Genomic DNA, 57,671 nt, shown 5'->3' with positions numbered 1-57,671 from the left:
GCAGGTATGCGTCTGCTGAGAATTTCGCAACGAACGCTTCGAGTGTTACGTGTTCCAGGAACTCTCTCGCGCTCGATCCCGGTGACCGGGCAGCGGAGATCCGGGTGCCCCGGGAGAGGGAATCAGAAATCATTGCTATGACTGCAGGTCCGGACGGTGTGTCGATCGTTCGGTGTCGGTATTGTGATGTTGAATCGACCCGGTCAACCAGATGTTCGAGCGATGAGTGAAAGCGGAGGAGATATGGCACTGCCAACGATGACCGCAGAACAACGCACGGAGGCTCTGGCCAAAGCGGCGGCGGTGCGCAAGGCGCGCTCCGAACTGATCGGTCAGGTGAAAGACGGCAAAGTCTCTGTCGCCGACCTGCTGCGCAAGGCCGATAGTGATGAACTGGTCAAGAAGACGAAGGTGGTCGCCGTGATCAAGGCGCTGCCCGGGGTCGGCCCGGTGAAGGCCGCCAAGCTGATGGACCAGGCGGATATCCCGGAGGATCGCCGGATCGGCGGGCTGGGTGCCCGTCAGCGGGCGGCGCTGCTGGAGGCGCTGGCCAACTGAGGAGGGGGAGCGTCCGGCTCGGACGCTCCGAACTCCGGCCGTGGCCGAGCCGGTCGGTGAAACGACCGGCGTGGCCCGGCGGGCGGCGCTCCGAGGCCGCTCGACCCGATGGCAGGCGCTGATTCGGCGCATCGGTTCCGGGCGGTTCGCGGCCCGGATCGGGGGGAGTGTGGAGACCGTGACCGTATGGCCGTCCGCGAAGAACTCGACGCGTTCCTCGACGAGTACCAATCCACGCTGAGCGCCTACGACGCCGAGCGCACGGCCGCGCTGTGGGGGACTCCGGGGACCATTCTCGGCGACGATTTCGTCGGCGCACTGCATTCGCGCGAAGAGATGGCCCAGGGGCTGGCGCAGGCGCATCCCATTTATCAGATGCTCGGTCTGGCCCGTGTCGACCATACGGTGATCGAATACGCGGAGTTGACCGATGCGCTGATCCGCGCGCGGGTGCGCTGGCATTTCTACGACAGCGACGACGCGCTGCTGACCGATAGCGATTACGAGTATCTGCTGCGCCGAGACGACGAAGGATTGCGAACCTACGTCGCGGTCGCCATCGACGAGACGGAGAAATTGTCCCGGTTGGCAGCCGGCCGGGGCGTCCGGCTGCCGGGAATGTGAGCACCCTGTACTCCCGGCGCGAGCATGTGTCAGTCGCGCGGGGTGCCGCGTTCGGCGAGTAGTGCCGCTATTCCGTCGAGAATCCGTTCCGTTCCGAACTCGAGGGCCGCATCCCGCTGCGGTGTCCGCGCGTATTGCCCGGCGGGGGGTGGTGGGTCCGATATCGCCGCGATCAGCCGCGGAAAACGATCACCCGCCAATTCCAGTGCCGCGGCCATGGCGCCGGTGAATTCGTCTTCGGTGGCTCCCGGGCCCACGACCTGCTGTGCCAGGCTGCGCACATGGCCGTTCAGTACGACGAGCGTGTCCAGCCGCTCCGGTCCGGTCAGTTCGATATCGGCCACCGCCTCCAGGGCGGCCTCGGTCCAGCCCAGTTCGTTCGGGCCCATCGGTCGCGCTCCGGCCAGTAGTTCCATCACCCAGGGGTGGCGCCGGTAGCGCTCGAAGGTCAGCTGGGCCCAGGAGCGCAGTCCGCTGCGCCACGGCTGCGGGCCCGAGGTGTCGAGGGCGGGCAGGTCGCGCATGGCCTCTTCCACCATCAAGGCGGTGAGCTCGGCTTTTCCCGGAAGGTGGCGGTAGAGCGACATCTTCGTGTATCCGAGCCGATCGGCCAGCCGCTGCATGGAGAGAGCGGCCAGGCCTTCGGTATCGGCGAAATCGACCGCCGCGGCGACGATCGCGGACCGAGTGAGGGTGGGTTTGGGCCCCCGGGTGGGCCGGTGGTCGGTTCCCCAGAGCAGCTCCAGCACGGTCGGCGTCGCCATCGAATGCCTTTCGGAGATCGGTTGACGTGGAACTGTGTCTACCATACGCTGAATAGCGTCCATCGGAAACAGTTTCTGTTGGACGCAGATAATTGGATGGAGTTCGTCATGCAGAACCGCACCGTTCTCATCTCCGGCGCGAGCATCGCCGGCCCCGCACTCGCCTACTGGCTCGACCGCTATGGGTTCGATGTCACAGTGGTGGAGCGCGCCCCCGCCCTGCGGCCCGGCGGCCAGGCCGTCGACTTCACCGGGTCCGTACAACGCACGGTGCTGGAGCGGATGGGCGTCTACGACGAGATCCTCCGGTGCAGCACCGGGGCCACCGATATGGTCTTCCTGGACGCCGCGGGCCGGGAGCAGGCGCGGCTGTCCGGTGACTTCACCGGCGGCGATGTCGAGATCCTGCGCGGCGATCTCGCCCGGATCCTCTACGAGCGCACGGCCCGGCACTGCACCTATGTGTTCGGCGATTCGATCAGTGCGCTACGGGACACCGCCGCCGGGGTCGAGGTCGAATTCGAACACGGTCCGGCGCGCCGGTTCGACCTGGTGATCGGCGCGGACGGGATCCATTCCCGGGTCCGCCGCCTGGTATTCGGGCCGGAGGAGAAGTTCGTCCGGCATCGGGGTTACTACTACGCCATCGCCGGCGAACCGCTCGCCGGTGCAGGCGGGGAGGGGCCGCGCCGCCGGATGTCCTTTGCGTACAGCGCGCCGGGGCTGCTCGCCGTGCGCGGCGGCCCGAAAGCCCAGCACATGTATATGTTCGCCGCACCGGAACTCGGGTTCACCGACGAGGCCGATAAGCGCCGGGTGCTGGTCGAGCGATTCACCGGGATGGGTGCGGCGGTACCGGAGATGCTCGCCGAACTCCCGGAGTACGACGACTTCTATCTGGACGCGCTGGCCCGGGTGCGTATCCCCGGCTACGTATCGGGCCGGGTAGCGCTGGTCGGCGACAGCGCCTACGGGAACACCCTGGCCGGCTTCGGAACCGGTCTGGCGCTGGTGGGGGCCTACGTGCTGGCCGGTGAACTCGCCTCCGCCGCGGGCGATCACACCGCGGCCTTCGCCCGGTACGAGCAGATCATGCGCCGGTACGCGAAACTCGGGGGCAGCAGCAGTCCGGGACCGTTCCTGGCCCCGAAAACAGCCCTGGGCCTGCGTCTGCGCAACTGGTTCCTGGGGTCGCGCTGGTTCGACCTGATGGACAAGTTCGCCGGCGACGCGAAGGACGATATCGAGCTGATCGACTATGCCGGCGTAGTGGCGCGATAGCGGGCCGGAACATATCGCCGCGCGTGGCCGGTGCGAACCGGCGCGGCCGAAGTCACCCGGTGGCGGCGCAACCGCGTATCCGCTCCGGATGGCTGTAGATGTTCATCGTGTCGCCGCGGACGAAACCCGCCAGGGTGAGGCCGGACTCGTCGGCCAGGTCGACGGCCAGTGAACTGGGCGCCGAGACCGCGGCCAGTACGGGGATACCGGCCAGGACGGCCTTCTGTGCCAATTCGAACGAGGCGCGCCCACTCACCACGAGTACGAGATCGGAAGCCGGGATCCGGTTCTCGCGCAGGGCCCAGCCGATCACCTTGTCCACCGCATTGTGGCGGCCGATATCCTCACGGACCGCCAGCGCCTCGCCGGCCGTCGTGAACAGGCCCGCCGCGTGCAGACCACCGGTGGCGTCGAAAACCGACTGGTGGCTGCGCAATCGGTCCGGCAGCACCGCCAGCATCTCCGCATCGAGCAGCGGCTCCGGAGGCGGCAGGGGATAGCGGCTGCGCATCCGGATCTCGTCCAGCGCGGTGCGGCCGCAGAGACCGCAGGCGCCGGTCGTCAGAAAGGGACGGTCCGGCAGGACGATCGGGGCGTGCAGGCCCACATCCAGCACGTTGTAGGTGTTGCGGCCCTCGTCGTCGGTACCGGCGCAATAGCGGGCGCTGTGGATATCGGCTGCCCCGGCGATCAGGGTCTCACCGAAGAGGAAGCCGTGCACCAGGTCGATATCGTGGCCCGGGGTGCGCATGGTGACGGTGAGCGATTCGCCGCGGATCCGGATCTCGAGCGGCTCCTCGACAGCGAGTGTGTCGGGTCGGATGATCTCGCCGGACGGGGTGATACGCCGCATCCGGCGCCGCGCGGTGACTCTGCTCATCGGGCGCGATGGATATGACGTTCGAGCCGGACGGTGACGGCCTTGGATACCGGGGTGTTCGACCGCGCCGCCACATGGTCGAGGGGCACCAGCGGGTTCGTCTCGGGGTAGTAGGCGGCGGCGTTACCGCGGGGCGTCGAATAGGCCACCACCCGGAATCCCTCGACCCGCCGGTCGACGCCGTCGGTCCATTCCGAGACCAGATCGACCAGATCGCCGTCGTGGAAACCGAGTTCGGCGATATCCGCGGCGTTCACCAGGACCACTCGGCGGCCGTGGTGTACTCCGCGATAGCGATCGTCGAGACCGTAGATGGTGGTGTTGTACTGGTCGTGGCTGCGCAGGGTCTGCAGGATCAGCCGCCCCTCGGGTACCGGTACCCAGCTCAGCTCGTTCACCGCGAAATTGGCCTTCCCGGTGGCGGTCCGGAATTCGCGGGTATCGCGCGGCGGGTGCGGGAGTACGAAACCGTTGCGCTGCCGGACCCGGGCGTTGTAATCGGCGCAGCCCGGCACCACCCGGGCGATGGCATCGCGGATGCGGTCGTAGTCGCCGCGGAACTGCTCCCACGGCACCGGGTGGCCGGAGCCCAGCACCTCGCGGGCCAGTTCGCAGACGATCGCGACCTCGCTGCGCAGTTCCGGGCTCACCGGCTTCAACCGGCCGGTGGACAGATGCACCATCGACATCGAATCCTCCACCGAGACCTGCTGCCGCGCACCGTTCTGGATATCCAGGTCGGTGCGGCCCAGGGTGGGCAGGATCAAGGCGGTGGCCCCGTGGACGATATGGCTGCGGTTGAGTTTGGTGGAGACCTGCACGGTCAACGCGCAACCGCGCAGGGCCGCTTCGGTGACCGCGGTATCGGGCGTGGCGGACACGAAATTGCCGCCCATCCCGAAGAAGACACGGGCCCGGCCGTCGCGCAGTGCCCGGATCGCGGCGACGGTGTCGTAACCGTGCGCCCGCGGGCTGGTGATCCCGAATTCCCGATCGAGCGCGCCGAGGAAGGATTCGGGAACCTGTTCCCAGATACCCATGGTGCGGTCGCCCTGCACATTGGAATGCCCGCGGACCGGGCACAGGCCCGCGCCCGGTTTCCCGATCATGCCGCGGGCCAGGAGCAGATTCGCGGCCTCCTCGATGGTGGCCACCGCGTGGGTGTGCTGGGTGAGCCCCATGGCCCAGCACACGATGGTGCTCTTCGAACCGGCCAGGAGAGCGGCGGTACGTTCCAGTTCGTCGCGGGACAGCCCGGTCGCGGTGACGACCGTATCGAGGTCGACCGCGCGGATATGCCGTTCGTAGTCGGCGAATCCCGCGGTGCGGCCGTCGATGAAATCGCGGTCCAGTACGGTGCCCGGCGCCCGGTCCTCCGCCTCGAACAGTAATTTCGCCAGACCCTGGAACAGCGCCATATCGCCGCCCAGCCGGATCTGCAGGAAATCGTCGGCGATATCCACCCCGGTGGTGAGGCCCCGTACGGACTGCGGGTCGCGGAAACCGATCAGCCCGGTTTCGGGCAGCGGGTTGATCGCGACGATCCGCGCGCCCGCCTTCTTGGCATCGGCGAGCGCGCTGAGCATCCGCGGATGATTGGTGCCCGGGTTCTGGCCGGCGATCAGGATCAGATCGGCGGCCGCGAAATCGTCGATGGTCACCGAACCCTTGCCGATACCGATCGAACCGGTGAGCGCGGTGCCCGAGGATTCGTGACACATATTGCTGCAGTCGGGCAGATTGTTGGTCCCGAAGCTGCGGACCAGCAGCTGGTAGAGGAACGCCGTCTCGTTGGCGGTCCGGCCCGAGGTGTAGAACACGGCCTGGTCGGGCGATTCCAGCACGCGCAGCTCATCGGCGATGAGCCGGTAGGCGTCGTCCCAGGAGATCGGGGAGTAGTGGGTATCGCCCGGGCGCAGCACCATCGGATGGGTGAGCCGCCCCTGGCGGCCCAGCCAGTAGCCGGACCGGTCGGCGAGATCGTCGATCGAATACCGGGCGAAGAACTCGGGCCCCACCGTATCGAGCGTCGCCTCCTCGGCGACGGCCTTCGCGCCGTTCTCACAGAACTCGGCGGGCCGGCGGTGACCGGTGGGCTCCGGCCAGGCGCAGCCCGGACAGTCGAACCCGTGCACTTGATTGACCCGGGCCAGGGTCCGGGCGGTGCGGACGACACCCATATCGGACACCGCGCGCCGCAATGCCACGGCAACCGCGGTGACCCCCGCCGCCTGCTCCTTCGGCGGAGTGACGGTCAGTTCGGACTCGTCGATATCGTCGGTCGGGGCGTCGCGGTGCATACCGCCATTGTGCGCGCGTCACCGAATGTACAGAGAGGCGGCCACCGGTCGGCTGCGGTGTGGTGGGAGTGCCCGACCAGTTCAGGAGGCAAGTCCTGATGGGCGCGGACCGGTGCGATGGGCCCGCACGGACCCGGAACCGGCCGGATGGGTCCGGGGCTCACGGCTGTTGCTTCTCACCCGGAAGCCGGCCCGCGTAGCGACGGAGCGGTCGAGGAATCCTGCCGGGTTCTCCGGATCATGCCCACCGTCGTCCACTTCGTAGGGCCGGCCTCCAAGGGCGTAAGTGCCCCGCTCCCGGAACGGCGCCGCGAGGGAGCGCGCGGCGACCGAGGGTATGCAGCCATCCGTCCGGGGCAGGACACCCATGGAGCACTGCCGAGGGCGGAAGGCAGTGACCGGTTCGGCCGGCGGGTGGTAGTCGTAGGCCTACCGAACCGGGCGCACCACTTGCCGGTACCGGCCGCGCCGCCCTTCCGAATGTCTGCTCCGAATGTCTGCCTTGGTGGGTGGGGCCCGCCCCGGTTCTGGAGCGACAGAGCGAAGGAGCGCAGCGACTGAGCGGCGGAGTGAAGAACCGGGGTTGATAGGGCCCCGCCCCGCGCTGCCGGAGGCGGCGCCGAGATTGCCGGCTAATAGGGCCCCGACCCCGCGCCGCCGGAGGCTGCGCCGTCGACACTGTAGGTGAGGACCTGTTCGCTGATGCGGATCCGGCCGCCGGGTGGAAGTTCGGTCGGTGACTGACTGATCCGGGTCCAGCGGGGTTCGCCCGGAGTGGAGACGAAAGTACCGGCCGCGGTGCCGGCATCGCGCAGGAAGACCTTCCCGGAATCCACGGACAGGTAGGCGTGTACCCGGGAGATGTGCCGGTCGCGCTGGAGGACCAGCGGGGCGGCGGTTTTGCGGCGTACCGATTCGTCCACCGAGGGGCCGCGGCCGATGACGTAGGGGCGGTCGAGCGGATAGGCGGTACCGTCCTCGGCCACCAGGGTGGGTGAGGTGGGATGCTGTGGCTCGACGGTGTGCGCGGGGGTGTGCAGATGTGGCCGCGCCGATTCCTTGCGCAGGCGGATCGGCTTGGCTTCGGCGCGCATCGGGGCCGGTGCCGCCGACCAGGCCCGGGTGCCGGGCAGCGGCTCGGGGGCGGGCGCTTCGGCCGGTCCGGTACGTGGGCCGGACGGCGATTCGGGTTCCGGTTCGCTCGCGGCCAGTCCGGCCGGAGCGGTGGCGACGGGTTCGTAGGAGGCCGCCGCTTTCGCCGGTGTGGCGGGGCGATTCGGGTTCTTGTTGTTCCGGCGTACCGCCGCCTTGATGACGAAACCGCCGCCGGGGACGACGCCGGCGCGTAGATCAGTCCGTGGATACGGCGTGACCCGGCCGTCTGCTCCGGGGCCGACGGTCAGCGTCCGCACCGGGTCGCGCACGATCTCGTCCACCCAGGTGAACGCGCGGGCGCCGACGAGCCGCCGGGAGCCCTCCGCACCGGAGATCATCGCCGAGACCGGGCCGCGCAGTAGTACCAGAGTGCCGTCGGCAGTGGGCGCGACCAGTCCGAACGGTGGTGGTTCGGAACCGGTACCGAAGACGACGGCCGCGAGCCGCTGCGCGATGGCCGCACCCGGATGTTCGGCGTCCGCTACGGCTTCGACCGCGCCGAGTATCCGCTCGGTGGAGGCGTTGGCCCCCACGAGATAGATCACGACATCACCGAATCGCGCGACCAGGCCCTCGCCCGGTGCGATCCCGATAGTGGACGTATCAACGCGCACCCGCGGCTCCTTCCTGGCGCACTACCGGATCCAGCATAGATGCGAATCCGTTACCCGTCGTATGAGATGGTTGCGACGGATCGCCGGGCAGGAACGCCGGGGCGTCCGCGTCACCGGGATCAGGAAGAGGGACCTCATGCCGATCAGCGCCTTGGACGAGCGCACCGCACTGGTCGTCGTCGATCTGCAGAACGGTGTGCTGTTCCGGCCGGTCGCACCGGAGCCGGTGGCGGCGGTCGTGCGCCGCAGTGTCGAACTGGCGGCAGCGTTCCGGGCGGCGGGGTTGCCGGTGGTGCTGGTGCGGATGACCGCAGCCGGGGTGGATGCCACGCCGGGGCGTACCGATATGTCCGCGGTGGCCCGGCAGCAGCCCGCGCCGCCGGCCGGTTGGGACGAGATACTTCCCGAGCTGGCCGGTGACGACCGCGATGTCGTCGTCACCAAACGCACCTGGGGTGCGTTCCACGGCACCGACCTGGATCTGCGGTTGCGCCGCCGCGGGATCACCCAGTTGGTGCTCACGGGTATCGCGACCAGTCTCGGTGTCGAATCCACCGCGCGGTCCGCGCACGAACACGGTTACCACGTAACCCTCGCGGTCGACGCGATGACCGATATCCGTGCCGAATCCCACACCAACAGTGTCGAACGCATCTTTCCGCTGATCGGTGAGACCGGGACCGCCGCCGAAATATTGGAATCGCTCCGCAGCACTGGGCGCGGTGCGGCATGATTCGCGCGGCCGGGGCCGGAGATATCCCGGTGCTGCAGGAGGTCGAGGTACGGGCGGGCGAACCGTTCGCCGCGGTGGGCATGGACGCGATCGCCGGTGACGAGCCGTTGCCGGCCGAGGTGCTGGGTGGGTTCGTCCTGGACGGTCGCGCCTGGGTCTGGGAGGACGACGGCCGGGGCCCGGTGGGTTATCTGATCGCGAGCGTCGTGGACGGGAACGCGCATATCGACCAGGTTTCGGTACTACCCGAATACCGTGGGGCGGGAATCGGCCGCCGGCTGATAGACCACGCGGTGCGCTGGGCCGCCGGCCGGCGGCTGCCTGCGATAACGCTCACCACTTTCACCGAGGTCCCGTGGAACGGGCCCTACTACCGGCGACTGGGTTTCCGCTATCTCGATCCGGCCGCGGAGACGCCGCAGTTGCACGCGTTGCGGGCGGCCGAGATCGCGCACGGTCTCGATCGCTGGCCCCGTTCCTGTATGTGGGCCGCTGTCGAGACCTGGGAATACGCCTAGGTCACCGCGTGGCCTCGGCCACCGCGGCTTCGGCGGCGGCCAGGGCAGCCGCCCGGTCGGCCGGGACCAGACCGAGGCGGGTGCGGCGGTCCAGGAGATCGGCGGCGTCGAGGGCGCCCTCTTGTTCGAGCGACCAGACGAACTCCGCGGCCAGCACATCCGCGCCGGGCGCGACCGGTCCGGCCAGTCCGGGGTTCGCGGCGGCCAGCGTAACGATCGCGGGGGCCTCGGCGCCGTACCGCTCGATGAGCAGCTGGGGCGCGGCGATCCGGTCCCGGGCGACTCCGCCGACCGCGCCGGTCAGCGGGAGGTCGCGGGTCCGGCAGGGGCCCGCGTGCAGTCCGCCGTGTGCGACGGCCGCGTCGACGGCGTCCTGGGCCATCTTGCGGTAGGTGGTGAGTTTGCCGCCGACCACGGTCACCAGCCCGTTGCGCGCGGTGAGGACAGCGTGTTCCCGCGAGATATCGGCGGTACTGTCGTCTGCCGTGCGCAGTAGGGGCCGCAGTCCGGCGTAGCTGCCGCGGATATCGGTGTGGGTCAGGGGGATCCGCAGCACCGTGTTGACGGTGTCGAGCAGGAAATCGATCTCGGCGCCGGTGGGCCGCGGCTCGTCGGGTACCGGCCCGGGGGCGTCCTCGTCGGTCAAGCCCAGGTAGACCCGCCCGTGTGGGGCCGGCAGGGCGAAGATGAAGCGGCCGACGGAGCCGGGTACCGGTACGGTCAGCGCCGCGGTGAGCCCGCCGAAGGCTGCGGCGTCGAAGACCAGGTGGGTGCCCCGGCTGGGGCGCAGTTCGATACCGGTGTCCACCTGATCCGCCCAGACGCCGGTCGCGTTCACCACCGCGGTGGCGCGCACATCGAGGGTTTCGCCGGTCAGGGTGTCGCGGAGCAGAGCCCGGTCTCCGGTGGCCTCTTCGGCGGCGACCCGGGTCAGTACGGTCGCGCCGTGAGCGGCCGCGGTGCGCGCCAGGGCGACCACGAGCCGCGCGTCGTCGACGAGTTGCCCGTCCCAGGCCTGCAGGCCGCCGCGCAGCCCGTGCTGCCGCACGGTCGGCGCCAGTCGCAACGCTTCGGCCCGGGTCACCCGCCGGGACCGCGGTAGCAGCGCGCCCGGGGTACCCGCGCCCGCGCGCAGGGCGTCGCCGGCCAGGAAACCCGCACGGATCAGGGCGCGGGTGGACAACCCGATCTCCGGGAGCAGGGGCACCAGTTGCGGTAGCGGGCGCACCAGGTGGGGGGCGGTGCGGCGTAGCAGGATTCCGCGCTCCACCGCGCTCTCGTGCGCGATCCCGACCTTTCCGCTCGCCAGGTAGCGCAGCCCACCGTGTACCAGTTTCGAGCTCCACCGGCTGGTCCCGTGGGCGAGATCGTGGCGTTCCACCAGCACGGTGCGCAGTCCGCGAGTGGCCGCGTCGAGCGCGACTCCGGCGCCGGTCACCCCACCGCCGATCACCAGCAGATCGATGGCCGGATCGTCGCCGAGGGCGGTGAGTTCACGACGCCGGCGATACGCGTTCAACGCGGGTCCCGAAACGGGGAAAGGGTTCTCGGCCATCTGGTTCTCGGCCCGGCGTCCCGCCGCGAGGGCGGGGAGGACGGTCGCGGACCGCCGGGGCGCCGGGCGCTACTCCTTCCTGGACGGTGGGATCACGGGGCGAGATAGCTGTCGAGGGCGTACCGCAGTTCGGTGTCGAGGGCGGGACCGTCGAGCAGATGGGTGACCGTAGCGGCCGACTGCACCGCGGATTGGGTGATCAGCAGGGCCATGGCGGCCAGCCGATCGGGTTCGCCGGCTCGTACCGAACCGTCTTCCTGGCCCGCCCGGATCTGTGTGGTGAACAGTTCGAGCAGTTGCCGCTGGTTGCGGCCCAGCCGGCCGAATACGTAGGTGAGCATGAGATCGGTGTCGGTGCGGAAGATCTTGCCGAACAGCGGGTTCGATCGGACCTCGGCGGCGCCGGTCACCACACCGGTGACCAGCCGGTCGCGCGCGAGCCCGCCCCTTGGTACGGCGGCGGCGATGATCGCCTGTAGTTCGCGTACGAGCAATTCGGCGACCAGGGTGCGGCTGTCGGCCCAGCGCCGGTAGACGGTGGGCCGGCTGACACCGGCACGGCGGGCGACCTCGGTGAGCGTGGTGCGCCGGACGCCGAATTCCGCCACGCAATCGCGGGCCGCGTCGAGAATCGTCTGCTCGACGGGCGCGCTGCCGGGGTCCGGGGTGGCTGCGCCGGTGGACACGGACTCGACCTCATCTCCGCTTCGGGTTACTGCTTGACACTACATGTCAAACTGTAACGCATGACCAGTGAGCAAGGCGAACGTGAGGTGAACTCGGCGCCGAGCGCGCGGCGGCCGGATATGGTGTGGGACGCCTGGGGCGTCGCCGCCGGGCACAAACCGCTGCCCGAGCAGATCCGGGGCCTGCTGACGCAGGTGTTCGGGGTCGCCGAGACGCCGGTGTCACGTCGTGATGAGGGCGATGTGCCGCTCCGGCCGTCCGTGCTGACCCCGGAACGGCGGGCCGGTCTGGTGGAGATCGTCGGGCGCGGCCACCTCTCCACCGAACCGGTCGACCGGTTGCGGCACGCCGGCGGCAAGAGCACGCCCGACCTGCTGCGACGACGCGATCCGGCCCCGCAGGACGCGCCGGATGTCGTGGTCCTGCCGGCCGATCACCACGAAGTGGCGGCCGTACTCGCCTACTGCTCGGACCAGGGCATCGCCGTGGTTCCCTTCGGCGGTGGCACCAGTGTGGTCGGCGGCCTCGACCCGGTTCGTGGCGGATTCGATACCGTGATCGCCTTGGACCTGCGCCGGCTCGACGCGCTGCTGGACTGCGATCCGGTCTCCGGTACCGGGACCTTCGGGGCCGGTGTCACCGGACCGCGTGCCGAACAGTTGCTCGCCGAGCACGGGCTCTCACTCGGTCATTTCCCGCAGAGTTTCGAATTCGCCAGTATCGGTGGGTTCGCCGCGACCCGGTCCTCGGGTCAGGCCTCCGCGGGATACGGCCGGTTCGACGATATGGTCCAGCGGATCCGGGTGGCCACACCCACCGGCGATCTGCTGCTCGGCCGGGCGCCGGCCTCGGCCGCCGGACCGGATCTGCGTGAACTGTTCGTGGGTTCCGAAGGCGCCTTGGGCGTCCTCACCGAAGTGACGGTCCGGGTCCATCCGGTACCGGAGACGACCACTCATATGGCCTGGTCCTTCCCGGATTTCGAAACCGGGGCGGCCGCATTGCGCGCGGTCGTGCAGACAGGTGCGGCGCCCACGGTGCTGCGCTTGTCCGATGAAGTTGAAACCGGGTTGAATCTGGCCCGAGCCGGGAATGTCGGCGGGGCATCGGTTTCCGGCTGTCTCGCGGTGACGACCTTCGAGGGCACCGCCGCGCATACCGCGGCCCGCGGCGCCGAGGCCGGGGCGCTGCTGCGCGCCGCCGGCGGTACCGAACTCGGTCCCGATCCGGCCCGTGAGTGGCAGCACGGTCGTTTCGCGGCGCCCTATCTGCGCGATGCGCTGCTGGACGCCGGGGTGCTGTGCGAAACGCTGGAGACCGCGACCACCTGGGGCGCGCTGGCCGATCTGAAGGCGAGAGTCACCACCGCCCTCACCGATTCGCTGACCGCCCAGGGCGCACCGGCGCTGGTGATGTGCCATATCTCGCATACCTACCCGACGGGTGCCTCGCTGTACTTCACCGTCGTCGCCGCATCGCTCGCGGACCCGATCACCCAGTGGCGGGCCGCGAAAACGGCCGCCGGTGATGCCATCGCCGCCGCCGGCGCCACCATCACCCACCATCACGCCGTGGGCGCCGACCACCGGGCCTGGATGCCCGCCGAAATCGGCGACCTGGGGATCCGGGTGCTGCGCGCGGTGAAACGCGAGATCGACCCGGCCGGGATCCTCAACCCTGGCAAACTGCTGCCATGACTCGCGCCGCGGATCCCCGGGAAGTGCGCACAGTCGCCGTGGTGACCAACCCTGCCTCCGGCCAGGGCCGGGCGCGCGAGGCCGCCCGGATCGTCGTCGACCGGCTCACCGGCGCGGGAGTCCGAGTCGCCGAGATCCACGCGCCCTCCGCCGCGCGGACCCGCGAGCAGGTGCGCGAGGTGGTGACCGGCCAGGCACCCGACGCGGTCGTCTGCGTCGGTGGGGACGGGCTGGTCAATACGATCCTGGATCCACTGGCGCATTCGGGCGTCCCGTTGGCACTGGTCCCCGCGGGTACCGGCAATGATCTGGCGCGGGAACTGGGTATCGCGGACGATCCGGGCCGCGCCGCGGAACTGGTCCGGTTCGGGCGGGTCCGCACCATCGATCTGGGCCGGCTGGAACCCGCCGGGCACGACCCGATGTGGTTCGCCACCGTGATGTGCACCGGCTTCGACGCCCGGGTCACCCTGCGCGCCAACCGGATGCGATATCCGCGGGGCCGCTCCCGCTATACCTTCGCCGCGGTCGCCGAGATCGCGCGCGGTATCGCCGTGCCCTACCGGATCGCTCTGGGTGGGCCGGCGGCGGAGGTGATCACCACCGACGCGCTGCTGGTCGCGGTGGGCAACACCACCACCTACGGCGGCGGGATGCTCATCTGCCCGGACGCCCGGTGCGACGACGGACTACTGGACGTGACTGTCGTCGGCAAGGTTTCGCATCTGGAGATGTTGCGGATTCTGCCCGCGCTGTCGGCGGGTAAACGGATCGAGCATTCCGCGGTGGCCCAGTACCGCGCCGAATCCTTGAGTGTGAGTGCCCCGGGTGCCCCGGCCACCGCCGACGGCGAACCCGCGGGCGGGCTACCGCTGACCGCGCGCGCCGAACCCGGGGCACTCACCGTGTTGGTTCCCTGACTTCGGGGTCAGGCGGCGAACCGCACCCGTAGCCGGTCGACACCGTCGCGGTCGAGCACCACGAGCGAGGCGGGCGCCGGTCGCGGCCCCGTCCCGGTCTCCAGTCGTCGCAGCATCCGTTTCCAGCGCCATACGTGCCAGTTGAACGACAGTCGCCCGACCCGGCGGCCCCGCGCATGCTGTCCGGCACGGGCGACGGTCGCCGGAACGTCGAGCAGCACCATATGCAGTTCGCGCCCGTGCCGGACGGCCCAGCGGGTGAGCATCCGGCGCGTGAAACCGATGGTGCCGCAATCGTGGATCACCACCGGACCGCGGTGATCGCGCAGCGCTACCCAGATCCGGCCGAAGTGCACGATATGTACTACCGGCCGCCACATCGGGTAGGGCAGCCAGGCCAGCCGCCGCCGCCACGAGTTGCGGGCGTGGATGGAATCGAGCACCACCGAACGGTCGGGGCCCGGTATCGCGTGTTCGGCGTCGGGATCGGAACCGAACAGCCGCCGTAGCGCGGTGCTCTTGCCCGCGCCGGGGATTCCGGCGAACAGCACGGCCGCGCTCGCCGGGTACCGCAGCTCCCGTGTCGACCGGCCCCGTAGGTCGTCGACGGCCCGCGGGTGGACGATTTCCGAATCCGATTCGGGGAAGATGGATTCCGCGGGGTTCAACGGTATGGAGTCGAGCGGGGGGTTCACCCCGTCCAGGGTCCCCAGTCGAGCCGAATTCGGCAAGATTGTCGTCTTTGTCCGTTGAAGGTCACAGTATTCGGCCGGGTCCGTCCACTGCGGCGAGCCGAGGGCGGACCTGAGAATTCCGGTGCTCAAGCTGAGAATTGCTTATGGATTGGGAGCGCGGCCCGGGATCGGCGGTAGTCTTACTCGTGTAGGCGGAGTCTTCGGTGTCCCTCATCCACCGAAGGCTCCGTCTCTTCGTTTCCAAGGGTCTTTTTCCGCGGCGGGACGCGGTGGCAGGCCCGGCACCCACCTTCGGGCGGCCGGCATCCGGACCGCCGGATCCGGGGAGTGCGGCCACCGAGCCGAGGCGGGAAGAGCCCGGGTGCCCGGGGCCGCGCCGCCCGGATCTGCCGCGGCACCGCCCTCCGACACGGCCCCGCGGCGCCGGAGGCGATCCCGTAGCCACTAGAATCGCGGCGTGACCAGCGCAGCCCCTGACAACACGCGTAATCGTGCCGACGACCTCCCCAAGAGCTGGAATCCCGGCGAAGTAGAGGCCGACCTGTACGAGCGCTGGGTAGCCGCCGGTTACTTCGCTGCCGACCCGCGCAGTTCCGCGCCCGCGTATTCGATCGTGCTGCCGCCGCCCAATGTCACCGGCACGCTGCATATGGGCCATGCGCTCGATCACACGCTGATGGACACCCTGGCGCGGCGTAAGCGTATGCAGGGTTACGAGGTGCTGTGGTTGCCCGGGATGGACCACGCGGGTATCGCCACGCAGACCGTGGTGGAGAAACAGCTCGCCGTGGACGGTAAGACCAAAGAGGAGTTCGGCCGCGAACTGTTCGTGCAGAAGGTCTGGGACTGGAAGCGCGAGTCCGGTGGCGCGATCCAGTGGCAGATGCGGGCCCTCGGCGACAGTGTGGACTGGTCGCGGGATCGGTTCACCATGGACGAGGGACTGTCGCGCGCGGTCCAGACGATCTTCAAACGCCTCTACGAGGCCGGTCTGATCTACCGGGCGGAACGCCTGGTGAACTGGTCGCCGGAACTGCGCACCGCCATCTCCGATATCGAGGTCAAGTACGAGGACGTCGAAGGTGAACTGGTGTCGCTGCGGTACGGGTCGCTCGACGATTCCGAACCGCATGTGGTGGTCGCCACCACCCGGGTGGAGACCATGCTCGGTGACACCGCGGTCGCGGTGCATCCGGAGGACCCGCGGTACCGGGCGCTGATCGGTACCACCCTGGAACATCCGATCACCGGGCGGCAGATCCCGATCGTCGCCGACGACTATGTCGATCCCGAGTTCGGTTCCGGCGCGGTGAAGATCACCCCGGCCCACGATCCGAACGACTTCGAGATGGGCCTGCGGCACAACCTGCCGATGCCCACGATCATGGACGAACGCGGCCGGATCGCCGATACCGGTACCGAATTCGACGGGATGGACCGCTTCGAAGCGCGGGTCAAGATTCGTGAACGCCTCGCCACCGAGGGCCGGATCGTCGCCGAGAAACGGCCCTACCTGCACAGTGTCGGTCATTCCGAACGGAGCGGCGAGCCGATCGAACCGCGGCTGTCCATGCAGTGGTGGGTGAAGGTCGAATCGCTGGCGAAGGCGGCGGGCGACGCGGTCCGCAACGGCGATACCGTGATCCATCCGCCGAGCCAGGAGCCACGCTGGTTCGACTGGGTCGACGATATGCACGACTGGTGCATATCGCGGCAGCTGTGGTGGGGGCACCGGATCCCGATCTGGTACGGGCCCGAGGGCGAGATCGTGTGCGTCGGTCCCGACGAGCAGGCGCCCGAGGGGTGGGTGCAGGATCCCGATGTCCTCGACACCTGGTTCTCCTCCGGGCTGTGGCCGTTCTCGACCATGGGCTGGCCGGACGCCACTCCGGAACTGGCCAAGTTCTATCCGACCAGTGTGCTGGTCACCGGCTACGACATCCTGTTCTTCTGGGTCGCGCGGATGATGATGTTCGGCACCTTCGTCGCCGACGACCCGGCGCTGACCACCGGTAAGGACGGCGCGTACCAGGTCCCGTTCCGGGATGTGTTCCTGCACGGCCTGATCCGTGATCAGTTCGGCAAGAAGATGTCGAAGTCGCGGGGTAACGGGATCGACCCGCTGGACTGGATCGCCGACTACGGCGCGGACGCGCTGCGCTTCACCCTGGCCCGCGGTGCCCAGCCCGGCGGCGACCTCTCGGTGGGCGAACCGCACGCGCTCGCCTCGCGCAGCTTCGTGACCAAGCTGTTCAACGCGACCAAGTTCGCGCTCATGAACGGTGCCCGGCCGGGGACGGTGCCCGCCCGGGAAACGCTGACCGACGCCGACCGCTGGATCGTCGACCGGTTCGACGAAGTGCTCGGCGAGGTGGACACCGCGTTCGACGCCTACGAGTTCGGCAAGGCCTGCGAGGCGCTGTACCACTTCGCCTGGGACGAACTCTGCGACTGGTACCTGGAACTGTCCAAGGTCCAGTTCGCCGAGAGCGAGGAGCGGGCCGAATCCACCCGGGTCGTGCTCGGATCGGTGCTGGACTCGGTGCTGCGGTTGCTGCACCCGGTGATCCCGTTCGTCACCGAATCGCTGTGGCGGGCGCTGACCGGAGCGGAATCGGTGGTCGTGTCCGCGTGGCCGGTGCGCACCGGGACACCGGCCGATACCGGCGCCGCGCAACGTATCGCCGATCTGCAGCGGCTGGTCACCGAGATCCGCCGGTTCCGCAGCGATCAGGGTTTGAACGATAAGCAGAAGGTCGCGGCCCGGGTGCTCGGCCTGGACACGGCGGGTCTGGAGCATCTCCATCCCGAAGTGGGCACACTGGGCCGGCTCACCGAACCGGGCGCGGATTTCGCGGCCACCGCTTCGGTGGAAGTGCGGTTGAGCGGTACCACGGTCACCGTCGAGGTCGATACCTCGGGCACCGTGGATCTCGCGGCCGAGCGGCGCCGTCTGGAGAAGGATCTGGCGGCCGCGCAGAAGGAGCTGGCGGGAACCGAGGCGAAACTCGGGAACGAGGCCTTCCTGGCCAAGGCGCCCGAACCGGTAGTGGACAAGATCCGCGGGCGGCGCGAGGTCGCCGCGGCCGAGGTGGCGCGGATCGGATCCCGGCTGGCCGAGCTGAGCGGCAAGTGAACGCCCACGGCGACAACGACGAGCCCGAGCCGCTGCACGGCGGCGCTCGGCTCGGTACCGGACCGTCGCCGGTGGAGCTGGCGGAGATGGCGCTGGTCGAGGCCGAACTCGACCAGCGGTGGCCGGAAACGAAGATCGAACCGTCGCTGACCCGGATCTCCACCCTGATGGATGTGCTGGGTTCGCCGCAGCGCGGCTTCCCGGCCATCCATATCGCGGGCACCAACGGTAAGACGTCGGTGACGCGGATGATCGACTCGCTGCTCACCGCCCTGCACCGCCGGACCGGACGGCTCACCAGCCCGCATCTGCAACTGGCCACCGAGCGGATCAGTATCGACAACCGGCCGATCTCACCGGCCCGCTATGTCGAGCTGTACCGGGAGATGCAGCCCTATATCGAGATGATCGATGCCCAGTCGGCGACCGCGGGCGGTCCGGCGATGAGCAAGTTCGAGGTGCTCACCGCCATGGCCTACGCGGCGTTCGCGGAGGCGCCGGTGGACGTGGCGGTCGTGGAGACCGGGATGGGCGGTAGCTGGGACGCGACCAATGTGATCGACGCGCAGGTCGCCGTCATCACCCCCATCGGTCTCGATCACACCGACTATCTGGGCCCCGATCTCACCTCCATCGCCGGTGAGAAGGCCGGGATCATCAAACGGGCCCCCGAAGCACTGGTTCCCACCGATACTGTCGCGATCATCGCCGAGCAGGACCCGGAGGCATTGGAGGTACTGCTGCGCCGGGCCGTCGAGGTCGACGCCGCGGTGGCGCGGGCCGGTTCGGAATTCCAGGTGCTGAGCCGCCGGATCGCCGTGGGCGGGCAACAGCTGGAACTGCAGGGGCTGGGCGGGGTCTACGACGAGATCTTCCTGCCGCTGCACGGCGAACACCAGGCGCACAACGCGGCGCTCGCGCTGGCCGCGGTGGAGGCGTTCTTCGGGGCCGGGGCGCAGCGGCAGCTCGATATCGACGCGATCCGCGCCGGTTTCGCCGACGTCACCAGCCCCGGTCGTCTCGAGCGGATGCGTAACGCGCCCACTCTCTTCATCGACGCCGCCCATAACCCGGCCGGTGCCGCCGCGCTCGCCGCGACGCTGACCGCCGAATTCGATTTCCGCAAACTGGTCGGGGTCGTCGCGGTCCTGGCCGACAAGGATATCGCCGGTATCCTCACCGCACTCGAACCGGTGTTCGACGAGATCGTCGTGACGACCAACGGGTCCCCCCGCGCCCTGCCGGTGGACCAGCTCGCCGATCTCGCCGTCCAGCGCTTCGGCGACGAACGCGTCGTCACCGCCGACTCGCTACCCGATGCACTGGAAACGGCCGTCGCGCTGGCCGAGGAGGTCGGTGAGGCGGGCGAGATGGTGTCCGGCGCGGGTGTGGTGGTCACCGGGTCGGTGGTGACGGCCGGCGCCGCGCGAGCCCTGTTCGGGAAGGACCCGGCCTGATGCCTCCGGCCCCAGGCGACGCCGACGATGCCGACGATGCGGAGCCGATGATGAGGAACAGCATGAGTGAGCCCGAAGTATCCGGCCCCGCGGCGGCATCCGGCCCCGAGGCGACCGTCCCGGCCCCGCCCGACCCCTGGAAGGGGCTGCGGGGTGTGATGGCGGGTGCCCTGGTGCTCGAGGCGATCACCGTGCTGCTGGCGCTGCCGGTCGTCGCCGATATCGCCGGCGGCGTCACCTGGGTCTCGGGGACCTATCTCGTGGTGCTGGCGCTGGTGATGATCGCGGGCGCGGGACTGCAGCGCCGCTCCTGGGCGATACCGTTCAATCTGGGCTTACAGGTGCCCGTGCTGATCGGTGGGGTGTTCCATCTCTCGATCGCGATCATCGGCGTCGTCTTCCTCGTGGTCTGGGCCTTCATCCTCGTGCTGCGAGCGGATGTGAAACGACGGCTCGAGGCGGGCACTCTGCCCAGTCAGCGCTTCCCCGGCGGTTCCTGACCGCGGTGTCCGGGTCGGGCGCGCCAGAGTTACGAGTACCCCGTCGGACGAACCTGGTCAGGGGTACCGCCGACTGCCGCGCGGTCGTGTGCGGACTGCGGTTGGGCCTTGTCCGGCGGCGCCCATTAGGCTGACCGCGTGACAGAGCAGACGTTGATTCTGATCAAACCGGACGGTGTGGCCCGCGGCTACGTCGGCGAAGTGCTGAACCGGATCGAGCGCAAGGGTCTCACCATCGCGGCCCTCGAGCTGAAACAGGTGACCGAGGAAGTGGCCGCCGCCCACTACGCCGAGCACGCGGAGAAGCCGTTCTACGGCTCGCTGATCGAGTTCATCACCTCCGGTCCGGTCGTCGCCGCTGTACTGGAGGGGCCGCGCGCCATCGCCGCCTTCCGGCAGCTGGCCGGTGGTACCGACCCGGTGGAGAAGGCCGCTCCCGGCAGCATCCGTGGTGACCTCGGTCTCGAGACCCAGTACAACCTGGTTCACGGATCGGACTCGCCCGAGGCCGCCAAGCGCGAAATCTCCCTCTGGTTCCCCGAATTCCCCCTCTGATCACCGTCCGGCACCGGGCCGCCCGGACCCGTGCGAGTGCCTTGCGCGGCGCCACGGCGAACACCTGGCGCACGGTGTGGGATACTGGTACATGGTTGCGCCCACAGTGGGTGCGGCCGGATGACACACTGCGGAACGATGCCGCCATCGCTGCCGCGGACGTACAGCCGGATACGTGGGCTGCGTCTGCCCGGCGCGCTGGACGAGGGCTCGTACCGCGGAGTTCAGCCATATGCCAGGCGCCGCGTGGCCAGTTAGCCCGACCGACGTTCGATAGTGGAGATAACCGGGCACGCGGGGCGAGACCATTGACCTCGCGCCAACCGCGCGAGGCGGACGGAAAGCGCCCCCGCGACGGCCGCGTCACTCGTTGAGGAACGCGCCCGGGGGCCCGAGGAGACTTCGTGGCCGATCAAGAGCCGCTGGACACAACATCACAGGACGACGATCACTTGCCGGAGCGAATCCGAGTACATGCCCTGGCCAAACGGCTCGGCGTGACCAGTAAGCGTATTCTGGCCAAACTCAGCGAACTGGGGACCGAGGCCCGCAGCCCGCAATCGAGCGTGGACCGGGCCGTCGCGGAGTCGGTGCGCGAATCATTGACCGCTCCGCCGGCACTCGCCCCCGCCGAACCCAGCTTGTTCGACCCGACCGGTACGACGGCGGGCCCGGATGCCGCCGCGGCGGTGGAGCCCGACGCCGCGCCCGCGCCGACCGCGCGGGAGCCGGAACCGATCCCGGCTACGCAACCGGCCGACGACTCCGGGCAAACCCCTGGCATCACGGTGGCGCCGGACCCGGTCGTCGCGAACGCGGCGTCGGAAACTGCCGAGCCGCAGTCTTCGGTGACCCCCGCTGTCGCGGCGCCGACCGGGGCCGCGGCCGATACCGGAGATTCCGCCGCGACGCCGGTGGCCGAGCCCTCGTCCTCGTCCGCGGCTGCCGGGGATGCTTCCGCCACCGCTGTCCCGGCTTCGGCCGAGATCGCGCCGGCGAGTGCGTCCGCCGCCCCCGCGGCCGCGGTCACTCCGCCCCCCGCTTTCACGGCCGCGTTCAACCTGTTCGCGAGCCCGGTCCCCGAAGAGCCCGCCTCGACCGAACCGCACGTCTTCGAGTCGGCTGTCGTCGCGGCTCCGCTGTTCCTTTCGCCGGACGCGGCCGCGGCCGAACAACCGCGGCGCCGGCGCAAACCCGAACCGGAACCCGAGCCGGAATCCGGCGCGGACGCCGAGTCGGATACCGATACCGACTCCGAGGACCAGTCCGAGCAGGGCGACTCCGACGATCAGCCACGCCGTCGCCGGCGGGGCCGCCGGGGCCGCGGCCGGGGCCGGGGCGAACAGCAGTCCGAGGGCGAGGACACCGATACCGAGGGCGGCGCGAGCGCCGATTCCGACGAGCAGTCCGCCGATACCGGTGAGAAGGCCGCGGATTCCGGCGAGAGCGAGGAATCCGGGGCGGCGGACGCCGCCGACTCCGACGGTGGCGAGGACTCCGAGAGCGGCGCCAGCCGGCGTCGCCGGCGTCGCCGCCGCCGTAAGGTCGGCGGCGAATCCGGTGAGAACGAACCGGCCGACGACGACCCGCCCAATACCGTGGTCCACGAGCGGGAACCCCGGACCAAGGCCCGTACCCGCGCGACCGTCGACGAAGTGCAGGGGATCACCGGCTCGACCCGGCTGGAGGCGAAACGGCAGCGTCGCCGCGACGGCCGCGAGGCCGGCCGCCGCCGTCCGCCGATCCTCACCGAATCGGAATTCCTGGCCCGGCGCGAAGCCGTGGACCGGGTGATGGTCGTCCGGGAGAAGGAGTTCCCGGGGCATCCGGCCGCCACCCAGGTCGCCGTGCTCGAGGACAACATCCTGGTCGAGCATTTCGTCACCAGTACCGGTTCGGCGTCCATGGTGGGCAATGTCTACCTGGGCAAGGTGCAGAACGTGCTGCCCAGTATGGAGGCCGCGTTCGTCGATATCGGCCGGGGCCGCAACGGTGTGCTCTACGCGGGCGAGGTCAACTGGGAGGCCGCCGGGCTCGGCGGTAGAGAACGCAAGATCGAGCAGGCGCTCAAACCGGGTGACCAGGTGCTGGTCCAGGTGAGCAAGGATCCGGTCGGTCACAAGGGTGCCCGGCTCACCACCCAGATCAGCCTGGCCGGTCGATTCCTGGTGTACGTGCCCGGCGGCACCTCCACCGGGATCAGCCGCAAGCTGCCCGATACCGAACGCAAACGGCTCAAGGAGATCCTGCGCGAGATCGTTCCCGCCGACGCGGGCGTCATCATCCGGACCGCGTCCGAGGGTGTCAGCGAAGCCGAACTGACCCGCGATGTGGACCGTCTGCAGACGGCCTGGCGCAAGATCACCGCGGCCGCCGAGAACGAGTCGGGTGCGCCGAAGACCCTCTACGAAGAGCCGGACCTCCTGGTCAAGGTCGTCCGCGATCTGTTCAACGAGGACTTCTCGAAGCTGGTCATCGAGGGCGAGCGCTCCTGGAACACGGTCGAGAACTACATCGGCACCGTGGCGCCCGATCTGCTCGCCCGGGTCTCCCGGCACGAGAGCGCCGGCGCCGATGTCTTCGAGACCTACCGTATCGACGAACAGCTGGCCAAGGCGCTCGATCGCAAGGTGTGGCTGCCCTCGGGCGGCACGCTGGTGATCGACCGCACCGAGGCCATGACGGTGGTCGATGTCAATACCGGGAAGTTCACCGGTTCCGGCGGCGGCAATCTGGAAGAGACGGTCACCCGGAACAATCTGGAGGCGGCCGAGGAGATCGTGCGCCAGATGCGGTTGCGCGATATCGGCGGCATGATCGTGGTCGACTTCATCGATATGGTGCTGGAGTCCAACCGCGACCTGGTGTTGCGTCGTCTCACCGAGGCTCTGGGTCGTGACCGCACCCGGCACCAGGTCTCCGAGGTGACCTCGCTGGGCCTGGTCCAGATGACCCGTAAGAAACTCGGCACCGGACTGGTGGAGGCGTTCTCCACGACCTGTGAGCACTGCCACGGGCGCGGCATCCTGGTACACAGCTACCCGGTGGAACCGTCGGGGTCGGACGAGGGTGCCGGTCGTGGCCGCGAATCCGGTTCGCGGCGCCGCCGCAACCGGGACAAACCCGCCGCCACGGCACCCGCCGCGCCGCAGCAGGCCGCCGCTCCGGAGCTCTCGGAAGAAGAAGCCGCCGCCAAGCGCGCCCACCCGGTGGCGCTGGCCATGGCCGCCCATCATCCGGAGGCCGAGGAAGCGGAGCAGGCCGAAGCCGCCCCGGCCGAGGCGTCGAAGCGCGATTCGGGCCAGAAGGTATCGCGGGGCGAGGCCGGTGGTGCGGAGTCCGCGGCCGCACCGGCCGATGCCACAGCCGCCGCGTCCGGAGCCGAGAAGGACACCGCGGCGGTCGCCGAACCGCGCCGCCGGCGAGCCCGGGTCCGCCGTTCGGCCGGTGCCGCCGGTCAGGCTGCCCCGGTCGCGGAGCGGAACGGCCGCGGGACGTCCGGGGATACCGAGCCGGTAGCGGCCGAGTCCGCGACCGCGGAGCCGGCCGCCGGCGAATCGGTTCCGGCCGAACCCGCCGCCACGGGCGACCGGAGCGGGACACCTGCCGCCGAGCCGGAGATCCCCGTGGCCGTGGCTTCCGGTCCGGACGACGCGGCCACGGCCGCCGCCGAGCCCGGACCTGCCGCGGATCGCAACGGTCTGGCCCACGCGGCGAACGGTACGGCTCACCCGGCCGAGCCCGCCGTGGAATCGGTACCGGCCGCTACGCCGGAACCCACCGGTGACGGCGTCCCCGAGGCCCGGAGCCGGCGGCGTCGCGTGGCCCGCTCGACCTCGGCGCCGGCCGCCGACAGTGCCGGTGCGGTGTTCGTTCTGGCCACCGACGACCAGGAGGCCGCCGCGCCAGTGGCCGATTTCGTGGCCGATCCGCCGGAGCCCGAGGTGCCGGTGCGCCGGGTACGCCGCCGCGCCGCGGCGCGGCCGTCCGGGCCGCCGGTCGACGACCAGAACTGAGACGAACAGAACTGAAACGGGCGCCGAGTGCCCGGTCCGCGAACTGGGGGCCGGGCACTCGACGCGTCCGGTCCGGCCGGGAATCCGCTCCGGGACCGCGCGGCTCGCGTCAGAGCGGTTTCCGGGGTGCGTCCGGTTCCCGCCGGGGCGTCCGGGGGACCGGTTTGGTCGCATGTACCGGCATCCTGTAATCTTGGCAGTCGCTGCCCGGCGACAGCATGTGCTGTTCCGTGGCCGGTTCCCGATACCGAGAGCCACCAGTGGCCGAGGCGGCGGATTATCAGACCAGTCGTGCGGTGGAACCCGGTGCGAAACCGAGGTACTACCGTGCGAACGAGTGCAGAGCACTATAGGAAGAAGGGCAGCCGACCGATGGCAACGTACGCGATCGTCAAGACCGGCGGAAAGCAGTACAAGGTCGCGGTCGGTGACCTGGTGAAGGTCGAGAAGATCGAGGGTGCGCCGGGCACCTCCGTGGCACTGTCGCCGGTGCTCGTCGTCGATGGCGCCGAGCTCACCACCGCAGCCGACAAGCTCGCGAAGGTTTCGGTGTCGGCCGAGGTGGTCGAGCAGACCAAGGGCCCGAAGATCCGCATCCACAAGTTCAAGAACAAGACCGGCTACCACAAGCGCCAGGGTCACCGTCAGCCGCTGACGGTCCTGAAGGTCACCGGCATCAAGTAACCATCCCCGCAGGGCTGCACAGTCCCGCGCTGAAGGAGTATCAGCAATGGCACATAAGAAGGGCGCATCCAGCTCCCGGAACGGCCGCGATTCCAATGCCCAGCGGCTCGGCGTGAAGCGTTTCGGCGGGCAGTCGGTCAAGGCCGGCGAGATCCTGGTGCGGCAGCGTGGCACCCACTTCCACCCCGGCGTCAATGTCGGCCGCGGCGGTGACGACACCCTGTTCGCGCTCGAGGCGGGTGCCGTCGAGTTCGGCAGCAAGCGGGGTCGTAAGACCGTCAACATCGTGGTCCCGGAGCCGGTCGAAGCCTGACCGGCTGACGACTCCACCACAGCGAGCGGGTCAGGGTGACACACCCTCGACCCGCTTTTCGCGTTTCCACCCCCGGTCATCGCGGCAGGGCCCGGACACCACGCGGTTTCGCGTAGTAGCGCTTTCCCGGCTGCGAACGGGTAACTCGCCACCGCTCGTCCAACTCGATTCGCGACCGCGGTACCCATCCGGCTTCCCGGCGCGCGATGTCCATCCCGCGCCTCGACCCCTGTGTCCATCCCACCCCCGAATCCCTGAGGAGGATGATCCGGCCATGGCCAAGTTCATCGACCGTGTCGTTCTTCATGTCCGTGCCGGTAAAGGCGGGCACGGCTGTGCGTCGGTGCACCGGGAGAAGTTCAAACCGCTGGGCGGGCCCGACGGCGGTAACGGTGGTAACGGCGGGGATGTGATCCTCGAGGTGGACGCCAATGTGCACACCCTGCTGGACTTCCATTTCCATCCGCACGCCAAGGCCGGCAACGGTAAACCCGGCGAAGGCGGGAACCGGGACGGGAAGAAGGGCGGGGAGCTGCTGCTGAAGGTCCCGGACGGGACAGTGGTCCTGGATGCCGACGGTGAGGTCCTGATGGACCTGGTGGGTGCCGGGAACCGGTTCGTCGTCGCCAAGGGCGGCCGGGGCGGTCTGGGGAACGCGGCGCTGGTGTCCCGGGCACGGAAGGCACCCGGTTTCGCGCTGCTCGGTGAGGAGGGCGAGGTCCACGATGTGGTGCTCGAACTCAAATCCGTCGCTGATGTGGGCCTGGTCGGCTTCCCGTCCGCGGGTAAGTCGTCGCTGGTCTCGGTGCTGTCCGCGGCCAAACCGAAGATCGCCGACTATCCCTTCACCACTCTGGTGCCGAACCTCGGCGTCGTGAGCGCGGGCGATACGACGTTCACAGTCGCCGATGTGCCGGGGCTCATCCCCGGTGCCAGCGACGGTCGCGGCCTGGGCCTGGACTTCCTGCGCCATCTGGAACGCTGCGCGGTACTGGCGCATGTGGTCGACCTCGCCACCCTGGAGCCCGGCCGCGATCCGCTCTCCGATATCGACGCGCTCGAGGCCGAACTCGCCGCGTACAAACCGGCTCTGCACGGTGACGTGAGTCTCGGTGATCTCGCCGACCGGCCCCGGGTGGTGATCCTCAACAAGGTCGATGTACCCGATGCCGAGGACCTCGCCGATCTGGTGACGCCCGAGCTGCAGGAGCGCGGCTGGCCCGTCTTCCGTGTCTCGGCTGTCGCGCATTCCGGTCTGCGGCAGCTGACCTTCGCACTCGCCGAACTCGTGCAGGCATACCGTGACGCGCACCCGGCGGCCGAACCGAAGCGGCCGGTGATCCGCCCGGTGCCGGTGGACGATTCCGGGTTCACCGTGCGCGCCGACCCGGCGGAGCCGGGTGGGTTCATCGTGCGCGGTACCCGTCCCGAACGCTGGGTGCGCCAGACCCAGTTCGACAACGACGAAGCCGTCGGCTACCTCGCCGACCGGCTGGCGCGCCTGGGTGTCGAGGACCAACTGGTGCGGCTCGGGGCGGAACCGGGTGCGCCGGTGACCATCGGCGAGGTGACCTTCGAATGGGAGCCGCAGATCACCGCGGGCGCCGATATCGTGCCCACCGGTCGCGGGACCGATATCCGGCTCGAACAGACCGATCGGGTGAGCGCGGCCGAACGTAAGCACGCGTCGCGGGTGCGGCGCGGTCTGGTGGACGAGGAAAGCGAGGAGTAGGCAGGTGAACCAGGGGAACCGCGGAGCAGGGGCACAGCCGTGACCCTGGTGCCGTCAGAACTCAGTGATGCCCGGCGGGTGATCGCCGGCGCGCGGCGCGTCGTGGTGAAGATCGGCTCATCGGCCCTCACCAGCTTGTCCGGCGGGCTCGATATCGACCGGCTCGACCGGCTCGCCGATGCCATCGAAGCCCGGATGCGCTCCGGATCCGATGTCGTCGTCGTCTCCTCCGGCGCAATCGGCGCGGGGCTGGCGCCTCTCGGGTTGACCAGGCGCCCCCGCGATCTCGCCACCAAACAGGCCGCGGCCAGTGTCGGACAGCTCGCGCTCGTCCATGCCTGGGGTACCTCGTTCGCCCGCTACGACCGCACGGTCGGGCAGATCCTGCTCAGCGCCGACGATTTCGCCCGCCGGGAACATCATCGCAACGCGCAGCGCACCCTGGACCGGTTGCGGTCGCTCGGCGCGGTGGCGGTGGTGAACGAGAACGATACCGTCGCGACCGAGGAGATCCGTTTCGGCGACAACGACCGGCTCGCCGCGCTGGTGGCGCATCTGGTGGGTGCGGACGCGTTGTTCCTGCTCTCCGATGTGGCGGGTCTCTACGACGGCGACCCGCGCAAGGGGAACGCGAATTTCATCGGTGAAGTGCGTACCAGCGCCGATCTGGACGGTGTGATCGCCGGTAGCGGCGGAGTGCTCGGGACCGGCGGGATGGCGTCCAAACTGTCGGCGGCCCGGTTGGCGGCCGATGCCGGGGTCCCGGTCCTGCTGGCCGCGGCGGACGAGGCCGCCGAAGCGCTCGGTACCGGGACGGTCGGCACCGCGTTCGCCGCCCGGCCGGTGCGGCTGTCGGCGCGCCGGTTCTGGGTGCGCCATGCGGCCGACAGCCGGGGCGCGATCCTGATCGACTCGGGTGCGGTCGCGGCCGTGGCCGGTGCCCGCCGGTCGTTGCTGGCGGCGGGAATCATCGGTGTCCGCGGGCGTTTCCACGGTGGTGACGTGGTCGATCTCGTGGGCCCGGATCGTACGGTCGTGGCCCGCGGCGTGGTGGAGTACGACGCCGCCGAACTCGCGACGGTACTGGGCCGATCCACCCGGGAACTGCCGGACAGTATGCAGCGTCCGGTGATACACGCCGACGATCTGGTGCGGGTCTGACACGGTGGAGATCGCCGGTCGTGGGCATACGCGGGTTCGCGCGCTCCCGGCCGCGGACTCTCCGGCGGGTCGAACGGCTTCAGGCGATTCGGCCCAGATGATCGGCGGTGCGGGTGGTTTCGGGTAGCCGGTAGCGCGGGGCGAGCCGTAACACCAGATCACACGCGGAATCCAGGGTGAAACGGTGCCCGACCGAGACGAACAGCGGTTTGACGCCCGGCTGGGTACGCAGGGCGCGGCCGACGATCTCCTCGTCGAAGGTGACCGGGCTCGAATCGCCACGGTAGGGGCCCGGTTCGTGATACTCGCCGGACGCCTTTTTGGCGACGCCGATACTCGGCAGATCGGTGAGCACGCCCAGATGGGCGGCGAGTCCGAAACGGCGGGGGTGGGCCAGGCCGTGGCCGTCGCAGACCAGGACATCGGGTTCGACCCGCAGTGCCTCCAGCGCGCGGGTGAGCGGCGGTATCTCGCGGAACGCGAAAAGTCCTGAGATATAGGGGAATTCGACCCGTTCCCGCACGATCGCCTTGTCCACCACGGCAAGCGAGTCGATATCCAGCACGGTGACCACCCCTATCGCGATATCGGGATCGCGGTAGGCGACATCGAGCCCGGCCGCGAACCGGATCGGACCGTGTTCGTCCCCGACTCGCACCAGATCCCGCAGCCGCTGTTGAACCGCGACGGCCTCGTCCTCGTCCACCGCCCATTCGTGCATCTGCCGGATCCGCACCATGCCGGAAGCCTATCGGGCCCGGGGCCTCCCGCCCTGCGCCGAACCCGTCGACGTGGTCCGCGATCTGCTCGGATGCCCCGCCGATTGCGTGAGAGCATCCGTCCCGCACCCCGGCCGCGGCATTCGGGCCCGGTCGGGCGGGTTCCGCGGTGAACTGTGGCCGGCGCCGTCGCAGTCCGGGGCCGTCGGGATCTGCCCGGAGACGAAAGCCGTCGTTGTGTCGCCTCGTGCTGCGGTGTGATCGGGCATTTTCGGTGGAGCGCTCGTCGCGGCCCGTCCCCGGGATGGTCCCCGGCCCTCAGCGACCGAATTCGGGAACGACCGTGTAGGTGCGCAATCGTTCGGCGGCCCGCTCGTCGGTGAGTTCGACACGCAGGTCGGGATTCTCGTGGTAGAAGCGGATCAGCCAATAGGTGGCCGCCGAACCGATCGACAGCTTCTCCGCGTGGATCCGTTTCGTCACGCTGCGGCCCGGCTTCCGGCCGGGGCGCGAGATCCGGATCGTGCCCTTGGAATTGTTACGCGATACGACCTCGATCTGCTCGATCGAGGTCCAGCTCACCATATTCGCGACCGAGGTCTTGGTGGGCAGCACGATATGCATCGGTGTCAGGACCAGCCGGCGGATCTCCGGTCGCCGCGCGTAGAAGTAGAGGTAGAGCAGGACCGCGCCGGCGGCCGCGACGGCGAGCCACGGCGGGACCGGCGGATGCGGGTGCAGAGTGAGTGTGCCGGTCCAGGTGCCGATACCGAAGATCGCGCACAAGGTGGCCAGGCTGAGGAAACAGATCACGAGCGCGACCTCGTAGCCGAGGGAACGGCGGATCACCAGGGCGTCCTCGTCGTTCGCGAATCGCGCGCCTTCGATCCGGATCCGCGACCGGCCGCGCGAGGTCGCCGAGAGCATCGGCAGATACGAGGCGACCCAGACGGCGGCCGCGATATGGATGGCCGGTTGCAGCGGTTCGCCCGAATCCAGCGCGAGTGCCGCCTGGGCCAGGAGGAAGGTGGTGAGAACGGCCACCAGGAACACCGCCGGGTAGGTCCAGCCGTTCAGGTTGCCGCGCAGCTCTCGCGGTGGTGGGAAATAGTTCCGGACCGGTGCGGACGGCGGATCGACCACCGCGTCCGGCCCCGCGACGACCTTCGGTATATCGGGGGATACGGTGTGCGGCTGGCGTGTCATCGGTACTACCTGTACTTCAGGATTCGATCGGGCGCCTGCGATGATATCGGCAATCGGGGGGCAACTCCGAGTCGCGCAGGGCGGTGGCGTTTGTGCGCCATCACCGGGCTCGATTCCGTTCTTCCCGGGCACCGTGAAGTCGCGGGCCGATCGGTGGCCGGGCGATCGCGGCGCAACCACCCCGCGCCTGTCGGATCGCGGCTCGGCGGTTCACGATTCGACCGCTGCGGCGGGAGTGCGTCCGGTCGCCGGAACAGGTCGATCGAACCCACGACGGCCGCGGAGACCACGCCCTGGCAGCGCGGGTCGAGAGGCGGGTGCCCATGCGTTCGTCAGGGGGCTGTGGTGCCCGAAGGTACCGCCGGGCGGCGATAGCGAACGGCCGGAACACCGTCGTCGATCGTGATCGTCGCATGCACGCCGTAGACGTCCCGGACGAGTGGTTCGGTGAGCGTTTCGGCGGGGGTGCCGTGCGCGGCGATCGCGCCACGATCCAGGACCAGGATGTAATCGCAGAACATGGCGGCGAGGTTGAGATCGTGCAGGGCGACGACCGTGGTGAGCGGCAATCGCGTGACCAGATCGAGGATATCGAGCTGATGGGCGATATCGAGATGGTTGGTCGGCTCGTCGAGCAGGAGTTCGCCGGGTTCCTGGGCGAGGGCCCGCGCGATCTGGGCCCGCTGCCGTTCGCCGCCGGAGAGGGTGCTCCACAGTCGCCCCGCGTGGCCGGAGAGGTCGGTGGCGCGCAGTGCCCGGTCGATCGCCGGTTCCTCGTCCGCGTCCTGGCCGAACAGGTCGCGGTGCGGGATACGCCCGAGGCGCACCACATCCCGCACGGTGATATCGACATCGGTGTGCGCGTGCTGGCCGACCACGGCGATCCGGCGCGCCAGGGGACGCCGGCCCAGCCGGTACAGGGGAGTGTCGTCGAGCGTGACGCTGCCCCGGTCCGGCCGTGAGATCCCGGCCAGCAGGCGCAGCAGCGACGATTTGCCGGATCCGTTCGGCCCGAGCAGGCCGACCGTCTGCCCGGGTTCCGGACGGAGGGTGACATCGTCGACGACGAGATTGCCGCCCCGGGACCAGAACAGATTCTGTGCGTTCAGTGTCAACGGATGCTCCGAGGTGTGATCGGTTGCGCCGCAGTGTCATCCGCGCGGTGTGCGGTCCTGCGATCGGGCGGGCGGGTCACGGCGTACTCCGGGAGCGGAACAGCAGGAGTGCGAACGCGGGGACGCCGATGAGTGCCGTGACCACGCCGACCGGTACCTCCTGCGGCGCGAATACGGTGCGGGCGAGTGCGTCGACCCAGACCAGCAGTATCGCGCCCAGAACCGCGGTCACCGGGATCAGGCGGCTGTGCCGGGGGCCGACCAGGAAACGCGCGGCGTGCGGGAGTACCAATCCGATGAACCCGATCGCTCCGGCGGCACTGACCAGTACGGCGGTCATGAGCGCGGTGGTCACGAGCAACAGCAGCCGGGTCCGGCCGACCGCGACGCCCAGGGTCGCCGCGGCCGAGGAACCGAAGGTGAACGCGTCCAGCGCGGACGCGTACCACCAGCACAGCGCCATCCCACCCGCGCAGACGATCGCCGTGGTGCCCACATCGTTCCAGGTGGCGCCCGCGAGCGACCCCAGCAGCCAGAACAGGATCCCGCGGGTCCGTTCGGCGTCGGCCGAGGAAAGCACGATGAACGAGGTGAGCGCGGAGAACAATTGGGTCCCGGCCACCCCGGCCAGCACCACCTTGGCGGTGCCGCCGCCGGCACCCGCGGCCAGGACCAGTACCAGGCCGAACGAGATGAGCGCCCCGAGGAACGCTCCGGTGGACAGTGAGATCAGTCCGCCGCCCACGCCCAGGACGGCCACGAGCACCGCGCCGGTGGACGCGCCGGAGGAGATCCCCAGGACGAACGGGTCGGCGAGTGGGTTGCGCAGCAGTGACTGCATGACCACTCCGCAGACTCCCAGCCCGGCGCCGCAGATCGCGGCGAGCAGGGTGCGCGGCAGCCGCAACTGCCAGACGATGCCCTCCCGGATCGGCGAAACAGCGGCGGTGCCGGCGCCCAGCTTCTCGAACAGGACCGCGTAGACCTCGCCGACCGACAGCTCCGCCGGCCCGATGGTGACGGTGAAGGCCATCGAGGAGATCAGCACGACCAGCCCCGCCAGAACCAGCGCCGCGGTAGCGGGTGCGCGGGCGATCCGGGCGGTGGTGCGCGACGGTGCATCCGGGCTCACGAACCGTGGCCCCACCGTTCCAGGGCGTCGGCGACCTTCTCGATACCGTCGACCGTCCGGATCGACGGGTTCAGATCGGCGCCGTTGACCACGATGTAGCGCCGATCGCGTACCGCGGACAGTTCGGCGGTCACCGGGTTCGATTCCAGGAACGAGATCTTGCTGTCCAGGGCGTCCCCGGCGAGACTGCGCCGGCTCAGATCGGCCAGTACGAGGGCAGCCGGGTCACGGTCGAGTACCGTCTCCCAGCTGACCTGCGGCCATTCGTCGGTGGTGTCGTCGAATACATTCTTCGCGCCCACTGCGCCGGTGATGATCCCGGAGGAGCCGCAGCAGCCCGCGACATACGGTGTGGACGTATCGGCGAACCAGAACGCCAGCGAGACGCCGTCCGCGGCGATCCGCCCGGCCGCGGCGTCGTGGCGATCGCGTAGTTCGGTGACCAGCTGTTCGCCGCGGTCCCGCACATCGAAGATCGCGGCCAGTTCGCGGATCTCCCGGTAGACCGAATCCATGGTCAGCGGTTCGGTCCGGGCGCCGTCGGCATTGACGCTGATATCGGTTTTGCCGTCACAATCGGTCGGCGAGAGGTAGGTGGGCACACCCAGTTCGGTGAACTGTTCGCGTTCGGCCACGCCACCGGGACCGAGCGTGCCGCCGAAGGACGCGGATACGAAATCCGGTTCCTTGTCGAGGACCACCTCGAACGAGGGTTTGTTGTCGGCCAGTCGCGGCACTCGCGCGTTGTCGGCGGCCAGATTCGCGCGGACGGGATCGGTCCAGGTGGCGGTGCCCACCATCCGATCGGCCAGCCCGAGTGACAGCAGGATCTCCGCCGACCCCTGGTTGAGGGCCACGGCGCGTTGCGGGGGCGCCGGGACGGTGATTTCGGTTCCGCAGTTGCCGAGCTTCATCGGATAACCGGATCCACCGGCGGCTGCCGCGGGATCGCCGGAACTGTCCGCACCGGAACATCCGGCCAGCAGGAGGGTGGACACCACGGCGGCGACCGCCAGGGAAATGGACCGCGTCACGGCGTGGACTCCTTGCGTCTGGGCCTGTGCGCGAGGCCGGGAACCGAGCTCGGCGGGTGAGTGATCGGACTCCACCACACGGGTGTCACCGTTGCGCGCCAGTCCCGGATTCGCACCGGGTTCCCTCACCGCGCCGCGACCGCAGTGCGGCCGTGGACCATGCTATCGGACACAGAACTGGACGTACGACCGGATCGTGCGGTGGTGCCGAGGGGGCGAATGCGACGGCGATTTCCTGCCAGCACACCAGGGGTGCCCTCGCCGATGCTCGTGGAGTAACAGCGGAATCGCGAAAGGAACGATATGTCGGAGAAGATCGTGGTGGTCACCGGGGCGACCCGCGGAATCGGACGCGCCACCGCGACGGCGTTCGCCCGGCGGGGCCACCGGGTGATCGTCACCGGACGCCGCGCGGCGGCGGTGGAGACGGTAGTGGGAGAACTGCGGGCACAGGGGCTCGCGGCCGAGGGCGAAGTCCTGGACGTGTGCTCGGTGGACAGCGCGCGGTGCCTGCGCGAAGCGATCGCCGAACGATACGAGCACATCGACGTACTGGTGAACAATGCCGGCATTCTGCCCGAGGCGACCGCGGCGGGCACGGTGAACTTCGCCCATCCGGGCGCGTTCACCGAGACCCTCATGACCAACACCTTCGGTCCCGTCAATGTGATCGAAGCGTTGCTTCCTCTGGTGCGCCGGGCGCCGGCCGGCCGGATCGTCAATATCTCCACCGAGATGGGTTCGCTCACCCAGCAACGCAATCCGGACTCGGCGTACTACTCGATGGTGGTCCCGGGCTATCAGGCATCGAAGGCGGCGTTGAACAGCATCACGGTCGGGCTGGCGAAAACCCTCGCCGGCACCGATGTCCGGGTGGTCTCGGTATGCCCCGGTTTCGTCGCGACCGAACTGGCTCCGGCGGCGGCCGACGCACCGACGACACCGGAGGAGGCCGCGGCGGTCGTCCTCGCGGCGGCGGAGTCGCCGGATATGTCCACCGACGGTTCCTTCGTCGGTGCGCAGGGCCCCATCGCCTGGTAGTGGTGTCGCGGGGATCGGGCCTTCGCGGCTCGATCCCCGCCGGATCGGCCGGTTCGGCGGGGCCCCGGCTCACCCGGTTCGCGCGCAGGCGGCCGTGACCGTGTCGGTGGCGTAGCGCACGAAGGCGGCGACGGCGTCGTGGCACCCGGTCCAGTCGTCCACCGCGATGCCGAGATAGCCGTCCCGCGCCCGGCGCAGCAGCGCGGCGTGGCCCGCGGGCAGCAGCGGTAGGAGACGATCCGCGGCTTCCGCCTTGGACACCACCGCCCCGGAGTCCGCCGTAACCCACATACGCGCCAGGGTGAGGACCACATTGCGCTCGTCACCGTCCACACTATCGGTCAGTACGGGCAGACTTGCGGTGATCGCCCGAATCAGATCGCCCGGCGGCACCGGATCCAGAATCCGGTGGGCCGGCGGCCCGGCCAGCGCGAGCGACCCGTCACGCGCCATGGTGAGCAGGATCGCCAGATCGGGGTCGTCCGCGGAAGCCGGGACAGTGCCCCGCTCGAACTCCGCACGCAGCCATTCGCCGTAGACGAACTCCGCACGCGGTGGGAAGCGCCACGGAACGATATCGTCGCGCACGACCACCGTCAGCTCCACGGGCCGGGCGGGGCCCGACCGCGGCCAGCGCCCGGAATACCGGAGCAGGCTGCCGGCCAGGCGATCCCGGATCTCGGGGGTGATGCGCGAGATCGTGACCGCCAGGAAATCGAGGTCGCTGTCCGGCCGCAGACCGCTGGTCACCGCCGAGCCGTACAGATACAGGCCGAGTAGATCGCCGCCGAGTAGATCGGTCACGGCTCGGATGATCAGAGCGCCTTCCGCGGCGGGGTCCGGTATCGGCAGAGTCACGAATCCACGATAGGCAGTCGGCTGCCGTACGGACCCGCGGTAGTGGGCCGCCCTTCACCGAACCGGTTCACTGCCGGATACCGCGTAATCCGAAAGGCCCATCTCCGTGGTGTACGGAGTCGTGCCCAGGGAGGACAACAGGATCGGGGTTGTCACGGAGGTGGTCGGACCAGGGTCTGTTCTAGATTCGAGGAAGAGTCGGCTCGGGGTGGACGGGGCGAGCGTCGAACAGTCGGACAGCGAGGTGCGGTGTGAATACGGTGCAGACGGTGACCGGATCCGAGCACGCACCGGTCGAACCCGATAACCCGGCACCGGCGCGCTGGCCGTGGCCGGCCCGGTTCGCCTTCCGCTTCGGCGTGGTCTACTGCCTGGTGTTCTGCGTGATGATCGGACAGGTCCTGTTCGTCTTCACCGGATTCGCACACCGTTTCCTGCCCGATACCGCACCGATGTGGCCGTTGCTCGGCGCCGAACCGCTGCTGAAATGGGTCGGGCAGACGGTATTCGGCGTCGATGCGCAGTTCAACCGATTCTCCGGCAGCGGTGATCAGGCGATCATCTGGGTGATGGTGTTCAGCGCGCTGGTCGTGGCCGTCGCCGCGGCGGTGCTGTGGTCGGTGCTGGACCGGCGCCGGCTCGCCTACCCACGGGCAGCTGCCTGGTTCCTGACCGCGCTGCGACTGTGCGTCGCCGGGCAGATGCTGTTCTACGGGATCGCCAAAGCGGTACCCACCCAGATGCCGCCACCTTCCTTCTCGGCACTCGTCCAGCCCTACGGACAATTCACGCCGATGGCGGTGCTGTGGCTCCAGGTGGGCAGCGCGCCCGTCTACCAGATTCTGCTCGGGGTGGCGGAACTGGTCGCCGGTCTGCTGCTGCTGGTCCCGCGCACGGCCACGCTCGGCACGATGCTCGGTGTGGTGAGCATGGCGCAGGTTTTCGTGCTGAATATGACCTTCGATGTTCCGGTCAAGATCCTGTCGTTCCATCTGCTCGTGTTCTCGCTGCTCCTGCTCGCCCCACAGACTCGCCGGTTCGCGGATTTCTTCCTGTTCGCCCGCCGCGCCGAACCTGCTGTGCAACCGGCGCTGTTCACGAATCGCCGGGCCGGGCGGATCGCCGGGTTCGCCGAGGCCGCGATCGGGGTCTGGCTGGTCGCCGGGGTGGCGGTACTCGGCTGGTTCAGCTGGCAGGACTACGGCGGCGGTGCCCCGAAGCCGGAGTTGTACGGGCTCTGGGAGGTCACCGAGTTCCGTATCGACGGTCGGCCGGTACCGCCACTGCTCACCGACGAGACCCGTTGGCAGCGGCTGATCATCGAAGCCGAGGGCGCGGTGACCTGGCAGCGGATGGACGGCGCGCTGGTGACGGCACCCGCGCAGACCGACGGGCCCGCGCATACTCTCACGCTCACCGGGCCACCCGGCCCGGACGCCGCGCCGGCCCGGATCGCGACCTTCACCTACACCCGCCCGGAACCGGGAGTCCTGCGGCTGGACGGACTCCTGGCCGACCGGCCGGTGATCGTCGACCTGCGTGCCACCGACCCGGCCGACTTCCCGCTGAACGGTCCGCGGTTCCACTGGGTGCAGGATTCCCCGGCCCAGTAGCCCGCCCGGTCAGGCTTGGGGCGGCGGGATCACTCCGGGCTGGTCGGGAGCGCGCTGTCCCGGAACCGGGCCGGTGATACCGGGCTGACCGGCCGGATCCGCGAGCGGAACCGCGGTCGGGTTCGGCGCGGGCGGTGCCGGGGCTTCGGGTGGTGCCGGTTCGGCCGGCGGAGCGGGCGGCTGTTCGGTCGCGGGCGGAGCCGGTGCGGGCTCGGTGGGCGCGGGTGGAGCGGGTGCGGGCTCGGTGGGCGCGGGCGGTGTGGCGGGTGCCGTACCTTCGGTCGGCTCCGGCACCTCGGGTGCGGATGGCCGCGGGGTCTCGTCGTCCGGTGTCCGGGGCGGGGTGCTCTCGGGTGCGGGCGGCGCCGAAGGACCTGGAGCCGCTGGCGTGGAACCGTTCCGCGGGGCGGGCGAATCGGTGGCACCACCGGAATCGGCCGGATCGCCGGCGGGCGGGGAAGTGGTGGCGTCCGGACTTTCCGGGGCGGGTGCCGAATCCGCGCCGACCGCGGTGTCGACCTGAGCGCGGGGCGGAGGCGGCGGTCCGAGCGGTGGTAGCCCACCGGGGGCAGCCGGAGGTTCCGGGAGCGCGGGCACAGCGGTGCCCGCGGCCAGATAGGCGGGTTTGTAGACCATGTTCATGGTGAGGACGGCTTCCTGGCGCAGCACCTCCTGCACCATCTGCGCGTCGATCACCTTGGCCGCCTCCAACAGCCGGGCCAGCGCGCCGACCGGTCCGGAATCGCCGGGGGGCACGACCGCGATCTTCACCGCTTCCGCGGCCGCCGCCACCGCACCCAGGCGCAACCCAACCTGACCGAGGACCCCGGCCAGTTCCTCGACGGAATCGGCGAAACTACGTGTGCTGGCGAACGCGGCGTCGGCGGCCTCACCGTCCCATTCCATCGCGTTCATCACCCGGTCGGCGCCGGCGCGGGTCAGTGGGAGCGAGGTCTGCAGGGTGGTGGCGGCGTGCATCCAGGTACCGGAGATCCGCAGGATCTCACCGGCATCGATCTGCTGGGTGGCCCGATAGATGTCCTCGTGGCGCATGGCTTCGAAATGCTCCATGGCACTGATGTAATCGGGATCATTCCCCATTACCGAGCCTCCTCGGAACTAGGTGCGTGCGGTCCGCGGAGGCCGTAGCGAAGGCGGAGGTGTCGCAGTATCGCATCAACGGTCGAGTCTCGATTCGAGGGCGCGGACAGCGGCGGCGTTCGCGGCGTCGGCCTCGTCGTAGAGTCCACCGCTGACCAGGAACGCCTCCTTCATGCGGTAGGCCGCTTCGATGTAGTGATCGAGCAGGGCGGCGGCGTCGCGGGCCTTGTGCCCGAATCCCGCCTGCAACTGCTGAGCGGAGTTCAGACCGCCGAAACCACGCGGATCCGACGCGTCCTCGAGACGCTGGCGGAGATAGATGAGCCGGTCTGCCTGGCGGTCGTAGAGTTCCGCGCAGCGGCGTGCCGCTTCCGGATCGAACTTGACGGTTCCCGCGTGGGCTGCCTGGCGGAATCGGACGATCTCGGCTCGACTGTCTTCGATCTTCATGACTGGCGTACCCCTCCGTCGGTCACGCCCAGCGTAGCCGCAACCGATGGTCCGGGCAGCCGGTCCGCGACGATCCCGGGGTCAGGCGGGGATACGTTTCTGCAGATGCGCGGCGAGTTGTTCGGGGGAGGCGGGCACCATGTGTACGTTCTCGTCGGTTTTGAGCAGGTAGCGGCCGTCGTTCTCGATATCGAGCCAGGTGTAGTGCAGCGGCGGTGGCGGGTTCGGCCGGTCGAGATGTGCTTCGATACGAATATGCCCGTCGGCCGTGTGCGGGGCGCACAGCAGTTTCCGGATCAGCGGCGCGGTCCGTTCTTCCTGTACGACGGTTTCGGTATCACGGACCGCCGCGGTGGATGCGGTACGGGCCGGGCTGCGTCCGGCGGGCGCCTTGGGCAGCAGTGCGGCCAGCCGGGCGCCGAGTTTGGTGCGGTGCCCGATCGAGAGCTGTACCGGTCCGCCGAATTCCCGGGTACGGCCGGGCGCCTGTACGGCCAGCACCGCCCGGTCGTAGACGACGCAGCCCAGTACCCGCAGTTCCCGGCCGGGTTCGGGGGATCCGCCGATGGCGATCACCCGGGTATGCGGTACGGCGAGAATCCGCAGGCAGGCGTCGAGATCGGGGTCGGGCGGGAAGCGTTGTACGAGCTCGGCGCGCAGGAGCCGGGCATCGCGCTCGGTGCGCGGCGATTCGAGTACCCGCAGCGGATAGGGAATCCGGTCCAGGTCGGCTCGGCGCCATACATGCGCGAACTCGTCGGGGGTCAGGCTCCAACTCACGCGGGATCACATCCTCACCGAAACCTGCGCGGGCCGTCCCAGCCTATCGGTTGTTCCGCGGGGCGCCGACCGCGGCACCGCCGGGCCGCGCGACGCCGTGGTCCGACACAAACCGGCGAATACGCGATGGACGAGGCCTTCCTCGGGTTTACTCGTCCGGAACGGGACAACGGTGTTCCGTTGTGACAGATGGGGTTGGAGGTCGGTTCTTGCGGGTGCTCGGGACGGACGACACCGAGACGGCGATCGCCGCGTGGTATGAGGGAAGTGCCCGCCCGCGGTACGCACCGCGGGCAGGAGCCCGGCTGCCGCGGCGGGTGGTAACCGGCACCGCGGGCCGCGCCCGGCGACCCGGACCCGGCGTGACCTGCCGCCCGTCGCCGCGAAGCGAGCAACCGTGGCGGCCGTGATCCAGGGCGCGAATGAGCCCCTGGGTCCGGGGGAGCCGCGAATCTGGGACGACGGCACTGCGGCGCAGACCTTTCCCGGGATCACCGCACCGCTGGCGTTCACTGTCGCGGCCGGGATCCAGGGCAGGGTGTGCCGCGAATACGCGCGCTCCCTCGGAGTGCCGGGCGATCAGCTGGCGCAGACGGATTCGTGGACGCCGTACCTGCTGGGGAGCTTTCACGGCCGGGTCTACGGCAACCTGTTGCACTGGTACCGGCTGGCCGGTATCGCGCCGGGGTACCGGCTGAGTCGCCGAGCGCTCGAAGAGGTACTGGGTGCCACCGATCCCGTCCCCCGGGAGGTCGCGGAGTCGCTGTCGCCCTTCACCTTCGATTCCCGGGCGCGCCGGATACGGTCGCGGGTCTGGACCACCGGTGTGTTCCTGCGCCGGGCCTGGCGGATCGAGGCAATGATGCGGGAGTTCCGGACGGAGTTCGAGCGCGTCTGCCACCGCTACGAGGCGACCGATTACGTGCACGGCGAACACGCCTACGCGGAGTATCGGCGGCTGGACCGGGAACTGGCGCTGCTGTGGGGTCCGCTCACGGTGCTCGACGCGGTGGCACTGACGCTCTTGGGCGCCGTGGTCGCGCTGACCGAGGCATATCTGCCGGACGCGCCACATGCGCTCCGGTATGCGGCGGTGGGGCCGAGCGTGGCGGTCGGGGAACCGGGAATCACCGGCATCGATCCGGATATCGACCTCGTCCGGGCGCTCGGCGGATTCCGCCGCCGGGTCTACGATCTGGTGCGGGTCCGCGCCGCCCGCTGTGCCGCGCACCGCGAGACCGTCCGGTCGAGCCGGATCCGGGCCGCGGGCATCCTCGACGCGATGGTCCGGGTGATGGCCGGCGATCTCGCCGCGCGCGCGATCCTGCCGGATTCCGGCGATATCGATTATCTGACGGCCGGCGAATTGCGCGGCTGCTACGACCGGGTGCCGATGCCGGATCTGCGAGCTCGGATCGCGGCGCGTAAGGAGGCGCTGGCCGGCGCCGAAGGTCTCGCGGCCCCGGTGCGTTTCAGTACCGAGGGGGCCGAGGTATCCGATACGCAACTGACAGAACAGGGGTGGGTGTCCCGCGCGCGGATCGCGCCCGCCCCGGCAGGTGCGGTGCTCGCCGGGACCGCGTCCGCCACCGGCGCGGTCGAGGGGCCCGCGGTGGTGGCGCGGAAACTCCGGGATGTGACCCCCGGGATCCTGGTCACCGAGAGCGCGGACCCGGCCTGGGTGGCGGCGCTGCCGTCGGCATCGGCCCTGGTGGTCGAACACGGCGGCCCACTCACGGTGCCGGCCACCGTCGCTCGTGAATTCGGGATACCCACGGTGGTGCGGGTGCCCGAAGTCACCGCGAAACTGCGGACCGGTATGCGGATCCGGGTGGACGGTTCCGCGGGTACGGTAACGGTGTTGTCCGGGGTGGGCTCGGAATGAGGTGGAACGTATGACCGGTCTCGAATCCGCGCGACCCGCGGCGACGCCCCCCGATCCGCTGGCGGACCTGCTGACCGCGCTCACCCCCGCGCCGGACAAGGCCGCCGCCTACCACGGCGACAGCTACCTGGTCGAAAGTATCGAACAGCTGCGGCGGATGCGGATCGACCCCGCGGCCTTCGCGGCACGGCATTCGCTGCTGTTGCTCACCCCGGGCGCCATCGTCTCGCGAGCGGTGGATCCCACCCTGAAATGGCTGTCCGGCAACGATTTCCGCGTTGTCGATGCCGCGGCCGTGCATCTGGACCGGCATCTGATCCGGGCATTGTGGCGGTACAGCTGGCACAGCGTCTCCCCGGAACGGCGCCGGCTCACCGATCTGCTGGCCGCGATCTCCGAGGGCCTGCTGCTGGTGGTCACCGGGCCGGACGGCGAACTGCCCGCCCCGGTGCGGCTGGCCGAGGCCGCCGGTCCGCACGATCCCCGGGCCGGGCGGCCGGGGCAGCTGCGTCATCTGCTCGGACAGCGCAGTGCGGTGCTCGACCCGGTCCACACCCCGGACGATCCGGCCGATGTCCTGCGCGAACTGGCCGTCTACTTCCCGGAGAGCCGTCGTGCCGAGGTGATCTCCCGCGCCTACACCGGCGCCGACAGTGCCGAATCCGCGCGCACTCTCGCCGACGCGCTCTACGCCCGGACGCCCTGTCGTTCCTTCGATACGACTGTCGCGCTCGACCGTATCCTGCGCGATCTCGATCGGGCGGGTACCCCGGCACCAGCGGATTTCGACGCCGGTTCGACCGATGCCTGTGCCGCGATCCTGACCCGGGCGCTGACCGCCGGGCTGGACATCGATTCGTGGTCGGCGGTCGTTCTCGGCGCGGAGGTGCTCCCCGTACGGGTCACCGCCGGCGCACCGGCCCTGCGACCGGTGACCGCGGCCGATTGGCGAGCCGGGCGGCGCTGATCGCGTACCCTGCGCGGCGTCTGCCGACAAGACTGCCGCCCGTCCGGGGTCACCTGCGAGAATGCCCGGATGCACATCGCGATCGGCCTGGTTGTCCTGGTTGCGTCGGCGGCGGCCGTCGCGGCGCTGGCGCGCCGGGCCGGAGTGTCCGAGCCGCTGGCGCTGACCCTGGCCGGTATCGCCGCCTCGTACCTGCCGTTCGTACCCGAGGTACATCTGGAGCCGGAGGTCGTGCTGCTGGGGCTGTTGCCGCCGCTGCTGTACACCGCCGCGATCCGTACCTCGCTGGTCGATTTCCGAGCCAATATCGGTGCGATCGCCTCGCTGTCGGTGGGGCTGGTCCTGTTCAGCACGTTCGCGGTGGCCGCGGTCGTCTGGTGGTTGCTGCCGGTGCCGTTCGCGGTGGCCGTGGCGCTGGGGGCCGTGGTGGCGCCACCGGATGCCGTGGCGGCGACCGCGGTCGCGCGGCGCATCGGTATGCCGCGACGCATCGTCTCGATCCTGGAAGCCGAATCGCTGTTCAACGACGCGACCGCGCTGGTGGCGTTGCGCACGGCGATCGCCGCCTCGGCGGGCGCGGTATCGGTCTGGAACGCCGGCGGCGACTTCCTGCTCGCCGCCGGCGGCGGTGCGGTGGTGGGAATCGCGGTCGCGTACGCGCTCGCCCTGCTGCGCCGGCGGATCACCGACCCGGTCCTGGACACCACATTGTCCTTCCTCGCCCCGTTCCTGGCCTATCTGCCCGCCGAGGAGATCCACGCCTCCGGCGTTATCGCGGTGGTCACCTGCGGCATGATTCTCGGCCACGGCGCGCCGGTATGGCAGAGCGCGGCCTCGCGCACCGCCGAACGCATCAACTGGGGCACCGTGCAGTTCATCCTGGAGAGCGCGGTGTTCCTCGTCATCGGGTTGCAGGTGCACACGATCGTCGGGGACGCGTGGGCGAGCGGATTGGACCACGGCACGCTGCTCGTGACCGCGATCGCCGTCCTGGCGGCGGTGATGCTGGCGCGGCCCGTCTGGGTATTCGGCTGGACCTTCCTCGAGCGTGCGTTCGGTCGCGCCCCGGAGCCACTGGCGCATCCGACGGTGGTCTCCTGGGCCGGTATGCGCGGTGTGGTGACCCTGGCGGCGGTGCTGCTGCTCCCGGCCGACACCCCGCAGTTGCCGGTGTTGAAACTGCTCGCCCTGGTCGTCGTCGCGGGCACCCTGCTGCTCCAGGGGACCTCGCTGTCGTGGCTGGTCCGGCGGTTGCGGCTGCGCGGGCCGAGCCGCGCCGAGGACGCGTTGCAGAAGGCGAACCTGCTGACCCGGGCGTCCAACGCCGGGCTGGCCGCACTCGACGCGGCGCTCGGGCCGGACACCCCGGACGAAGTGGTGCGTTCGCTGCGCGACCGGGTCACCTGGCGGACCAACGCGGCCTGGGAGCGGCTCGGTCGCCCGGAGGCCGAACTGGCGACCCCGACCGCCGAATACCGGCGGTTGCGGCTGGAGATGCTGCGCGCGGAACGGGCGACGGTACTGCAGGTCCGTGACGCCGGGGGAGTGGACTACGAGATCCTGCAGAGTGTGCTGGCCCGGCTGGACCTGGAGGAGTCGATGATCGACAGGTTCGACGAGGGTGACGACGAGGACCGGGTAGAGACACTGGCGGTCCCGGGCGGTGCGGCCGCGGACTGCGCGCATCTGCGGGCCGCCCCGCTGGTCTGCGATCCGGATCAGCCCGATGTCTGTGCGCAATGCCTGGCGGAGGGGTTGACCTGGGTCCATCTGCGCATGTGTCTGACCTGCGGAAATATCGGCTGCTGTGATTCGTCGCCCGGGAACCACGCGGCGGGTCACTATTCGTCCACCAGCCACCCGGTGATGCGCAGCGTGGAGCCCGGTGAGGCGTGGCGCTGGTGCTACGTCGACGAGCTGCTCGGCTGATACCGATCCGGCGTGAGGCTGCCGGTCGCGGTCGCCCCGCGACCACGGCGGAACCGTCCGCGTGGTGCCGGTGTCGGTGGCCTGCGGCAGGATGGGCGCCATGACGACAGCACCGGGCAGCACCATGGGCGGGGCCGGCGGAGTCGCCGGTGAACTACGTGAGCACGCGGAGGCGCTGCTGCGCGAGCTCGCCGGACCGGACGCGCGATTGCGGGAGGACCAGTGGACCGCGATCGAAGCGCTGGTGGTCGACAAGCGGCGCGCGCTGGTGGTGCAGCGCACCGGATGGGGTAAATCCGCGGTCTACTTCATCGCGGCGAAGTTGCTGCGTGCCGAGGGCCGCGGGCCCACCGTGATCGTCTCGCCGCTCCTGGCCCTGATGCGCAACCAGGTCGCGTCCGCCCAGCGGGCCGGTGTCGTGGCGGCGACCATCAACTCCGGGAACGTCACCGAATGGGACGAGATCCATCAGCAGGTGGCCGCCGGTGCCGTGGATGTGCTGCTGGTCAGTCCGGAACGGCTGAACAACCCGGATTTTCGCGATCAGGTGCTGCCCCGGCTGGCCGCCGACGCCGGTCTGGTGGTGATCGACGAAGCGCACTGCGTCTCCGACTGGGGCCACGATTTCCGCCCCGACTACCGCCGCATCCGGACGCTGATCGCCGATCTCGGCAGTGAGGTGCCGGTCCTGGCCACCACCGCCACCGCGAACGATCGGGTGGTGACCGATGTGGCCGGGCAGATCGGCACCGACACCCTGGTCCTGCGCGGCGACCTCGATCGTGCCTCACTGCACCTGTCGGTGGTCCGGTTCGACGACGCGGTGGAACGCACCACCTGGCTCAGCGGTCAGCTGGACCGCTTACCGGGGTCCGGAATCGTGTACACCCTGACCGTCGCCGGAGCCCACGATCTGGCCGATGTGCTGAACTCGCACGGGCACAAGGTCGCCGCCTATACGGGACAGACCGATCCGGCCGAACGGGAAACGCTCGAGACCGCCCTGCTGAACAACGACGTCAAAGCGCTGATCGCCACCTCCGCGCTGGGGATGGGATTCGACAAACCCGATCTGGGTTTCGTGGTCCATGTGGGCGCGCCGTCCTCTCCGATCTCCTACTACCAGCAGGTCGGCCGTGCCGGTCGGGCCACCGAACGCGCCGAAGTCGTCCTGCTACCCGGTCCCGAGGACACCAGGATCTGGAGCTACTTCGCCTCGGTGGCGTTCCCCCGCGAACATGTGGTCCGTTCCGTTCTGGAAGTACTCGACCGGGAGCGCCCGCAGTCCACCGCGGCCCTCGAGCCGCTGGTCGAGCTCAATCGCTCCCGGCTGGACATGGTGCTGAAGGTGCTCGATGTCGACGGCGCGGTCCGCCGGGTCCGCGGCGGCTGGCTGGGTACCGGGGAACCCTGGTTCTACGACGCCGACCGCTACGAACGGCTGGACGGCGCGCGCACGGCCGAACAGCAGGCGATGCTCGATTACCAGGTCACCGACGGTTGCCGGATGGAGTTCCTGCGGCGGCAGCTCGACGATCCTGCCCTGCTCGCCGCCGCGCCCGGTACCGGCGCCTGCGGCCGCTGCGACAACTGCACCGGCGAGCACCGCGAGACGACGGTCGACAGCGCTGCCGTCGATGCCACCCGGGCTCGGCTCGACCGGCCCGGTATCGACCTCGCACCCCGTAAACAATGGCCGACCGGTATGGCGAAACTCGGTGTGCAGTTGTCGGGCAAGATCACCGGGGGCGCGGAGACGGGGCGGGTACTGGGCCGGTTGAATTCGCTCGGCTGGGGCCGGCGGTTGCGCCCGGTCCTGGACGGTCCCGACGCCCCGGTACCCGACGAGGTGGTCCACGCCTGCATACCCGTACTCCGGGAATGGGACTGGGCCGTCCGGCCGACCGCGGTCCTGGCGCTGGAATCGTCCACCCATCCGGTGCTCACCGGTTCGCTGGCCGAGCGTCTCGCCGAGATCGGCAGGCTCCGCGATCTGGGCACCTTGCGCATCCGTCCCGACCGGCCGCCGGTATCCGCCGTGAATTCGGCCCACCGGGTCGCCGCCCTGCACGATGCGTGGGAGGTCCCCGACCTCGGCGCTGTGGACGGCCCGATCCTGTTGGTGGACACGCTCACCGATACCGGCTGGACCTTCACCGTCGCCGCGTGGTCGCTGCGCCGGGCGGGTGCCCCGGCTGTGCTGCCGTTCGCGCTGGCGACCCCGGCCTGAGCCGCCCGCCCGGCGCGGGCTCCGGCCCGGTCCGGCCCGTGGCGGCCGGCAGCCGGTCGAGCAGTGCGAATACGGTGACGAGCACCAGTGCGAGCAGGACCACGAAGAAGGTGTTGACCAGCGCGGTCGCGTACCCCTGCCGGGAGGCGTCGAGGAACGGATACGGATACCAGTCCGTCACGGCGCCGTGGGCGAAGGTGTATCCGATCCAGGCCACCGGCCAGACGAACGCGGCGGCGACCGTGGCCCGGTCGATCCGTGGGCGTGGCCCGAACACCAGCCAGACGGCCAGCGCGCCCCAGGGCGCGAGGTAGTGGAATCCGAGATTCGCCCACCACGCCGCGCCGGTGAGATGTACCTCGTCGGCGAGGACCAGCGCGAAGACCAGACCGGTGATCACAATGCCCAGCAGGCCGTCCAGCCGGACGACCCGCCAGAGCCGGCCGTCGCGATCGGGACGGATCGCCGACCCCACCGACGTGACCAGTACGAAGAGGTTGCTCTGGATGGTGAAGTAGCTGAACAGGCGGACCAGCCCTGTCCCGATACCGGCATCCGGTTCCGCGCGCCCGGAATTCGCGTCTGTGCCCCCGGTGAACAACAGCACCAGCTGCGTCACCAATGCGGCGGCGATGACCAGGGAGATCAGGAGATGGCAGACCCGTGCGGTGATAGCCACCGCACTGCCGCGCTCGACCGGATTGCGCATGTTCACATCGGCACATACTGCCGTCGACGGCGGCGCCGCCGCGGGCGACACGCGACAGGGGGTACGAACCCGGGCCCGGGTACGGCAGGATCGGTGTGGTGACCACATTGCCCGAAAAGGCTGCCGCGTTCCTCGCCCTCCATCGCCCCGGTGATCCGGTGATCCTGCCCACGGTCTGGGACGCCTGGTCGGCGGATCTCGTGCAGCAGGCCGGTTTTCCGGCGCTCACGGTGGGTAGCCATCCGCTCGCCAACTCGGTCGGCAAATCCGATCAGGAGGGTATGGCCTTCGCCGAGGTACTCGGCCGGGTCCGGGAGATCACATCCGCGGTGGACGTGCCGGTCTCGGTAGATCTCGAATCCGGATACGGGGTCGAGCCGGCCGCGCTCATCGACGGCCTGTTGCAAGCCGGGGCCGTCGGCTTCAACCTCGAGGACACGGTGCACAAAGAGGGCGGCCGGATGCGCGAGCCGCAGGAGCACGCCGACCTGGTGGGCCGGCTGCGGCAGGCCGCCGACGCCACCGATGTGCACGTGGTCGTGAACGCCCGTACCGATCTGCTGCTCACCCCGGGCGGCGATCCGGCCGAACTGGCCGGCCCGGCGATCGAACGGTTGCGGCTGGCGGCCGCGGCGGGTGCCGATGTGCTGTACCCGGTCGGCCGGTTCGGGCCGGAGGTGCTGCGCCGGCTGTGCGCCGAACTGCCGTTGCCGGTCAACGCGGTCACCCTGCCGGAGCAGGGCGACAAGGCGTACTTCGCCGAAGCGGGCGCGGCGCGCGTGAGCTTCGGGCCGTTCCTGCAGAACGCGCTCGGCGCGGAGGCGAAACGGCTGCTCGAACCGTGGCGGTGAGCCCGCTCGCCTGAAGGACACCCCGGCCGTCAGGACTCCGGGCCGGGGCCCTCGTCGAGATCCACCTCGTCGCGGTCGGCCCAGTCGATCAGCCGGGTCGGATCGAAGACCGCGTCGTCGATACCCGCGTGCAGATCGCCGAGGCGGCGATACCGTTCGGGAACGGTGGCGATGGTGAAATCGCGGGGGTGGATATCGCCGATCTCGTCCCAGCCGACCGGGGTCGATACCGTCGCCGCCGGATTCCCGCGGACCGAATACGCGGCCGCGATCGTATGGTCGCGGGCATTCTGGTTGTAGTCGATGAACAACTGCGCCGGATCGCGGTCGCGTCGCCACCAGGTGGTGGTCACCTCGTCGGGAGCCCGGCGGCGGACTTCTTCGGCGAAGGCCAGTGCGGCGCGGCGCACCTGCTGGAAACCGTACTCGGGCGCGATACGTACATATACGTGCAATCCGGTGCCGCCCGAGGTCTTCGGCCAGCCGACCGCGCCGATCTCGTCCAGCACTTCCCGGACCACGCCGGCCACCCGCTGCACCCGGGACCAGGGGCAGTCGGGCATGGGGTCGAGGTCGATCCGCCATTCGTCCGGGCGCTCGGTATCGGCCCGGCGGGAATTCCAGGGATGGAATTCGACGGTGGACATCTGGACCGCCCAGACGACTTCGGCCAGTTCACCGACGCAGAGTTCGTCGGCATACCGGCCGTACCGCGGAAAATACACCCGCACGGTGGACACCCAGTCCGGCGCTCCCGAGGGAACCCGCTTCTGGTGGACTTTCCCGCCCGGCAGCCCCTTCGGGAACCGGTGCAGCATGCAGGGCCGCTCCCGCAGCGCGTTGACGATCCCGTCGCCCACACTCAGGTAGTACTGCACCAGATCGAGTTTGGTCGTGCCGGACTCGGGGAAGTACACCCGGTCGGGGTTGGAGATCCGCACCCGGCGGTCCCCGACTGTGAGTTCCACCGCCGCTCCCGCGCCGCCGCTCATGATCAGACCATAGCCGTCGATGTCGGCACCGGTTGGGCGATACGCCGGGGTGACATACATTCCGAGTCGGAACCTACGGACCGTTACCGATCCCTGCTGCAGTTGGTCGACAACCATCGCGCCGGCTTCCCCGGAGCTGGAGCTTCCGTTCGCCGCCGCTATCGGTCCGGGGCGATCGCGTACTACCCGACCCGCTGCTGGGGACATGCTACTTTCGGCTGAACCGGGCATATGGGGTTCCGGATATTGCGGGTCAGTGGCGGTGATAGGTCTTTCTCGGAAACAACACGATGAGATCCGCGTTGCGGCGCCGAGGTACCGGCAGGCTGTGCCGCGCGGGTCCGACTCGCGCCGTGGGCGTGGATGAGGGGGGCGTCCGGTGTTCCCGGTGTTCTCGATATGGTCACTGCGCGGGCCCGCGGTGTCACGGACACGCTGACCGCCGGTGTGGGCTGCTTCTATACGAACACCCGTGATGTGCTCGTCCAGGTACGGCATCACGCGGTGGTGGACAGCGAATGCGCCGGTCAGATCAATCTCACGCGTGGCCGACCCGTACAGTCGGCGACCGCTGCCCGGGTGCCGCGGTATCGGCCCCCCGCGGCCGAGGTCGCGCTGCGCAATGTGGAATTGGAGCATCCGGCGAATACCGTGGCGTACGGCCGCCGTCCGGTGGGTGCAAGCGGTGAACCCCATCCGTTCTACGACTTGCGATCCGGTGCGGAGCGCTACATCTACAAGCCGAATCGGGGTGAAAAGCATCGGCGACTGGGGATTCCCGCGGAGCCGGGGGCCCTGGCGGCCCGTGAAGTGGCGGCCTATCGCCTCGACCGGCTGCTGGGTTTCGGTCGTGTCCCGCCGACCGCGCTGATCGATGGACCCTACGGACCTGGTTCGATACAGCAATGGGCGCAGTCGACCCGGGGCGTTTCCATCCTGTCCTACTCGCGTACCGAACGACAGCAGATGGCGGTACTCGACTACGTGATGGCGAATACCGATCGGCACTGGGACAACTATCTGACGAGTCCGAGCGGTGAGATAGTCGCGATCGATCACGGGCTCGCATTCCCCGAGGCGCCGGACCCCGGGGCCGGGATCCGATCCGATTTCGTGAAGGCATTTCACAATCGCGAACTCGACGACGACATCATGCGCGGCGTAAAAGCCGTGGATCCGAGAGAACTGCGCGCGGCGCTCGAGGATCTCCAGCTGAGCGATACGGCCATCGACGGGGCGTTGGCCCGACTGGCGGAGATCCGGAACAATGGGATGATCACTGGCGCCGAATGGCCGGATATCCGGCGATGGTCCCGCCATGGTCTCCTCCAGGAATCGGAGATACCGATGCGGTAGAAAACTCGGGATCTGTCCTTTGCGCGCGACTCACCGACCGTCGTGGTGGGCGGCAGCGGGCCGAGGTCGTGGGTCGGTGCCCGCGTCGACGGTCAGGCTGCCCAGCAGCGACAGCGACCGCTCCGACGGTGAACCGGGTTCGGCGTGGTAGACGAAGAGGGTCTGTCCGTGGGCGCCGTTCACGGTGAAGCTTTCGTAGGTGAGGGTCAGTTCGCCGACCATCTCGTGGTGGAATCGTTTCACCCCGGAGGTTTTGGTCCGCACATCGTGGCGTGCCCACAGCTGCCGGAATTCCTCGCTCTTGAGCGAGAGTTCGCCGACGAGTTCGGTCAACCGTGGATCGTCGAGGTCGGTGCCGGCCGCGGCCCGCAGGCTCGCCACCGTATCGGCGGCGATCGAGGACCATTCGGGATAGATCTGCCGTGCCTGTGGATCGAGGAAGATCATCCGCACCTGGTTGATCCCGGGAACCGAGCAGGCGTTCACCGCGACAGCCAGCGGATTCGCCGCCAGGACGTCCAGGCTACGGCCCAGGACGAGGGCCGGGGTCCGCTCCCACAGGTCCATCAGCCGCAGCAGTCCCGGCGCCACACGCTCCGGCCGGCGGGGGCGTTTGGGTCGCGTCGGGGCCGGCCGGGCGAGTTCCCGCAGGTGTGCGGTGGCTTCGTCGTCGAGGGAGAACACCCGGGCCAAGGCGGTGATCACCTGTTCCGAAGGGTGTTTGTCGCGGCCCTGCTCCAGCCGGATGTAATAGTCCGCGCTCACTCCCGCGAGCAGGGCGATCTCCTCGCGGCGCAGCCCCGCGACGCGCCGCTGACCGCCACCGGGCAGCCCGAAATCCGCCGGGCGGACCAGTTCGCGACGAGCGCGCAGGAAGCTGCCGAGGCGGTTGTCCGAATCCATGGTCTCCAGGGTAGGAGGCGGGTGGGTCCGGCTGACTGGCCCTGCGACTACCAGGAAGTCCGCGACCTGGTAGCGCGGCCGATCCGGGCCGAATGTTGTGGACATGACGTACAACGAGAAAACGAACGACCGGGTAGCTGTGGTCACCGGGGCTTCCAGCGGGATCGGCGCCGCGACGGCGCGTCGTCTCGCTGCGGACGGGGCCAGGGTCGCCCTGCTGGGTCGGCGCAAGGAGCGCATAGCGGAGCTGGCCGCCGAGATCGGCGGGGACGCGATCGCCGTCGTCGCCGATATCGCCGACCGGGATTCGGTGCGCGATGCGGCCGCCACGGTACGGGCCGCGCTGGGACCGGTCGATCTGGTGGTGGCGAACGCGGGGGTGATGCTGGGCGCGCCGTTCGAAGCCGCCGAGGTCGGCGAATGGGACCAGATGGTGGGGACCAATGTGACCGGGTTGCTGTACACGGCCAGGGAGTTCATCGACGATCTATTGGCTGCCGCGGGTGCCGGTCGCCGCGCCGATCTGGTGCTGGTGGGTTCGGTCGGTGGCCACGCCGTCTTCCCCGAATACGCCGTGTACACCGCGACCAAGGCCGCGGTGGCACATCTGACCCGTAACCTGCGAGCCGAATTCGGACCCCGCGGGGTCCGGGTGAAGAATGTCGAACCCGGTTTCGTCGCCACCGAACTCGGTGCGGGTATGCAGGGGGCGGAGCAGCGGGCCCAGCTGGAGCGGTGGCGTACCGAGATCACGGTCCTGGAGCCGGGGGATATCGCGGAAGCGATCGCGTTCGCGACCTCGGTACCGGTCCGGCTCAATGTGGCCGAATTGATCCTGGTGCCGACGCAACAGGGCTGAGTATTCGCGGATCCCGTCGCTACCGAACGGCGGGAGCGACGGGACCGATCCACCGGCGATCTCAGTGCACTGCGGGCACGGGTGTCGCGGTGGTGGTGCGATTGCGCCGGATCGCGGGCAGTGCTCCGCCGACCCACAGGGCCAGGGTGAAGTACACGACCTGCTCCGGAATCCGGAACCACAGGGGCGTGGCGGCCTCGCCGTTCAGCGGAATATCGTCGAGCGCCGCGTGGATATTGGCCGGGATCATGATCACCAGCAGCGCCGCGAGCCCGATCGCGGCCCAGCGGCGGGTACCCGCCACCACGAGTCCCACCGCGCCGGCCAGTTCCAGTACGCCGGTGGCGTATACGGCGAAATCCGCGAACGGGACGAAGGACGGCACCATGGCCGTCAGATCGTTGTGGCTGGGCATCACGGTGACCGAATCGGGCGCGAAATGCGCGATCCCGGTCATGGTGAACAGCAAGGCCAGCCCATGGGCGGCGCTGATTCGCCAGGTCGCGAACCGGCGGACGCCGATCAGGCCCAGCAGGCGCAGGACCATGGTGGGGACCACGAACAGCAGCAGGGTGTCGAACATGCGGTTCCTCCGGAGCGGAAGTGGAGTGTCCGGCCGCTCGGCGCCGAGCAGCTTGTGGTTATCGACTGATAACAAATCCAGAGTATGCATCGACCGATAACTAGTCAATGGCAAGTTCGGGGACAATGCCGCGGGCCGCCGTGGACTCGACGCTTTCGGTCCACCGGTGCGGAGGGCGGGAGCGGCACATGTTGTCGGCCGAATGTTCTCCGCCGGTTGACGACCTGGTCCGTCGACCGGCGTAGAAGTCGGCGAACCTCGGTATGCGAGGGTGTGCGGTGCATCGTGCGGCGCGCGGAACGGCCGTAGCCCGTCGACTGACCCGGAGGATTACCTATGACCGCTGGAGTCGAACAGCCCGCGGACGCGGCGGGGCAGGCAGCTGTCGACACGCGATCGGGAACGGGGGCCGCGGAGTCGCGACAGGTCGGCCGGGACGCACCCGGGCAGGCGAACGCGCCGCGCAGATGGCGGCGCTCTGTGTTGTTATCGCTGCTCGCGCTCGTGATCACGCCGGTGGCGATCGGTATCGCCGCCAACGGCGCGGTGACCGGCGGGCGCTGGTGGGATACCGGAGATCGCTGGCTGACTCCCGCGCAATCGATACTCGCGGCAGTGCTGCTGCTGGCGGTGGCCGGACTCGCGATGTACGAACCCGCGGCAGGCGTGAGCGCCGGGCTGGTGTGGGGAATCATCCCGGCCGCTGTGCAGATCGCGGCGCCCCGGGAGACCTACCGGCTGATCTCCGCGGTGCCCGTACTCCCCGCCGACCCGGCCCGGGCGCTACACACCTGGCTGTCCAGCGGGTTGGTGCTGATGGTCGGTGTCCTGCTGGCGGGGATCGGAATCATCACCGCACTGCGCCGCCGTCGACTGCCCGGCTGAGGGCGCCCGACTCGGAGCGATGCCGGACGGTCGAAAACCGCCCGGCACCCGAGGTTACCGCTGTCTCAGCCCTTCACGCACAGCACCTGACGCAGTGTCGCCACCACATCGACCAGGTCGCGCTGGGCGTCGATCACATCGTCGATGTTCTTGTACGCGGCCGGGATCTCGTCCACCACACCCGCGTCCTTGCGCGACTCCACGCCCTCGGTCTGGGCGATCAGATCGGCCACACTGAACTGCCGCTTGGCCGCATTACGGCTCATCCGGCGACCCGCGCCGTGCGACGCGGACTGGAACGACTCGGGATTGCCCTTACCGCGCACCACGTAGGAACGGGTCCCCATCGAACCCGGGATGAGCGCCATATCGCCGGCACCCGCCCGCACCGCGCCCTTACGGGTCACCAGCATGGGAACGCCGTCGATATTCTCCTCGGCCACGTAGTTGTGGTGACAAGAAATAGGCGTATCGAATCGCACCTCCCGGGTCGGGAACTGTTCCCGCACCGATTGGCACACCAGCGCCAGCATGACCGCGCGATTTCGCGCCGCGTATTCCTGGGCCCAGGTCAGATCGTGACGGTAGGCCGCCATTTCCGGCGTATTCGCCAGGAATACCGCCAGATCGCGATCGACCAGGTTCTGGTTGTGCGGCAGTTTGCGCGCCACGGTCATATGCCGCTCGGCGATTTCCTTGCCGATATTGCGGCTTCCCGAATGCAGCAGGACCCATACCTGATCGTCCTGGTCCAGGCATATCTCGATGAAATGGTTGCCGCCACCCAGGGAGCCCATCTGCTTATGCGCCTTGGATTCCCGTGGCGCGACGGCGTCGTCCAGATCGCCGAACGCCGACCAGAACCGGTCCCAGCCGGTGCGCAGGGTGGCGGTGGCGACCCCGGACGGCCCGGGTGCGAGTTTGTTCACCGAGACGGCGTGCTGGTGGGCGGCGAATCCGACCGGCACCGCCGACTCGATGGCGGACCGCAACGCGCGCAGGTCGTCGGGCAGGTCGGCGGCGGTGAGGTCGGTGCGCACACTCTCCATACCGCAGCCGATATCCACCCCGACAGCCGCCGGTGCCACGGCATCGCGCATGGCGATCACCGAGCCGACCGTGGCGCCTTTCCCGAGGTGCACATCCGGCATGACCCGGACGCCGTGGACCCATTCCAGCCGGGCGATATTGCGTAGCTGTTGCAGCGCCGCCGCATCGATTTCTTGCTCGTGGGCCCACATCAACGTCCGTGCCCGGGTACCGGACAGCTCGACGGGAAACATTGTCGCGATCCTTCCATTCGGGGCGGACCGTTATCCGCCGCCGGAATTCACGTTAGGCCGCCGGGCGAGGAATGGCATTCGAATTATTTACGGGCCGGACCGGCTCGGACCCCGGCGGTTACGAGCCGGGAGACCGGCCGGTGTGCCGGGGGATATCGGGATCGGTGGCCGATGTGCGGGTGTGGAATCGACTCGGCCCTATGCCTCAACCGCACGTGCCGCCCGAACCGGCGGACAGCGCGGCCTCGATCTCGGAGCGGGACGGAATGGCGGCGCTGGCGCCGAGCACGGTGGTGGCCAGCGCACCCGCGGCGCAGGCGAAACGCAAGGCCGCGGCCGGGCCCTGTGACCAGCGCACGGCCAGGGCTCCGGCGAAGGTGTCGCCCGCGCCGGTGGTGTCGACGACATCTACGGAGAGCCCGGCCGCCGTCGTCTCCGCGCCGTCCGGTCCGCGGTGACGGGCCCCGTCCGCCCCGAGCGTGACCACGACATGCGGCACTCGGTCGAGGGCGCCGTCCAGCTCCTCGGCCTCACCGCGGTTCACGACCGCCACATCGACGTGGCTCCACACTTCCGCGGAGAGGTGCTGTGCCGGTGAGGGATTCAGAATGACGGTGGTCCCGTTGGCCCGAGCGTGCCGTATCGCTTCCGCGACGGTCGGGATCGGGACCTCGAGCTGGCAGAGCAGAATATCGGCGGCGGCGATCGCGGCACGGTCGGCGGCGGTCAGGCCGGTGAACCCGGCATTGGCCCCGCCGGTCACGATGATCGAGTTCTCCCCGGCCGAGTCGACCACGATCGAGGCGATCCCGCTGGGGCCCGCCAGCGTGCGCAATCCGGTGGTATCGACCCCCGCCCCGGTCAGGACCGTCCGCAGCCGCGCGGCGAACACATCGGTACCGATCGCGCCCAGGAACAAGACCCGGCCGCCGGCCCGGCCGGCCGCTACGGCCTGGTTGGCGCCCTTGCCGCCGGGGACCATCGCGAAGCCGCGGCCCAGGACGGTCTCGCCCGGGTCGGGACGGCGATCGGTCGTGGTCACCAGGTCCATGTTGATACTGCCGAGGACAGCGATCAGGGGAGTGGTCACGGAGAGAAACCTAGCGCGATGAGCGCCGGTAGAACCGATTTTCCCGGTGCGTAGGCTGTACGACATGACGGTAGAGACCACCGCTGAGTTCGATATGCGCGCGGCCGTGCACGAGGCCGCCCGCCGGGCCCGGGTCGCTTCCCGTGTGCTCGCACAGCTCACCACCGCACAGAAGAACGAGGCGCTGCACGCCGCGGCGGACGCGCTGCTGGCTGCCGCCGGCACCGTCCTGGAGGCCAACGGCGAGGATCTCGTCGCGGCGAAAGCGGCCGGAACCGAGGATTCGCTGCTGGATCGGCTGCGGCTGACCGCGGACCGGATCGACGGTATCGCCTCGGGTCTGCGCCAGGTGGCCGGGCTGCCCGATCCGGTGGGAGTCGTCGAACGCGGATCGACACTGCCGAACGGGCTCGAGATCCGGCAGATCCGGGTGCCGCTCGGTGTGGTCGGCATGGTCTACGAGGCGCGGCCCAATGTCACCGTCGACGCGTTCGGGCTGGCGCTGAAGTCCGGGAACGCGGCGCTGTTGCGCGGCTCGTCGTCGGCCGCCCGGTCGAACGCGGCGCTGGTGGCCGTGATGCGGGAGGCACTGACCGGGGTCGGGATACCCGCCGACGCGGTCCAGCTGCTGCCGAGTTCGGATCGCTCCAGTGTGACCCATCTGATCCAGGCCCGGGGCCTGGTGGATGTGGTGATTCCCCGGGGCGGCGCGGGCCTGATCAACGCGGTGGTACGGGACGCCCGGGTCCCCACTATCGAGACCGGTACCGGCAACTGCCACGTCTACGTACATTCCGGCGCCGATCTGGATATGGCCGAGCGGATCCTGATCAACGCCAAGACCCGTCGCCCCAGTGTGTGCAACGCCGCCGAAACGGTGCTCATCGACGCGGCCATCGCCGATACCGCGCTACCGCGGCTGAGCAAGGCCCTCGCCGACAAGGGCGTCACCCTGCACGGCGACCTCGACGGCATGATCCCGGCCACCGACAAGGACTGGGGCGAGGAGTACCTCACCCTCGATATCGCGGTGAAGATCGTCGACGATCTGGATACCGCGATCGAGCACATCAACACGTGGGGCACCGGGCATACGGAGGCCATCGTCACCGGTGAACTGGCGGCGGCCGACGAATTCTCGCGCCGGGTGGACGCGGCGGCGGTCATGGTGAACGCCTCCACGGCTTTCACCGACGGCGAGCAGTTCGGTTTCGGCGCGGAGATCGGTATCTCCACCCAGAAGCTGCACGCCCGCGGTCCGATGGGCTTGCCGGAACTCACCTCGTCGAAATGGGTGGTCCAGGGCTCGGGCCAGATCCGCCCGACCTGAGGATCTCGTAGTGGTCGTCGCGGTTCGGCGAACCCCCGAACGGGCGAGCCCCTTGATCACGGTCAGCACCTCCTCGACCGGCTCGGGGTCCAAGGCACTCCGGCAGATAGATCACCCCACCACCCCCCTCACCCGAATCCCACCGACGAATGGTCCACATCCGCCGGTGGGGCCCGCCCCGGTTCTGGAGCGACAGAGCGAAGGAGCGCAGCGACTGAGCGCCGGAGTGAAGAAC

49 protein-coding genes and 1 riboswitch are annotated in these 57,671 nt (G+C 69.4%); of the genes, 27 read left to right on the top strand and 22 right to left on the bottom strand.

Annotated features, from left to right (window positions below):
• Window positions 1–243: 243 nt before the first annotated feature.
• Together mihF and ACWEWT_RS31025 are read left to right on the top strand one after the other, a co-directional pair.
• Window positions 244–558, top strand: a complete 315-nt coding sequence (gene mihF, locus ACWEWT_RS31030; RefSeq protein WP_030523251.1) for an integration host factor, actinobacterial type — start codon at window positions 244–246, stop codon at window positions 556–558.
• 186 nt (window positions 559–744) lie between these two features.
• Window positions 745–1,182, top strand: a complete 438-nt coding sequence (locus ACWEWT_RS31025; protein WP_452564319.1) for a hypothetical protein — start codon at window positions 745–747, stop codon at window positions 1,180–1,182.
• A gap of 29 nt (window positions 1,183–1,211) precedes the next feature.
• Here ACWEWT_RS31025 and ACWEWT_RS31020 read toward each other — a convergent pair whose 3' ends face one another.
• Window positions 1,212–1,946 (bottom strand): TetR/AcrR family transcriptional regulator, encoded by a 735-nt coding sequence (locus tag ACWEWT_RS31020; RefSeq protein WP_452564318.1) that lies wholly within the window; start codon window positions 1,944–1,946, stop codon window positions 1,212–1,214.
• Between the two features lie 108 nt (window positions 1,947–2,054).
• Here ACWEWT_RS31020 and ACWEWT_RS31015 point away from each other — a divergent pair, with 108 nt between their 5' ends.
• Window positions 2,055–3,227 carry an FAD-dependent monooxygenase gene (locus ACWEWT_RS31015; protein WP_452564317.1) on the top strand — a complete coding sequence of 391 codons (1,173 nt, stop codon included), beginning with the start codon at window positions 2,055–2,057 and terminating at the stop codon, window positions 3,225–3,227.
• 52 nt (window positions 3,228–3,279) lie between these two features.
• Here the strand turns inward: ACWEWT_RS31015 and fdhD are convergent, their stop codons facing one another.
• From fdhD to ACWEWT_RS31000, 3 genes are all read right to left on the bottom strand, one after another.
• The gene (gene fdhD, locus ACWEWT_RS31010) at window positions 3,280–4,107 is read right to left on the bottom strand and encodes a formate dehydrogenase accessory sulfurtransferase FdhD (RefSeq protein WP_452564316.1); all 828 of its coding nucleotides are present in this window, start codon (window positions 4,105–4,107) and stop codon (window positions 3,280–3,282) included.
• Window positions 4,104–6,407: an FdhF/YdeP family oxidoreductase gene (locus ACWEWT_RS31005; RefSeq protein WP_452564314.1), complete on the bottom strand. Its 2,304-nt coding sequence runs from the start codon at window positions 6,405–6,407 to the stop codon at window positions 4,104–4,106. Before ACWEWT_RS31005 ends, fdhD begins: the two co-directional genes overlap by 4 nt.
• A gap of 632 nt (window positions 6,408–7,039) precedes the next feature.
• On the bottom strand, window positions 7,040–8,176 hold the full coding sequence (locus tag ACWEWT_RS31000) for an FHA domain-containing protein (protein ID WP_452564312.1): 1,137 nt from the start codon (window positions 8,174–8,176) through the stop codon (window positions 7,040–7,042).
• A 136-nt stretch (window positions 8,177–8,312) separates the two neighbouring features.
• Here ACWEWT_RS31000 and ACWEWT_RS30995 point away from each other — a divergent pair, with 136 nt between their 5' ends.
• Window positions 8,313–8,909, top strand: coding sequence for an isochorismatase family protein (locus ACWEWT_RS30995; protein WP_452564310.1), 597 nt, complete (start codon window positions 8,313–8,315; stop codon window positions 8,907–8,909).
• The gene (locus ACWEWT_RS30990; protein ID WP_452564308.1) at window positions 8,906–9,427 is read left to right on the top strand and encodes a GNAT family N-acetyltransferase; all 522 of its coding nucleotides are present in this window, start codon (window positions 8,906–8,908) and stop codon (window positions 9,425–9,427) included. The genes ACWEWT_RS30995 and ACWEWT_RS30990 overlap by 4 nt, the downstream gene beginning before the upstream one ends.
• A 1-nt stretch (window position 9,428) precedes the next feature.
• Here the strand turns inward: ACWEWT_RS30990 and ACWEWT_RS30985 are convergent, their stop codons facing one another.
• Window positions 9,429–10,982 carry a glycerol-3-phosphate dehydrogenase/oxidase gene (locus ACWEWT_RS30985; RefSeq protein WP_452564307.1) on the bottom strand — a complete coding sequence of 518 codons (1,554 nt, stop codon included), beginning with the start codon at window positions 10,980–10,982 and terminating at the stop codon, window positions 9,429–9,431.
• A gap of 92 nt (window positions 10,983–11,074) precedes the next feature.
• Window positions 11,075–11,668 (bottom strand): TetR/AcrR family transcriptional regulator, encoded by a 594-nt coding sequence (locus tag ACWEWT_RS30980; protein WP_452564306.1) that lies wholly within the window; start codon window positions 11,666–11,668, stop codon window positions 11,075–11,077.
• Between the two features lie 120 nt (window positions 11,669–11,788).
• On the opposite strand from ACWEWT_RS30980, the gene ACWEWT_RS30975 reads away from it, so the two are divergent.
• Window positions 11,789–13,366 (top strand): FAD-binding oxidoreductase, encoded by a 1,578-nt coding sequence (locus ACWEWT_RS30975; RefSeq protein WP_452564331.1) that lies wholly within the window; start codon window positions 11,789–11,791, stop codon window positions 13,364–13,366.
• Window positions 13,363–14,286 carry a diacylglycerol kinase family protein gene (locus ACWEWT_RS30970; protein ID WP_452564305.1) on the top strand — a complete coding sequence of 308 codons (924 nt, stop codon included), beginning with the start codon at window positions 13,363–13,365 and terminating at the stop codon, window positions 14,284–14,286. Before ACWEWT_RS30975 ends, ACWEWT_RS30970 begins: the two co-directional genes overlap by 4 nt.
• 8 nt (window positions 14,287–14,294) lie before the next feature.
• Here the strand turns inward: ACWEWT_RS30970 and ACWEWT_RS30965 are convergent, their stop codons facing one another.
• Window positions 14,295–14,981 carry an AAA family ATPase gene (locus ACWEWT_RS30965; RefSeq protein WP_452564304.1) on the bottom strand — a complete coding sequence of 229 codons (687 nt, stop codon included), beginning with the start codon at window positions 14,979–14,981 and terminating at the stop codon, window positions 14,295–14,297.
• A 457-nt stretch (window positions 14,982–15,438) separates the two neighbouring features.
• On the opposite strand from ACWEWT_RS30965, the gene ACWEWT_RS30960 reads away from it, so the two are divergent.
• The 9 genes from ACWEWT_RS30960 (at window position 15,439) to proB (ending at window position 28,535) form a co-directional block, all read left to right on the top strand.
• Window positions 15,439–18,117, top strand: coding sequence for a valine--tRNA ligase (locus ACWEWT_RS30960; RefSeq protein ID WP_452564303.1), 2,679 nt, complete (start codon window positions 15,439–15,441; stop codon window positions 18,115–18,117).
• Between the two features lie 32 nt (window positions 18,118–18,149).
• Window positions 18,150–19,574 carry a bifunctional tetrahydrofolate synthase/dihydrofolate synthase gene (gene folC / locus ACWEWT_RS30955; protein WP_452564330.1) on the top strand — a complete coding sequence of 475 codons (1,425 nt, stop codon included), beginning with the start codon at window positions 18,150–18,152 and terminating at the stop codon, window positions 19,572–19,574.
• 62 nt (window positions 19,575–19,636) lie between these two features.
• Window positions 19,637–20,074 carry a DUF4233 domain-containing protein gene (locus ACWEWT_RS30950; protein WP_452564301.1) on the top strand — a complete coding sequence of 146 codons (438 nt, stop codon included), beginning with the start codon at window positions 19,637–19,639 and terminating at the stop codon, window positions 20,072–20,074.
• Between the two features lie 138 nt (window positions 20,075–20,212).
• Entirely contained in the window at window positions 20,213–20,629 is a 417-nt protein-coding gene (gene ndk, locus ACWEWT_RS30945) for a nucleoside-diphosphate kinase (protein ID WP_452564300.1), read from the top strand.
• Between the two features lie 404 nt (window positions 20,630–21,033).
• Entirely contained in the window at window positions 21,034–24,645 is a 3,612-nt protein-coding gene (locus tag ACWEWT_RS30940) for a translation initiation factor IF-2 N-terminal domain-containing protein (RefSeq protein WP_452564298.1), read from the top strand.
• Between the two features lie 372 nt (window positions 24,646–25,017).
• Entirely contained in the window at window positions 25,018–25,329 is a 312-nt protein-coding gene (rplU, locus tag ACWEWT_RS30935; protein WP_068046299.1) for a 50S ribosomal protein L21, read from the top strand.
• 46 nt (window positions 25,330–25,375) lie between these two features.
• Window positions 25,376–25,642 (top strand): 50S ribosomal protein L27, encoded by a 267-nt coding sequence (gene rpmA, locus ACWEWT_RS30930; RefSeq protein WP_058856966.1) that lies wholly within the window; start codon window positions 25,376–25,378, stop codon window positions 25,640–25,642.
• Between the two features lie 274 nt (window positions 25,643–25,916).
• On the top strand, window positions 25,917–27,374 hold the full coding sequence (gene obgE, locus ACWEWT_RS30925) for a GTPase ObgE (protein ID WP_452564296.1): 1,458 nt from the start codon (window positions 25,917–25,919) through the stop codon (window positions 27,372–27,374).
• A 48-nt stretch (window positions 27,375–27,422) separates the two neighbouring features.
• On the top strand, window positions 27,423–28,535 hold the full coding sequence (proB, locus tag ACWEWT_RS30920) for a glutamate 5-kinase (protein ID WP_452564328.1): 1,113 nt from the start codon (window positions 27,423–27,425) through the stop codon (window positions 28,533–28,535).
• Between the two features lie 79 nt (window positions 28,536–28,614).
• Here proB and ACWEWT_RS30915 read toward each other — a convergent pair whose 3' ends face one another.
• The 5 genes from ACWEWT_RS30915 to ACWEWT_RS30895 form a co-directional block, all read right to left on the bottom strand.
• Window positions 28,615–29,274, bottom strand: coding sequence for an endonuclease V (locus ACWEWT_RS30915; RefSeq protein ID WP_452564295.1), 660 nt, complete (start codon window positions 29,272–29,274; stop codon window positions 28,615–28,617).
• A 298-nt stretch (window positions 29,275–29,572) separates the two neighbouring features.
• Window positions 29,573–30,460, bottom strand: a complete 888-nt coding sequence (locus tag ACWEWT_RS30910) for a hypothetical protein (protein WP_452564293.1) — start codon at window positions 30,458–30,460, stop codon at window positions 29,573–29,575.
• Between the two features lie 332 nt (window positions 30,461–30,792).
• Window positions 30,793–31,575: an ABC transporter ATP-binding protein gene (locus ACWEWT_RS30905; protein ID WP_452564292.1), complete on the bottom strand. Its 783-nt coding sequence runs from the start codon at window positions 31,573–31,575 to the stop codon at window positions 30,793–30,795.
• A 76-nt stretch (window positions 31,576–31,651) separates the two neighbouring features.
• Window positions 31,652–32,608: a FecCD family ABC transporter permease gene (locus ACWEWT_RS30900; protein ID WP_452564327.1), complete on the bottom strand. Its 957-nt coding sequence runs from the start codon at window positions 32,606–32,608 to the stop codon at window positions 31,652–31,654.
• Between the two features lie 95 nt (window positions 32,609–32,703).
• Complete coding sequence (locus tag ACWEWT_RS30895) at window positions 32,704–33,621, bottom strand: ABC transporter substrate-binding protein (protein WP_452564326.1); 918 nt, start codon at window positions 33,619–33,621, stop codon at window positions 32,704–32,706.
• 137 nt (window positions 33,622–33,758) lie between these two features.
• A riboswitch (cobalamin riboswitch) is annotated at window positions 33,759–33,918 on the bottom strand.
• 126 nt (window positions 33,919–34,044) lie between these two features.
• On the opposite strand from ACWEWT_RS30895, the gene ACWEWT_RS30890 reads away from it, so the two are divergent.
• Entirely contained in the window at window positions 34,045–34,782 is a 738-nt protein-coding gene (locus ACWEWT_RS30890; protein ID WP_452564291.1) for an SDR family NAD(P)-dependent oxidoreductase, read from the top strand.
• A gap of 69 nt (window positions 34,783–34,851) precedes the next feature.
• Here the strand turns inward: ACWEWT_RS30890 and ACWEWT_RS30885 are convergent, their stop codons facing one another.
• Entirely contained in the window at window positions 34,852–35,640 is a 789-nt protein-coding gene (locus tag ACWEWT_RS30885; RefSeq protein ID WP_452564289.1) for an aminoglycoside adenylyltransferase family protein, read from the bottom strand.
• A 269-nt stretch (window positions 35,641–35,909) separates the two neighbouring features.
• On the opposite strand from ACWEWT_RS30885, the gene ACWEWT_RS30880 reads away from it, so the two are divergent.
• Window positions 35,910–37,253 (top strand): DoxX family protein, encoded by a 1,344-nt coding sequence (locus tag ACWEWT_RS30880; protein ID WP_452564287.1) that lies wholly within the window; start codon window positions 35,910–35,912, stop codon window positions 37,251–37,253.
• A 9-nt stretch (window positions 37,254–37,262) separates the two neighbouring features.
• Here ACWEWT_RS30880 and ACWEWT_RS30875 read toward each other — a convergent pair whose 3' ends face one another.
• The 3 genes from ACWEWT_RS30875 to ACWEWT_RS30865 form a co-directional block, all read right to left on the bottom strand.
• A complete protein-coding gene (locus ACWEWT_RS30875) occupies window positions 37,263–38,354 on the bottom strand; it encodes a hypothetical protein (protein ID WP_452564285.1) in 1,092 nt (363 codons plus the stop codon).
• A 75-nt stretch (window positions 38,355–38,429) separates the two neighbouring features.
• Window positions 38,430–38,804 carry a hypothetical protein gene (locus ACWEWT_RS30870; RefSeq protein WP_452564284.1) on the bottom strand — a complete coding sequence of 125 codons (375 nt, stop codon included), beginning with the start codon at window positions 38,802–38,804 and terminating at the stop codon, window positions 38,430–38,432.
• An 81-nt stretch (window positions 38,805–38,885) separates the two neighbouring features.
• The gene (locus ACWEWT_RS30865) at window positions 38,886–39,584 is read right to left on the bottom strand and encodes an ESX secretion-associated protein EspG (RefSeq protein ID WP_452564282.1); all 699 of its coding nucleotides are present in this window, start codon (window positions 39,582–39,584) and stop codon (window positions 38,886–38,888) included.
• A 397-nt stretch (window positions 39,585–39,981) separates the two neighbouring features.
• Between ACWEWT_RS30865 and ACWEWT_RS30860 the strand changes: the two genes are divergently transcribed.
• The 4 genes from ACWEWT_RS30860 (at window position 39,982) to ACWEWT_RS30845 (ending at window position 46,595) form a co-directional block, all read left to right on the top strand.
• Window positions 39,982–41,469, top strand: coding sequence for a PEP-utilizing enzyme (locus ACWEWT_RS30860; RefSeq protein WP_452564280.1), 1,488 nt, complete (start codon window positions 39,982–39,984; stop codon window positions 41,467–41,469).
• A 10-nt stretch (window positions 41,470–41,479) separates the two neighbouring features.
• Window positions 41,480–42,436, top strand: coding sequence for a nucleoside-diphosphate kinase (locus ACWEWT_RS30855; RefSeq protein WP_452564278.1), 957 nt, complete (start codon window positions 41,480–41,482; stop codon window positions 42,434–42,436).
• 69 nt (window positions 42,437–42,505) lie between these two features.
• Window positions 42,506–44,365 (top strand): Na+/H+ antiporter, encoded by a 1,860-nt coding sequence (locus ACWEWT_RS30850; protein ID WP_452564276.1) that lies wholly within the window; start codon window positions 42,506–42,508, stop codon window positions 44,363–44,365.
• A gap of 100 nt (window positions 44,366–44,465) precedes the next feature.
• Window positions 44,466–46,595: a RecQ family ATP-dependent DNA helicase gene (locus ACWEWT_RS30845; protein ID WP_452564274.1), complete on the top strand. Its 2,130-nt coding sequence runs from the start codon at window positions 44,466–44,468 to the stop codon at window positions 46,593–46,595.
• Here the strand turns inward: ACWEWT_RS30845 and ACWEWT_RS30840 are convergent.
• Window positions 46,519–47,304, bottom strand: a complete 786-nt coding sequence (locus ACWEWT_RS30840; protein ID WP_452564324.1) for a Pr6Pr family membrane protein — start codon at window positions 47,302–47,304, stop codon at window positions 46,519–46,521. The two genes, ACWEWT_RS30845 and ACWEWT_RS30840, sit on opposite strands and share 77 nt — an antisense overlap.
• Before the next feature lie 98 nt (window positions 47,305–47,402).
• On the opposite strand from ACWEWT_RS30840, the gene ACWEWT_RS30835 reads away from it, so the two are divergent.
• Window positions 47,403–48,155: an isocitrate lyase/PEP mutase family protein gene (locus ACWEWT_RS30835; protein ID WP_452564272.1), complete on the top strand. Its 753-nt coding sequence runs from the start codon at window positions 47,403–47,405 to the stop codon at window positions 48,153–48,155.
• 29 nt (window positions 48,156–48,184) lie between these two features.
• Here the strand turns inward: ACWEWT_RS30835 and ligD are convergent, their stop codons facing one another.
• Window positions 48,185–49,147: a non-homologous end-joining DNA ligase gene (gene ligD / locus ACWEWT_RS30830; RefSeq protein WP_452564270.1), complete on the bottom strand. Its 963-nt coding sequence runs from the start codon at window positions 49,145–49,147 to the stop codon at window positions 48,185–48,187.
• A 399-nt stretch (window positions 49,148–49,546) separates the two neighbouring features.
• On the opposite strand from ligD, the gene ACWEWT_RS30825 reads away from it, so the two are divergent.
• Window positions 49,547–50,503, top strand: a complete 957-nt coding sequence (locus tag ACWEWT_RS30825; protein ID WP_452564268.1) for a hypothetical protein — start codon at window positions 49,547–49,549, stop codon at window positions 50,501–50,503.
• Between the two features lie 30 nt (window positions 50,504–50,533).
• On the opposite strand, the gene ACWEWT_RS30820 is transcribed toward ACWEWT_RS30825, so the two are convergent.
• Window positions 50,534–51,406, bottom strand: coding sequence for a helix-turn-helix transcriptional regulator (locus ACWEWT_RS30820; protein WP_452564267.1), 873 nt, complete (start codon window positions 51,404–51,406; stop codon window positions 50,534–50,536).
• Window positions 51,407–51,509: 103 nt separating this feature from the next.
• Here ACWEWT_RS30820 and ACWEWT_RS30815 point away from each other — a divergent pair, with 103 nt between their 5' ends.
• On the top strand, window positions 51,510–52,265 hold the full coding sequence (locus ACWEWT_RS30815) for an SDR family oxidoreductase (protein ID WP_452564265.1): 756 nt from the start codon (window positions 51,510–51,512) through the stop codon (window positions 52,263–52,265).
• 61 nt (window positions 52,266–52,326) lie between these two features.
• On the opposite strand, the gene ACWEWT_RS30810 is transcribed toward ACWEWT_RS30815, so the two are convergent.
• Window positions 52,327–52,848, bottom strand: coding sequence for a DoxX family protein (locus ACWEWT_RS30810; protein ID WP_452564263.1), 522 nt, complete (start codon window positions 52,846–52,848; stop codon window positions 52,327–52,329).
• Window positions 52,849–53,184: 336 nt separating this feature from the next.
• On the opposite strand from ACWEWT_RS30810, the gene ACWEWT_RS30805 reads away from it, so the two are divergent.
• Window positions 53,185–53,733, top strand: a complete 549-nt coding sequence (locus tag ACWEWT_RS30805; protein ID WP_452564261.1) for a hypothetical protein — start codon at window positions 53,185–53,187, stop codon at window positions 53,731–53,733.
• A gap of 65 nt (window positions 53,734–53,798) precedes the next feature.
• Here ACWEWT_RS30805 and ACWEWT_RS30800 read toward each other — a convergent pair whose 3' ends face one another.
• Window positions 53,799–55,016, bottom strand: coding sequence for an RtcB family protein (locus ACWEWT_RS30800; RefSeq protein WP_452564259.1), 1,218 nt, complete (start codon window positions 55,014–55,016; stop codon window positions 53,799–53,801).
• A gap of 205 nt (window positions 55,017–55,221) precedes the next feature.
• Window positions 55,222–56,106 carry a ribokinase gene (locus tag ACWEWT_RS30795; RefSeq protein WP_452564257.1) on the bottom strand — a complete coding sequence of 295 codons (885 nt, stop codon included), beginning with the start codon at window positions 56,104–56,106 and terminating at the stop codon, window positions 55,222–55,224.
• A gap of 64 nt (window positions 56,107–56,170) precedes the next feature.
• Here ACWEWT_RS30795 and ACWEWT_RS30790 point away from each other — a divergent pair, with 64 nt between their 5' ends.
• A complete protein-coding gene (locus ACWEWT_RS30790) occupies window positions 56,171–57,436 on the top strand; it encodes a glutamate-5-semialdehyde dehydrogenase (protein ID WP_452564256.1) in 1,266 nt (421 codons plus the stop codon).
• Window positions 57,437–57,671: the final 235 nt, after the last annotated feature.

The sequence above is a fragment of the Nocardia sp. NPDC003963 genome (assembly GCF_053605105.1).
This window is presented reverse-complemented; position numbering and strand designations above follow the sequence as displayed.

Bases quoted from the DNA above. Each gene is read 5' to 3' on its own strand.
- ACWEWT_RS30825 (WP_452564268.1), top strand. From the start codon at position 49,547: ATGGTCACTGCGCGGGCCCGCGGTGTCACGGACACGCTGACCGCCGGT.
- ACWEWT_RS30975 (WP_452564331.1), top strand. From the start codon at position 11,789: ATGGTGTGGGACGCCTGGGGCGTCGCCGCCGGGCACAAACCGCTGCCC.
- ACWEWT_RS31020 (WP_452564318.1), bottom strand. From the start codon at position 1,946: ATGGCGACGCCGACCGTGCTGGAGCTGCTCTGGGGAACCGACCACCGG.
- ACWEWT_RS30805 (WP_452564261.1), top strand. From the start codon at position 53,185: ATGACCGCTGGAGTCGAACAGCCCGCGGACGCGGCGGGGCAGGCAGCT.
- ACWEWT_RS30855 (WP_452564278.1), top strand. From the start codon at position 41,480: ATGACCGGTCTCGAATCCGCGCGACCCGCGGCGACGCCCCCCGATCCG.
- ACWEWT_RS30790 (WP_452564256.1), top strand. From the start codon at position 56,171: ATGACGGTAGAGACCACCGCTGAGTTCGATATGCGCGCGGCCGTGCAC.
- ACWEWT_RS30900 (WP_452564327.1), bottom strand. From the start codon at position 32,608: ATGGCCTTCACCGTCACCATCGGGCCGGCGGAGCTGTCGGTCGGCGAG.
- ACWEWT_RS30845 (WP_452564274.1), top strand. From the start codon at position 44,466: ATGACGACAGCACCGGGCAGCACCATGGGCGGGGCCGGCGGAGTCGCC.
- ACWEWT_RS30815 (WP_452564265.1), top strand. From the start codon at position 51,510: ATGACGTACAACGAGAAAACGAACGACCGGGTAGCTGTGGTCACCGGG.
- ACWEWT_RS31025 (WP_452564319.1), top strand. From the start codon at position 745: ATGGCCGTCCGCGAAGAACTCGACGCGTTCCTCGACGAGTACCAATCC.
- ligD (WP_452564270.1), bottom strand. From the start codon at position 49,147: ATGAGCGGCGGCGCGGGAGCGGCGGTGGAACTCACAGTCGGGGACCGC.
- ACWEWT_RS31005 (WP_452564314.1), bottom strand. From the start codon at position 6,407: ATGCACCGCGACGCCCCGACCGACGATATCGACGAGTCCGAACTGACC.
- ACWEWT_RS31015 (WP_452564317.1), top strand. From the start codon at position 2,055: ATGCAGAACCGCACCGTTCTCATCTCCGGCGCGAGCATCGCCGGCCCC.
- ACWEWT_RS30895 (WP_452564326.1), bottom strand. From the start codon at position 33,621: ATGAAGCTCGGCAACTGCGGAACCGAAATCACCGTCCCGGCGCCCCCG.
- obgE (WP_452564296.1), top strand. From the start codon at position 25,917: ATGGCCAAGTTCATCGACCGTGTCGTTCTTCATGTCCGTGCCGGTAAA.
- ACWEWT_RS30950 (WP_452564301.1), top strand. From the start codon at position 19,637: ATGAGTGAGCCCGAAGTATCCGGCCCCGCGGCGGCATCCGGCCCCGAG.
- ACWEWT_RS30990 (WP_452564308.1), top strand. From the start codon at position 8,906: ATGATTCGCGCGGCCGGGGCCGGAGATATCCCGGTGCTGCAGGAGGTC.
- ACWEWT_RS30820 (WP_452564267.1), bottom strand. From the start codon at position 51,406: ATGGATTCGGACAACCGCCTCGGCAGCTTCCTGCGCGCTCGTCGCGAA.
- rpmA (WP_058856966.1), top strand. From the start codon at position 25,376: ATGGCACATAAGAAGGGCGCATCCAGCTCCCGGAACGGCCGCGATTCC.
- ACWEWT_RS30970 (WP_452564305.1), top strand. From the start codon at position 13,363: ATGACTCGCGCCGCGGATCCCCGGGAAGTGCGCACAGTCGCCGTGGTG.
- fdhD (WP_452564316.1), bottom strand. From the start codon at position 4,107: ATGAGCAGAGTCACCGCGCGGCGCCGGATGCGGCGTATCACCCCGTCC.
- rplU (WP_068046299.1), top strand. From the start codon at position 25,018: ATGGCAACGTACGCGATCGTCAAGACCGGCGGAAAGCAGTACAAGGTC.
- ACWEWT_RS30875 (WP_452564285.1), bottom strand. From the start codon at position 38,354: ATGGGGAATGATCCCGATTACATCAGTGCCATGGAGCATTTCGAAGCC.
- ACWEWT_RS30910 (WP_452564293.1), bottom strand. From the start codon at position 30,460: ATGACACGCCAGCCGCACACCGTATCCCCCGATATACCGAAGGTCGTC.
- mihF (WP_030523251.1), top strand. From the start codon at position 244: ATGGCACTGCCAACGATGACCGCAGAACAACGCACGGAGGCTCTGGCC.
- ACWEWT_RS30850 (WP_452564276.1), top strand. From the start codon at position 42,506: ATGCACATCGCGATCGGCCTGGTTGTCCTGGTTGCGTCGGCGGCGGCC.
- ACWEWT_RS30800 (WP_452564259.1), bottom strand. From the start codon at position 55,016: ATGTTTCCCGTCGAGCTGTCCGGTACCCGGGCACGGACGTTGATGTGG.
- ACWEWT_RS30840 (WP_452564324.1), bottom strand. From the start codon at position 47,304: ATGCGCAATCCGGTCGAGCGCGGCAGTGCGGTGGCTATCACCGCACGG.
- ACWEWT_RS30915 (WP_452564295.1), bottom strand. From the start codon at position 29,274: ATGGTGCGGATCCGGCAGATGCACGAATGGGCGGTGGACGAGGACGAG.
- ACWEWT_RS30995 (WP_452564310.1), top strand. From the start codon at position 8,313: ATGCCGATCAGCGCCTTGGACGAGCGCACCGCACTGGTCGTCGTCGAT.
- ACWEWT_RS30810 (WP_452564263.1), bottom strand. From the start codon at position 52,848: ATGTTCGACACCCTGCTGCTGTTCGTGGTCCCCACCATGGTCCTGCGC.
- ACWEWT_RS30890 (WP_452564291.1), top strand. From the start codon at position 34,045: ATGTCGGAGAAGATCGTGGTGGTCACCGGGGCGACCCGCGGAATCGGA.
- ACWEWT_RS30985 (WP_452564307.1), bottom strand. From the start codon at position 10,982: ATGGCCGAGAACCCTTTCCCCGTTTCGGGACCCGCGTTGAACGCGTAT.
- ACWEWT_RS30870 (WP_452564284.1), bottom strand. From the start codon at position 38,804: ATGAAGATCGAAGACAGTCGAGCCGAGATCGTCCGATTCCGCCAGGCA.